Source organism: Marinobacterium arenosum, assembly GCF_019795155.1.
GTDB lineage: Bacteria > Pseudomonadota > Gammaproteobacteria > Pseudomonadales > Balneatricaceae > Marinobacterium_C > Marinobacterium_C arenosum.
The window spans coordinates 1-56,959 of the sequence record NZ_JAILYN010000005.1; the positions used below are offsets into that span (position 1 = coordinate 1).

Consider the following 56,959-nt stretch of genomic DNA (forward strand, 5'->3'; position numbering starts at 1 on the left):
CTTGGCGACCATAGAGCCGTGGAACCACCTGATCCCATCCCGAACTCAGCAGTGAAACGTGGCATCGCCGATGGTAGTGTGGGGTCTCCCCATGTGAGAGTAGGTCATCGCCAAGCATCTAATCCCGAAGAACCCCAGTCGCCATGCGGCTGGGGTTTTTTCGTCCTGCCGGGGTTCGTAGCCGATCTGGCCTGCTGACCTGCCCCCAGTAACTAAACCACTTACTGCTTAGTAATGCCCGGTTGCCGTCCGTTGATGGTGATAGAGCAGGTTACGTGAGGTAGGCTTAGTCATATATTACGCAAAATATCTCCACCATCAGGTAACCTCCAGGCACAGAAGCTAAGATGCTGATCGACACCCATTGCCATCTGAATTTTCCGGTCTTTTCCGAGCGCCGGGCCGAGGTGATTACGGAGGCGGCGCGGCAGGGCGTCGGAAAAATTGTGGTGCCAGGGGTTAGCGCGAAAGGTTGGGCTGAACTGCTGAAGATGACCGAGAGTTCGGATGACCTCTTCCCGGCACTGGGGCTGCATCCCTGCTTTATCTCCGAACATAAGGATAGCGATCTGCGGCAGTTGGAAGAGATGCTGGCGGGCCATCGTGATTCTGTCGTAGCGGTGGGGGAGATCGGTCTGGACCTGTTTATCAGCGACCCGCAGTTCGAACAGCAGCTGGCGTTGTTCGAGGCTCAACTGGCGCTGGCCGAGCGGTTCGAGCTACCGGTGCTGCTGCATGTTCGTAAGGCCCACGATCAAGTGCTCGCCAGGCTGCGGCGCCTGAAGCTGCAGCGGGGAGGGATCGTGCATGCTTTCTCTGGCAGCCGGCAGCAGGCGGAGCACTATCTCAAACTCGGCTTTAAGTTGGGCTTTGGCGGTGCTATCAGCTACTCGCGGGCAACCAAGCTGCGCCGGCTGGCGGCTGAATTGCCGCTGGAGGCGCTGGTGTTGGAAACCGATGCACCGGACATGCCCTTGGCAGATTATCGGGACAGGCCTAATGAACCGGCCCGGGTGCGGCAGGTAGCCGAACTGATCGCAAGCCTGCGCGGTATCGAATTGCGGCAGGTAGCGGCAGTGACCTCGGCCACCGCCAGCTGCCTGCTAGGGCTCTGAGTTACTTGCCAGGGGTGTTATAGATATCGGCGTAGATGTCACCCAAGGTGTCCCAGACCACGCGGGTCTGCTCATTGATCGGCAGCCGATAATGATAGCGCTTACCGCTGATCGCTTGGACCGGATAGGCGTTATCCGGTGGCTGCAACACCAGCTTCATCAGGCTTACGCTGAAATTCGGGCCTTCGACCGTCTGGCCATAGGCCTCTTCGATCGGTTTCAACAGGTGGTTGGCGGTGTTAATGGGGGCCAGGTCCTGGCATCGATTACTGGTGCCTTTGCATAGCATTCGGCTGGCGGTGTCGAGGATGTAGTACTGGCTGCTACCGTCGTCCGCCGGCTTCAGGTCGTTCAACGACATACAGCCGGCTAGTGTCAGCGGCACCAGCATCAGTGGCAAAGCTGCTGCTCTCATGGTTAATCAATCCTTGTCTTACGAGAGCCGCAAGTCTATCACGGCATGCGCGGTTTGCCGCTTTCAAAAAGTTGGTGCTGCTCAATGCGCAGGTAATACCAGGCCTTTTCTGTGGCCGGGGTGATCGGGATGCGGTAGTGCTTCGGGCCCAGTTGTTCAACTTCGTACATCTGGTTGGGTGGCTGCAGCAGCAGTTCAACCAGCTGTTGGGCGTCCCATTCGTAGGACTCGGGGTGGATGCCGTAGGCTGCCGCGATGCGGTGTTCGTTGAAGGATGGAACGATCAGATTGAGGTCGTAACACAGGCTGGTGCCACGACAAAGCTCACCTTTTTCAAGGTCGACCGTGAAGTACTGCTGGCGTTCGCCCAACGCGGCACATCCGCCGAGCAGCAGTAGAGCGAGCAGTGCGGTAAACTTCATCGTTTTGGCCATCCATATGACACGTTTTGAGCTTAGCACATGTCGTCGAACGGATTCTCCACGCTCAGGTCGACCGGCTTGGCATAGCCCGGGAAATGAATCTGCTCGGCACTGATCGCCAGGTCCTCGCCGTTAAGTACATTGTGGTCGTACAGGTAGATCGGTCGGGCTTCGCCGCGAGTCGCACTCTGGTCATAACTCCCTGCCGCTTCCTTGACCTGCTGCTGCTTATCGAGGAATCGGTTCATCGCCTGCTGGCCGTGTCGCTGGGCCAGCAGTTTCTGGGTGATGTGCGGTGCCAAAACCGGTGCCGAGGCGTTGTTGCCACCGAAGCCCTTGGAGTTCAGCAGTACGCTGTCGATACCCTGAGTGCCGACCTCCAGGTGCTGCAGCGGGAACAGCAGGTTGGACTGGTGCACGTCTTCGGCGATCGCCGGCGTGGTCACCAAGCCCGGGACGTAGCCGTGGCTCCAGATACCGAGAGAGGTGGTCAGCTGGTCGCCGGCGGCGGTGCCCTGGGAGTGTCCCAGGTAAGCTTTGACGGCAGATACCGGCCACTGCTCGATCGCGAAGGCTTTGGCGATCTCGTTGATTACGTGCGACTCGGTGACACGGTTCTGCGGCGTGCTGGTACCGTGGGCCTGGACGAAACTGCGCTGTCGCAGTGACTCGTTGCCCAGCATCTGCTGGACCAGCGAGGCCGCCTTGCCAAGGGTGATGTAGTTGCCGACGCCCGGCGCAGAGATCGATTTCTTGTGGCCGTCGGCATTGACGAACACTTCGGGTACGGCGCCGAAGACCTGGGCGCCCATCTCAAGTGCCAGGTCATCGGCCATCAGTAGTACGAACTGGCTGGATTCACCCATCGTGAAGCCGCAGTTGTTGCCGAACGGCCGGCAGGCGCGGCGGTAGTCGTCGTCGCTCAATTTGCTGAGCTGATCCAGCGCCAGCAGATCCTTGTCTTCGGCCAGCGCGCCCATGGCGCGGAAACCTTCGATAATCTCCGGTACCACCGGTGCGTCGCTGCCGCCAACCAGTACCACCTTGCGGCGCCCGCTACGGATATCCTCGACACCGCTGCGCAGGTTGTACAGGAAGGTTGCGCAGGCCCCCAGCGCGCCACCGGTGGCGCCGACGCTGCCGAGCAGGTAGGCGTTGATGAAATCGGCCGGCATCTGCGCATAGCCCAACGGCATCTGCTTGGAGGTGGTGCGCTTACCGAGCACCGGGAACTTGAGCAGGCCGCCGAAGCCGAAATCGTCCAGTTGACCGATCGAGTTGCTGGCGTAGACCGCAATTTGGTCGGGACGCAGCCGATCGGCGATCTCGGCGAATGGAATGCCGCTGGAATAGAGCGCATCGGAGGCGCCGTACACGGTCATCTGCAGGTTGCGCGGATGGTTGCGCGACTGGTACAGCTTGCCAGGCTGGAAGCCGGTCGGCAGCATGCCGGCGGACTGGACCAGCGCCGGCTTGGAGTCCGGGAAGATCACATCCAGCTTACCCTCGACGCAGATATCGAACAGCCCGGGCGATGATTCAGAGACCTGCCAGTTGGCCGGAATTTGCTGGGGCATCTGCCGCTTGCGCAGCTGGAAACGGATCGGTCCCTCCGGGTTGCCGGCCAGCGCCGGCCGGTTGAACGGCACATGCTCGACGTCGAACCAGTCCGGGTGGATATGGCGGATCAGGGTGTTGTCGCGCACCTGTTGCTCGATCTCGGCGGCCAATTGGTCGGCGCCCACCCACTCGTCCTCGCTGTTGCGATAGCGGCCGTCTTGGTAACTGGTCAGCCCCATCAGGGTGGCCAGCCCGACAACGGTTTCTTGGCGCAGCTCCGTAGGCAGTTGATCCAGGATCAGGCGTCGGTAGGCATGGTGAAACGACGCGCGACCGGCGGGGTTGATACCGCCAAAACCAACAATAAGGGGTAGCTGTGCCAAGGGCTGGTCCTCGAGGTGGGTGTACTACGTGGGGTGCTATCTTTCTGACCTGTCATTTTATCGGTTGTTGGCAGGAGTGACTAGCGCAAATTGGCCGCTTGCGGGGGCTTCAGTTGCGGTTAACGGCTGGCTCACTAGACTTGAATTCTAATTAGGAACTCGTCTGTCCGACGGGAAATGAGAGGAAATTCATGCCATGAAGAAATTAACCACAGTGATCATGTTGGGCCTGCTGGCCAGCGGCTGTCAGACCATGGATCCCTACACCGGCGAGTCCAAGACCAGCAATACGGCAACCGGGACCGGTATCGGCGCGGTGGCCGGGGCGGTGCTGGGGGCGGCGGTGTCCAGTAAGAAGGATCGTGGTCGCGGGGCGTTGACCGGCGCATTGGTCGGCGGTGCGGTCGGCGGCGGTATCGGTCATTACATGGATAACCAGGAAGCCCAGCTGCGACAAGAGCTGGAAGCTACCGGTGTGCGGGTGCAGCGGGTAGGCGAAGATGCCATCCGGCTGATCATGCCGGGCAACATCACCTTCCAGCTGGATTCGGATCAGCTGCAGCCGCAGTTCTATCCAACGCTGGACTCGGTGGTCAAAGTGCTGACCAAGTATGACCGCAGCCTGATCGATGTGGCCGGATATACCGACAGCAGTGGCTCTTTCGAGTACAACCAGCAACTGTCGGAACGTCGTGCCTACAGCGTGGCGGACTATCTGGTCGGACAGGGTTTGCTGGCAACGCGGATCAGCTCGCACGGCTTCGGTGAGCGTTACCCAATCGCCGATAACGGCTCTGCTGCGGGCCGGGCGGCTAACCGCCGGGTGGAGATCAATATCCGGGGTCAGATCTGAAGGACCTGACCCGGCGGAAAGCGAAGGCGTTTAGCCTTCGCTCTGCTCAAAGCGAGCCAGCAGGCCTTGCAGTCGGCTGACCGACTGGGTCTGCTGCTGTTCCAGCGAGGCCTTCTCTTCCCTCAGTTCGCTGACTTCCATGCGCAGCAGCTCCACTTCGTCCAGCAGCTGGCCAATCTTGCTTTCCAGTTGTTCCAACAGTTCGTTTTGCATAGCTCGTTCCGATACCCTGTATTCGTCAAAGGGCGTGATTATAGGGCAGCGCGGCCACGCTGCAAGCGGCTTACCAGGACTTTACGATATCGTCGGGGCGAATGTTCATGCTGCCTGAATCGGCACTTAACCGGCCCACCGCAAAGGTCGGTTGCAGCTCTTCGATGGTAACTGTCACGCGGCTGTTGCTGAGCTGGCTGACTGACTGCAGACCATTGGCGGTATAGGCGGTGGAGCGGCGGTAAACGGTCAGCCGGTCGCCGACATGGAGGCCGTCCAGTTCGCCAGCATTGATCCAGACCCGCTTGTCCTCGGTACGGGTGATCCGGGCCGAGAAGGGGCGGCAGCGTAGTTGGTCGGTTAGCTCCCGGTCGATCTCGCCAAGCAGCTTGCCGACCGCGTGGCCATAATTGGTCTTGGCGAAGGCGGCGGTATTGAAGCCGGTACGTCGCTCCGGCTCATAATGCCAGAGCCCGGCGGTCTGGTAGCGTTTTTGCCACAGCAGGGCGCCGGAGAAGCCTTCATGGATGAACAGGTCCAGCGCAAACACCCGCAGGTGTTTCTTGCTCTTGTAGTCCAGCCGGTTATACAGGTCGATGAAGAAATTCTGCTCGTTGACGGTGTCCGGGTTCTGCATCGACAGGTCGCGGATCACCCCGGAAACGATGTACTGAACATCCAGATTCTGGCTGTTGGCGACCACGGTGGTCAGCACGCCGTCGCTGAGTTGACGGCTGGAGGCGATCTGCAGGTCCGGGTGTAGGTTCAGGTGGCCGGCGTTCAATGCCTGCAGGAAGTCGGCGTCGTTCAGGCGACGGTAGAGCTGTTCGGCCAGGCCGCTTTCGATATCGTGCAGCGCGCCCAGGCTGGCCTGGGCCGGGGTCTGCAGCGGGAAGGCGGCGACTGCCACCGATTTTCGATAGCTATTGCCATTGCCATTGCCATTGCCGTTGCTGCAACCCTGGTCGGTGATCACCTCGGCACGGATACGGACGATGAACTGGCGGCCCTCTACCTTCTTGTCGAGGATCTCTATATTGCTGACCTTGCCGAGGGTGGCGATCCGCATGTCGTCGATTTCGAGAATTCCGTCGCGTACCTGCTGGTTGCTGCTGACATAGACCGCACCCTGCATCGCCGCCTGCTGGGCGGCGTCCTGGATGGCGGCTTCGCGGGCCGCGACCAGGTCGTTGTTGAAAATCAGTGCGCGGCCTTCGGCGACCACCGAAACCGCCTGCGCCAGTTGTGCGGTGAGCAGGCCGAACAGGCAGATGAACAAAGGGAGCAGGGCGCGTAGCATGAACGGGTTTCCGCAGGTTTGAAACTGGCAACAGTATGCAAATTAACCACTGGTTGCAACGCCTGCGGTCTTACTGGGCCTGGCTTTTGTGGTAGATTGGGGCCGGTTAATCGGAGAGCCTTGAATGAGATTGATACTGTTACCGCTACTGGGCCTGCTGTTGGTCGGTTGCGGCGTTGAGCGGGGGCTGCTGAGCCCGGCAGAGCCTGAGCCTGTTGCGCCGGTAACCGAGCCGGTTGAGCCGCCCGAGCCGGTGATTGGCGAGGTTATCGGCCTGCCGGATGGCTCCCCGACGCTGGACCCGGTCAGCCAGGCGGTGCGGCAGATGGGCGAACAGCTGATGCTGGGACTGCACGAGAATCGGGTCAAACGGATGCCGATGGCGATTCTACCGTTCGTCGAGCGGCCGGCGGTGGCCTCCGATAACCGGTTCGGTGAGCGGATCAGCGAAGCGTTCATCTTCCAGTTGCAGCAGCGCGGCTACAACCTGGTCGATTACCGGGCGGTCAGCATGATCACCACTGCCAAGCCGGCATTGGACGCCCAGCAGCTGTCGGGCCTGCGCAACCGTTTTCGGATCTATTTCGTATTGACCGGTACCTATGTCCGCTATCCGGATGGCATCGTGGTCAACGCACGGGTGCTGGATACCACCACCCGGCAGGTACTGGCGACCGGCCAGACCCATATAGCCAACGATCGGCTGGAGGGCGCGTTGCCCGGCTACGACCCGCTGACCGCCCAGCGCCGCGGGATGATCGTGGAAAACAGCGATGGGCCGACGGGACATTAACAGGTGAAAGCGATGAAAACTGCAGTACGCGCTTTGGCGCTGGTCGGCCTGACGGGGTTGCTCGGCGGTTGCGAGACCATGACCGAGTCGATGAAGGAGGTCGCCTCGTCGCTGCCCGCGCCGGCGGAGCAGATGTCGCCCAATGATCAGGTGCTGGAATCCAACTGGGTGCAGGCGACCGGCTATGCGCCGATCAGCCTGCAGCCGGGCCAGACGCCGCAGCACAAGATGATCATGGCGATGCGGGCGTCAAAGTTGCGCGCCTATCAGGAGCTGGCGGCGATCGTGCATGGTCAGTACCTGTTCGGTACCACCCAGGTAAAGGATATGGTGGTGCAGAGTGATCAGTTCAAGACCGCGGTGGCCGGCATTGTGCGCGGCGCGCGGGTGGTCAAGGTGTTCCCGGTGCAGGATGACGTCTACGCCACTACTCTGGAGATCGATCTGAACCAGGTGCAGCGCGCCTGGGTTGAAACCGCCCCCGAAGGGGCGACGGTCGGGGTCAGCCCTTCGGACTCTTCGACTGAGTTTCATTGAACCGGGCCAGCTGTTCGGCGCTGGCCTCGGCCTGGTGCTTCTCTTTCCAGGCGGCATAGGGTTCGCCGTAGACCCGTTCCCGGGCCGCCTCATAGTCCACTTCAACGCCGCGCTCCTGCGCCGCGGCTACATACCACTTCGACAGGCAGTTGCGGCAGAAGCCGGCCAGGTTCATCAGCTCGATATTCTGCACATCCTTGCGGCTGTCCAGGTGTTCCAGCAGGCGGCGGAACACCGCCGCTTCGATCTCGGTTTGGGTTTGTTTATCCATCGGTAGGCCTTTATAGCAGCTCCAGCAGTATCCGCTCGTCCAGCTGGTTGCAGAGATCGTCCTGCAGCCGGTGGCACAGCTCGGGATCGGAGATCGGCTGGCCATCGGCGTCGGTGATGAAGAAGAAATCCTCCACCCGTTCGCCGACGCTGGATATCTTGGCGGTACGTACGCTGATATTGTGATTGACGAAGATCCGGCCGATCCGGGCCAGCAGGCCGGGGCGGTCCGGGGTCTGTACCTCCAGCACCGTCATGTGGCTGGAGGGGTCGTTGCTCAGCCGTACGGTGGTCGGGGTGGCGAACAGTTTCAGCTGGCGCGGTACCCGGCGCTGGATGATCTCCGGATAGTCTTCCGGATTGTCCAGCTCCTCGACCAGGCGTTGTTCGATCTCGGCCAACTGCTCGGGATTTTCCGACAGCGGCTGGTTGTCCTCGGTCAGCACCGTGTAGGTGTTCAGAGTATGGCCGTCGTCGGCGAAGATGATACGGGCGTCCTGGATGTTCAGGTTGAGCTGGTCGAGGGTGGCCACCGTGGCAGCGAACAGGTTGGGCAGGTCGCGGCTGTAGATGAAAATTTCGGTGGCGCCTTCGTAGAGCCTGTGCGACGTCTGGCGGATCAACACCAGTGGTTTGTCGTCCGACGGGGTGTGCTCGAGGATGGCGCCGGTGTGCCAGGCGATGCTCTGCGCGGTTTCACGCAGGAAGTAGTCGTCGCCCAGGGTGCTCCAGAGTTCCAGAATGGCACTTTCACGCAAGCCGTGGCGCAGCAGCGTGGCCATGGCTTCGTACTGGATCTGCTCGATCCGGTCTTCCTTGTTGATCGGATTTTCCAATCCGCGACGCAACGCCCGCTTGGTCTCGGTATATAGCTGACGCAGCAGCGAGGCGCGCCAGCTGTTCCACAGGCTGTGGTTGGTGGCGTTGATATCGGCCACGGTCAGCGTGTACAGATAGTCGAGGTGGACCAGGTCATGCACCTGCATGGCGAAGTGGTGGATCACCTCGGGGTCGGAGATATCCTTGCGCTGGGCGGTCATCGACATCAGCAGGTGGTTTTTCACCAGCCAGGCCACCAGTTGGGCGTCCCATCGGCCAAGATGGTGGCGCTCGCAGAACGCCAGTGCGTCTTCAGCCCCGAGTTCCGAATGGTCGCCACCGCGGCCTTTGGCTACGTCGTGATAGAGGCCGGCGATGTACAGCAGCTCGATCTTCGGCAGCTGGTTGACGATACGGTGGGCGATCGGGAACTGCTCGCGGAAATCCCGGTGGCGGAACTGGCGCATCTTCTGGATCACTTTCAGGGTGTGCGCATCCACGGTGAAGATGTGAAACAGGTCATGCTGCATCTGGCCGACGATGCGGCCGAACTCCGGCAGGTAGCGGCCGAGAATGCCGTAGCGGTTCATCCGTTTCAGCTCGGTGGAGACCCGGTCCGGTGAGCGCAGCAGTTCCATGAACAGCGAGGTGTTGCGTATATCGCTGCGGAATTCGTCGTCGATCAGGTAACGATGATCGCGAATCAGCCGGATGCTGGATGCGCGAACCCCTTTCACTTCCGAGTGGGCGGCCAGCAGAACGAATAGTTCCATCAGGGCGAACGGGTTGTGTTCGAACACCTTGTCGTAGGTGACTTCCAGGTAATCGTTGTGGATCTGGAAGCGCTTGTTGAGCGGTTTGATCACCGGTTCTTCGTCAACCCGCAGGATCGCCTCGTCGAAATATTGCAGCAGCAGGTCGTTGAACTCCGCCATCGCCTTGGCGACCCGGTAGTACTTGCTCATGAACTGCTCGACCGCCAGCGCGCCCTCCTGGTCCTCGTAGCCGAAGAACTCCGCCAGGCTGCGCTGGTGGTCGAACAGCAAGCGGTCTTCGCGCCGTCCGCACAACATGTGCAGCGCGTAACGTACGCTCCAGAGATAGCGTTCGCCCTTGTTCAGAGTGTCCAGTTCAGATTCGGTCAGGAAGCCGTGGTCGACCAGGTTACGGATGAAAGTGGCACCGAAATGGCGCTTGGCCACCCAGCCGACGGTCTGCAGGTCGCGCAGGCCGCCCGGCGAGTTCTTGACGTTGGGTTCCAGGTTGTACTCGGTGTTGTTGGTCTTCTCATGGCGTTCGCGCTGCTCCTGCAACTTGGCCAGGAAGAACTCCTTGTCGCTCCAGGCGTCGTCGGAGGTGACCCGCTGGTACATCTGCTCCTGCAGTGCGCTGTTGCCTACCAGGGTGCGCGACTCGATCAGGTTGGTGGCGATGGTGATGTCGTTGCGGGCCTCCTGGTAGCACTCCTCGATGGTGCGTACGCTGGAGCCGATATCCAGGTTCAGATCCCACAGCAGGGTCAGGAAGCCGCTGATCGCCTCCTGGTGATCTTCCGCCGTCACCCCATCTAGCAGGATCAGGATGTCGACGTCCGATTTGGGGTGCAACTCGCCGCGGCCGTAGCCGCCCACGGCGATCAGCGCGATATGGCGTGCGGCGGGCCAGTTGAACAGCCCCCAGCTGGCGGCCAATACCTGATCGACCACCCAGGCGCGACCGTAGATCAGTTTGCGGATATCCTGGCCGGCGCGGAAGCGCTCGTCCATCCGTTGCTGGGCCAGCTTCAGCGCCTGCTTCAATACCGGCAGCGGTCGTTTGCTGTCGGCCAGTTCACGCTGCAGCTGGACCGGGTCCAGCAGATCGTTGTCCGGGATCAGGTGTGGTATCGACATGGCCGCCTGCTTAGGGATAGCCCCTGTTAGAACGATTCTTCGGATCGCTTGGTCAAGACTTCGTAGCCGTCGGCGGTCACCAGGATGGTGTGCTCCCACTGGGCGGACAGCCGTCGGTCAACGGTTTCGACAGTCCAGCCATCCTTCTTGGATAGCTTCACGTGGCGTTTGCCGGCGTTGATCATCGGTTCGATGGTAAAGCACATGCCTTCTTGCAGCTCGACGCCGGTGCCCGGCTTGCCGTAATGCACCACCTGGGGTTCCTCGTGGAACTCCTTGCCGATGCCGTGCCCGCAGTATTCCCGCACCACCGTGTAGTGGTTGCCTTCGGCGTGTTGCTGGATTACGTGGCCGATATCACCCAGCCGGGCGCCCGGTTTGACCAGTTCGATACCCTTGTACAGGCATTCCAGGGTGACGTCTACCAGGCGGCGGGCGTGCGGCAGCTCCTTGCCGACGAAGAACATCTTGCTGGTATCGCCGTGATATCCGTCTTTAATGACAGTGATGTCGATATTGATGATATCGCCGCTCTTCAGCGGTTTGTCGTTCGGGATGCCGTGGCAGACCACCTGGTTGATCGAGGTGCAGATCGACTTCGGGAAGCCGTGATAGTTGAGCGGTGCCGGAATCGCCTGTTGCTCGTTGACGATGTAGTCGTGGCAGATGCGGTCCAGTTCGTTGGTGGTAACGCCCGGCTTGACGTGCGGCTCGATCATCTCCAGGACTTCGGCCGCCAATCGGCCGGCCACCCGCATCTTTTCGATTTCGGCAGGAGTTTTAATGGTAATGCTCATGATGTCCTTAACTAATCAGTTGGGAGCCGCTGCCGGATGCAGGGCGTCGCTCTGAGGGCGATTGTAGCAACCGGGGCGCGCCAAGCCAAAGCGGCGCTTTAATCCGCATCCGGCTTGTGGTATAAATTCGCGCTCCAAAATTGCGCTGTGCGCAAAAAACACACATACGTCGACACGCCGGCCAGGGTGCCGCTTGCGGTTTGGTTGGTGGGGCGTATGGAGGCATTAACCCAATCATAAGGCAATACAATGGCTAAAATTAGCATGCGTGACCTGCTGAAAGCAGGCGTTCACTTCGGTCACCAGACTCGCTACTGGAACCCGAAAATGTCCAAGTACATCTTCGGCGCCCGTAACAAGATTCATATCATCAACCTGGAACACACTCTGCCGGCGCTGAATGGCGCACTGGACGTTATCCAGGGTATGGCTGCCAACAAGAACAAAGTACTGTTCGTTGGTACCAAGCGCGCTGCCGCCAAAATCGTTAAAGAAGAAGCGAGCCGTGCAGCTATGCCGTACGTCAACCACCGTTGGCTGGGTGGTATGCTGACCAACTACAAGACCATCCGTCAGTCTATCCGTCGTCTGCGCGACCTGGAATCCCAGAGCCAGGACGGTACTTTCGAGAAACTGACCAAGAAAGAAGCCCTGATGCGTCAGCGCGAGATGGAGAAGCTGGAACGCTCCATCGGCGGTATCAAGGAAATGGGTGGTCTGCCGGACGCTCTGTTCGTTATCGACGTTGATCACGAGCGTATCGCTGTCAACGAAGCGAACAAGCTGGGCATCCCGGTAATCGGCGTTGTCGATACCAACAGCAACCCGGACGGCATCGATTACGTGATCCCGGGTAACGACGACGCGCTGCGCGCTATCCAGATCTACGTTAAAGGTGCTGCCGACGCTTGCGTTGAAGGTGCTAGCGTTGCTGGTGGCGACAAGAACGAATTCGTCGAAGTTGAAGAGCAGGACGCGGCTGCCGAGTAATCGGTCTGTCAACTGAGTCTATTAGTCTCTTCAGGCTGATTTGAAGGGGAGCCGAACGCTCCCCTTTTTTGAATTTACAGACTAACGCTTGAATCTATTTAGAGGTATCCGACATGGCATTCTCTGCTAAGGACGTAAAAGAACTGCGCGACCGCACTGGCCTGGGCATGATGGAGTGTAAAAAAGCTCTGACAGAAGCCGGCGGTGACATCGAAGCGGCAATCGAAGAGCTGCGTAAAGCGTCCGGTATGAAAGCTGCCAAGAAAGCCAGCCGTACCGCTGCCGACGGCGTTGTCGCCGTTAAAGTTGCTGCTGACAATAGCTACGCCGTGGCTGTGGAAGTGAACTCCGAGACTGACTTTGTTGCCCGTGACGAAGGCTTCCTGGCGTTTGTTGATTCCGTCGCGGTAAAAGCGTTCGAAAGCAAGGCTACCGATGTGGCTGCCCTGATGGCCGGCGAGCTGGAATCTGCCCGTGAAGCGCTGGTTCAGAAGATCGGTGAAAACATCACTGTACGCCGCCTGGTCCTGGTTGAAGGTGGTGTGGTTGATGCGTACGTGCACAGCAATGCCAAGATTGCTGCAATCGTCGAGCTGGAAGGCGGCAACGCTGAGACAGCCAAAGACATCGCCATGCACGTAACCGCTGTGAACCCGCAGGTGGTTAGCAAGGAAGATATGCCGGAAGACGTGGTTGCCAAGGAGAAAGAGATCATCCTGGCGCAGCCGGACATGGCTAGTAAGCCGGCAGACATCGCTGAGAAGATGGTTGTTGGTCGTATCAACAAATTCCTGGCTGAAAACAGCCTGGTCGAGCAGCCGTTCGTCAAGAACCCGGATCTGAAAGTGGGTCAGTACGCTAAAGAGGCGGGTGCTGTTGTTAAATCCTTCGTGCGCATCGAAGTAGGCGAAGGTATCGAAGTGGAACAGGTCGATTTCGCAGCGGAAGTGGCTGCTCAGCTGAAAGGCTGATTCGTCTGTACCCGGCGGTTACGCGCGCTCGGCGTGCGTAACCGTTTCCTATCCTGCTACACTCTTGTACTCTCATTCCCAGCGGAGAACCGTGCATGCCTGCCAGCGAAAAACATTCCCGATATAAACGCATTCTGCTGAAACTTTCCGGTGAGGCCCTGATGGGCGATGAGAATTTCGGGATAGATCCGAAAGTGCTCAATCGCATGGCGCTGGAAATTGGTCAGTTGGTGGGGATCGGTGTCCAGGTAGGGATGGTGATTGGTGGTGGTAACCTGTTCCGTGGCGCGGCGCTCAGCGCAGCCGGTATGGATCGGGTGACCGGCGACCACATGGGGATGCTGGCCACGGTGATGAATGCCTTGGCGATGCGTGATGCGCTGGAGCGCAGTAATATCGGAACCCGGGTGATGTCGGCGATTCCGATGAGCGGTGTGGTGGATCACTATGACCGTCGCCATGCGATGCGAGCCCTGAGCCAGGGGGATGTGGTAATCTTCTCGGCCGGTACCGGTAATCCGTTCTTTACCACCGACTCTGCTGCCTGTCTGCGCGGTATCGAGGTGGAAGCGGATGTGGTGCTGAAGGCGACCAAGGTGGACGGTGTTTACACCTCCGACCCGATGAAAGACCCGACTGCGACGCTGTACCGTCATCTGACCTTCGATGAGGTGCTGGAGCGACAGCTGGGCGTAATGGATTTGACGGCGATCTGTCTGACCCGTGATCACGATATGCCGGTGCGCGTGTTCAATATGAACAAGCCGGGTGCGCTGGTAAATCTGGTGGTGGGCGGTGACGAGGGAACGCTGATTGATTGCGGTAAAGCAGCAGGAGAGAGCAATGCTGAATGAAATTACCCAAGACGCCGACGCGCGCATGAAGAAAAGTGTCGAGGCGCTGGTTGATAACTTGAAAAAGATCCGTACTGGCCGCGCCCACCCGAGCATTCTGGATGGCGTGCTGGTGCCTTACTACGGTTCCGATGTGCCGATCACCCAGGTGGCCAACGTATCGGTCGAGGACGCCCGTACTCTGAGCATCTCTCCGTGGGAAAAGCAGATGGTCGGCCCGATCGAAAAAGCGATCATGAAGTCCGACCTGGGGCTGAACCCGGCCACTGCGGGCGAGGTGATCCGTGTGCCGATGCCGGCACTGACCGAGGAGACCCGTAAGGGCTACATCCGTCAAGCGCGTCAGGAAGCGGAAAATGGCAAGGTGGCCATCCGCAATATCCGCCGTGATGCCAACGGCGATATCAAGGAACTCCTGAAAGAGAAGGAGATCACCGAGGACGAGCAGCGTCGCGGTGAAGATCAGATCCAGAAGCTGACCGACAAGTATGTCGCTGAAGTCGACAGCCTGTTGGAGCATAAAGAAAAAGATCTGATGGAAATCTAAGGCTTGGCGGGGCCGAAAGGCTCCGCGACTTCCTGCATGTCTGCCAACGACTCATTGTCTCTCCCCGCCGATAAGGTGCCGCCGCGGCATATTGCGATCATCATGGATGGCAATAACCGCTGGGCCAAGGCGCGTAAACTCCCCGGTATCGCCGGCCATAAGGCCGGTGTCGACGCAGTCCGTGAGGTGATCAGGGGCTGTATCGAGCTGGGGGTGGAAGCCCTGACGCTGTTTGCTTTCAGCTCCGAAAACTGGCGCCGCCCTCCGTTGGAGGTGAAGGCGTTGATGGAGCTGTTCAAGCTGGCGCTGGATCACGAAGCCAAGAAGCTGCATAAGAACAATATCCGTCTGCGGGTGCTGGGTGACCTGTCGGCGTTCAGCGACGGGTTGCAGCGTCGCATTGCGGCTGCCGAGGCGTTGACCGCCGGCAATACCGGCCTGCAGCTGAATATCGCTGCCAACTACGGTGGTCGCTGGGATATCGTTCAGGCTGCCCGCAAATTGGCACAGCGCTGTGCCGATGGCGGGCTGCAGGTCGAGCAGATCGATGAATCGCTGTTCGCCGGACAGTTGTCCACCGACGGCCTGCCGGAGCCGGATCTCTGTATCCGTACCGGTGGCGAGCAACGGGTCAGCAACTTCCTGATCTGGCAGTTCGCGTACGCCGAGTTTTATTTCACCGATACCTACTGGCCGGATTTTGATCGTCAGGCGCTGCGGGCATCGGTGCTCGATTATTGCAGTCGTCAACGTCGTTTCGGCCGTACCTCGGAGCAGGTGGAGGCCGGCGACGATGCTTAAAAAACGCCTTCTGACCGCGCTGGTGCTGGCGCCGCTGGTGCTTTGGTCGCTGTTCTATCTCTCGTTGGAGCAGCTGCTGGTATTAGTCGACCTGGTGCTGCTGCTGGCCGCCTGGGAGTGGTCGGCTCTTGCCGGCCTGGGGCGGCGGCTGTACCGGCTGGGTTACGTTGCCAGCCATGCTGTGCTGCTGGCGGTGATGCACGCGCAGATCGACCGGGTGCCCTCGCCCGGGTTGTTTGTCGCGCCGCTGATACTCTGGGCGGTGGCGCTCTGGTGGGTGGTGCGCTATCCGGCCGCCGGGCTTTGGCGTTACACGCCGGTACGGGGTGCCGCCGGCTACCTGGTGCTGTTGCCCTGCTGGTTCGCATTCGTGGTGGTCAAATCTCACCCCTGGGCCGACCAGCTACTATTGTTGCTGGTGTTGCTGGTCTGGGGAGCCGATATCGGTGCCTATTTCGCCGGCAAGAATTTTGGTCGTACCAAGCTGGCCCGGGTCAGCCCCGGCAAAACCCGCGAAGGGGTCTATGGCGGCCTGTTGACCTGCCTGCTGATTGCGCTGGGCTCGGCCTACTGGCTTGAACTTCCGCTGCTGGCCGCAGTCTACCTGTTGCTGTTGGCGCTGATGACCGGCCTGATTTCGGTACTCGGCGACCTGTTTGAAAGTATGTTGAAGCGGCACTGCGGGCTGAAGGACAGCGGGCGTCTGCTGCCTGGCCATGGCGGGGTGATGGACCGTATCGACAGCCTGACGGCGGCCGCGCCGCTATTTGCCATCGGCATTCAGTTTCTGCCTGCCAGCTGAAAAGTGACACCCTATGTTTGATCTGTTGCAGACCATCTTGGCCACCCTGGTAACGCTGGGGCTTCTGGTCACTATCCACGAGTGGGGCCACTTCTGGGTCGCGCGCCGTTGCGGCGTCCGGGTGCTGCGTTTCTCTGTCGGCTTCGGCAAACCACTCTATACCCGCAAGGACCGCCATGGCACCGAGTTCGTGGTGGCGGCGGTTCCGCTGGGTGGCTACGTGCGGATGCTCGACGAACGCGAGGGGCCGGTGCCGGCCGATCTGAGAGATCAAGCATTCAATACCAAGCCGTTGTGGCAGCGCACCGCGGTGGTGGCGGCTGGACCGCTGGTCAACCTGTTGTTCGCGGTGCTGGCCTACTGGTTGATGTTCGTGGTTGGGGTGACCGTGCTCCGGCCGGTGATCGGCGAATTGACGCCGGGCTCGCCGGCGGCAGAAGCGCAGCTGCCGACCGGCTATGAGGTGGTGGCACTGAACGGCCGGCAGACCGACTCCTGGGATGAACTGAACCTGCGGCTGGCGGCCTGGATCGGCGAGAGCGGTCGGGTCGAGCTGGATCTGCGCCATTCCGAGCGCCAGGAGCTGCGCCGGGTCAGTGTGTCGCTGCACGAATGGCAGGTGGATGTGGAAACCGAGAGCCCGTTGTCGGCCTTTGGTATCGTGCCCTGGCGACCGCCGGTACCACCGGTGATCGGTCAATTGTTGCCGGACGGTCGAGCCGTTGGCGCGGGGCTGCAGTTGGGCGACCGGGTGCTGAGCATCGATGGTCTGCCGGTAGCGAGCTGGCAACAGTTGGTCGAGATGGTACAGGCGGCCCCTGATCGGGAGTTGTTGTTCGACGTCGAACGCCAGGGGCGGGTCCTTTCCATTGCCGTCCTGCCAGCGGTACGCGTGGCGGAGGATGGGCGTGAGATAGGTTATGTCGGAGCCGGGGTCCAGCCGGTCAGCTGGCCCGACTCGATGTATGCCGAGCGTCAGCTGGGACTGGTCGATGGTCTGCTGGCGGGACTGGTTAAAACCGGCCAGATGATCAGCCTGATACTGGAGTCGATCTGGAAGATGATCGAGGGTGTGATCTCGGTAAAAAACTTGAGCGGCCCGATAACCATTGCTAAAGTGGCGGGTGCTTCAGCGGCCTCGGGTCTCGAGGCGTTCGTCGGCTTTCTGGCCTATCTGAGTATCAGCCTGGGTGTTCTCAACCTGCTGCCGATTCCGATGTTGGATGGCGGGCACCTGTTTTACTACCTGATTGAGGCGGTACGCGGTAAACCGGTTGGCGAACGGGTCCAGATGATGGGCTTGAAGATCGGCATGGCGATCCTGTTTTCGCTGATGGCGGTAGCAATATTCAATGATGTCGCAAGACTTTGATAAGCGGCGGACAGTCTTTCTTTAAACGGACAAGAAGTACTACATGAAACGCGGGATTCGGTTTCTGGCTGCGCTGGCATTGCTGGCTGCAATGGCGCAAAACGCATTCGCTTTTAAAGTCACGGATATTCGCCTTGAAGGCTTGCAAAGGGTTTCCCCCGGCATTGTATTCCGCAACTTTCCCCTGACCGCTGGTGACGAGGTTGACTCGCAAGCGCTGGCCGACGCTGTGCGTCGTTTGTTCCGTTCCGGCTATTTCGATGATATCGAGGTGCTGCGCGATGGTGATGCGTTGGTGCTGCAGCTGCATGAGCGGCCGGCGATCAGCAAGATCAAGATCGACGGTAACAGCGTTATCGAGACCGAAGACCTGATCAACGGTTTGAAGGAAAGCGGCCTGCAGGAGGGCGATGTCTTCAAGCGCGCCACCCTGGAAAAGATCCGTGGCGACCTGGTGCGGGTGTATGCCTCCCAGGGCCGTTACGGAGCAGTGGTCAATACCGAGGTTGAGCGCTCCCCCGGTAACCGTGTGGTACTCAATATCACCATCAATGAAGGCAAGGTCGCCGCGATCCAGCATATCAACATCGTTGGTAACGAGCTGTTCAGCGACGAAGAACTGCGCGACCTGTTCTCGCTGAAACTGACCAATTTCTGGAGTTTCTACAAGAAGGACGATCTCTACTCCCGCCAGAAATTGGCCGGAGATCTGGAGCAGCTGCGCTCCTTCTACATGGATAAGGGCTACCTGAACTTCGCGGTCAACTCCACCCAGGTATCGATTACGCCGGACCGCAAGCATATCTATATCACCGTCAATATTCAGGAAGGTGAGCAGTACCGGGTACGTGATGTCGACCTGTCCGGCGAGATGGTGGTGCCGGAATCGGAGCTGAAGACAGAGCTGCAACTCAAGGCCGGCGAACTTTTCTCCCGCCGTAAGATGACCGACAGCCGCGAGGCGTTGGTTAAGCGGCTGGGTAACGACGGCTATATGTTTGCCAACGTGACGCCGGTACCGGAAGTTCACGAAGAGGACAAGAGCGTCTCCATCCGTTACCTGATCGATCCGGGTAAACGCACCTATGTCCGCCGCATCAATATCAAGGGCAACACCAAGACCGCCGATGTGGTGGTCCGCCAGAATATGCAGCAGATGGAAGCGGCGCAGGCGTCCAGCGCCGCCATCGAGCGCTCCAAAGTGAAATTGGAGCAGACCGGTTTCTTCCGCACCGTCAACGTGGAAACCCGGCCGGTGCCCGGTACCGACGATCAGGTCGACCTGGAATACACGGTGGAAGAGCAGCAGTCCGGCTCGCTCGGTGCCAGCGTCGGCTTCTCGCAGAACAGTGGCCTGATCCTCAACCTAAGTGTTACCCAGGACAACTTCCTCGGCAGCGGCAAGAAGGTCGCCTTTGCGATCAGCAACAGCGATACCCTGACTGAATACAGCTTCAGCCAGCTCGATCCGTACTATACGGTCGACGGCGTCAGCCGCGGTTACGAACTCTACTACCGTGAGCGCGACTTCGACGAGGACGATGTCAGTGCCTACACCACCGACGAACTGGGTGGCGGTATCAATTTCGGCTATCCGATCGACGACTTCCAGCGGCTGAGTTTCGGCGCCAACGTAGAGCTGGTGTCGATCAACACCGCGATCACCACACCGCAGGAGATCCTCGACTTTATCGACAACGAGGGCGACAGTTACGCCAACCTGATCTTCAAGGCGGGTTGGCGGGATAACCACCTCAACCGTGGTTTCTTCCCGAGTCGGGGCTATTCTCAGAGCGCCAGCATCGAGTTGTCGGCGCCGGGCAGTGACCTGGCCTACTACCGCAGCCAGTACAACTACAAGAGCTACTATCCGCTGGACAGGGATGAAGGCTGGATCCTGTCGCTCCGTACCCGTCTTGGCTATGCCGATGACCTGGGTTCCAACGAATTTCCGTTCTATAAGCATTTCTTTGCCGGTGGCCTGCGCACGGTCCGTGGCTTCAAGTCCAACAGCCTTGGACCGAAGGGCAGCCCGCAGGCGGGCAGCAATGAAGAGCCTGATCCGTTCGGCGGCAATATCCTGATCACCGGCGGTGCGGAGATGATCTTCCCGGTGCCGTTCGTCAAGGATCAAACCGGTTTGCGTACCCTGGTGTTCTTCGACGCCGGTAACGTGTTCGATACCAGCTGTGCGTCCGGCAACAGTAACTGTGACGAGGGGATCCAGTTCGACGAGATCCGTTATTCGGTCGGTTTCGGTCTCAGCTGGCTGACGCCGGTTGGGCCGCTCTCATTTGCCATTTCGCAGCCGCTGAACGACGAAGCGGACGACGATGTCGAGCAGTTCCAGTTCGCGCTCGGCCAAACCTTCTAACCTGAGGAGTTGTCATGAAATTGCTACGCGTATCCGTACTGGCGTTGGCGGCGTTGTTCAGCCTGCCGGCACTGGCCGAAAAAGTGGCGGTACTGGGTATCCAGGAGGCTTTGCTCAGCTCTCAGGCGGCGAAGGATTTCCGGCTCGAGCTGCAGCAGCAGCTGTCGGCTGACGAAAAACAGCTGGCCGAGCTGGAAAAGCAGGCCAAGGCGGCGCGCGACAAGGTGCAGAAGAACAAGGACCTGGTCGCCAAGGATGAACTGAAGCAGATGAACCTGCAGTTCCAGAAGGTATTCGCCGAATACCAGCGTCAGGGGCAGGCGCTGCAGCAGAAACGCGCCCAGGCGGAGCAGGCGTTTCTGGCGCAGATGCGGCCGAAGCTGGATACTGTAATCCGCCAACTGATCGAGCAGGAACAGTACGATCTGGTGGTCGCCAAGCAGGCGACGCTGTTCGCCAAGAAAGAGCTGGATATTACCGCTCGCGTGGTTGAACTGCTGAACAAGCAGCCGTAACGCCTATGAGTGCCGAGCAGCTGACACTGCAGCGAATCGCTGAGTTGGTTGGCGGGACCCTGCATGGCGATCCCGACTATCCGATCAGTGGCATCGCAACCTTGGAGAGCGCTGGCCCCCAGCAGCTCTCCTTTTTGTCTAATGTGCGCTACAGCGAGCAGCTGGTCAGCACCCGGGCGGGCGCCGTACTACTAAGCAGCGAATATCTGGCGAAGGCACCGGGCCAGGCGATCGAGGTTGCCGACCCCTATGCCGCCTTCGCCCAGCTCAGCCACCATTTCGACCGCACGGTACCGTTGGCGCCCGGCATCGATGCATCGGCCCGGATCGCGCCGGACGCCGATGTGGCCGCCGATGCCCAGGTTTGTGCCAATGCGGTGATCGGTAGTGGTACGGTGGTCGAATCGGGCTGTTATATCGGTCCGAACGTGGTCATCGGCGAACGCTGCCGGGTCGGCTCTGGCAGCCGTCTCAATGCCAACGTAACGCTCTACGCCGATGTACGTATCGGCCACAACGCCATCGTTCACAGTGGTGCGGTGCTGGGCGCAGACGGCTTCGGTTTCGCCCGCCAACAGGGCCGTTGGCACAAGATTGCCCAGCTCGGCGGCGTACGGATCGGCGACGATGTCGAGATCGGCGCCTGCACCACGATCGATCGCGGTGCACTGGACGACACCCTGATCGGTGATGGGGTTAAGCTCGATAACCAGATTCAGATCGCCCACAACGTGGAGGTGGGGGAGCATACCGCCATGGCCGGTTGCGCGGCCGTGGCGGGCAGTACCAAAATTGGCGCGCGCTGCATGATCGCCGGTGGGGCCGGAATTACCGGCCACCTGACGATCGCAGACGACAGTTATGTGACAGCGATGTCATTGATTGGAAACTCAATCAGGAAGTCCGGTTCCTATTCGTCTGGTACCGGTTTTCAGGCAACCCAAGACTGGCGCCGTAACGTGGTCCGTTTCAAGAAGCTTGATGAGTTGGCGCGGCGCGTTAAATCCCTTGAAGACAAGTTAGAAGAGATTGAAGGTCATTCATAATGTTGATGGATGTAAAGGAAATTCGTGAATATCTGCCGCACCGCTACCCGTTCCTGCTGGTGGACCGCGTTATCGAACTGGTCGAGGGGGAATCCATCGTCGCCTACAAGAATGTCACCGTGAACGAGCCGTTCTTCAACGGTCACTTTCCGGACCAGCCGGTAATGCCGGGCGTGCTGATCGTCGAGGCGATGGCACAGGCGGCCGGTATTCTCGGCTTCAAAACCATGGACAAGAAGCCCCAGGATGGGTCAATCTACTACTTCGTAGGCGCGGATAATCTCCGTTTCAAACGTCCGGTGGTACCGGGCGACCAGCTGAAGCTGGAAGCCAAGGTGCTGTCCGAACGACGCGGCATCTGGAAATTCGATGTGCGTGCCTCGGTGGATAATGAGACGGTTAGTTCCGCTACCATCCTCTGTGCTGATAGGAAGGTCTGACCTTGATTGACTCGCGCGCCATTATCGACCCTTCCGCCAAGCTGGCCGACGACGTTCAGGTCGGCCCGTGGTCCGTGATCGGGCCGGATGTGGAGATCGGTCCCGGTACGGTAATCAGCTCCCATGTGGTGATCCAGGGACCGACCAAAATCGGCGCCCATAACCGGATCTTCCAGTTCGCCTCGGTCGGCGAGGAGTGCCAGGACAAGAAATATGCGGGCGAGCCCACCCGGTTGGAGATCGGCGACCATAACGTGATCCGCGAGGGGGTGACCATCCATCGCGGCACCGTGCAGGATAACGGCGAGACCATTATCGGCAGCCATAACCTGTTCATGGCGTACTCCCATGTCGCGCACGACTGTGTGGTCGGTGACCATGTGATCATGGCCAACAACGCCTCCATCGCCGGTCATGTGCATGTCGGCGACTGGGTGATCCTCGGCGGCTTTACCGCCGTGCATCAGTTCTGCCAGGTCGGAGCGCACGCCATGACCGGCGCCGCCTCGTTGGTCTTGAAGGACGTGCCGGCCTACGTGATGGCCAACGGCAACAGTGCCGAACCGCACGGTATCAATGTCGAAGGGCTGAAACGGCGCGGCTTCTCGAAAACCGCCATCCAGGTGCTGCGACGGGCCTACAAGGCGGTCTATCGGGAAGGTCTGACCGTTGGCCAGGCGCTGGAGCGGCTGCGTGAGCTGGCCAAGCACGCGCCGGAAGTCGATCTGATGATCGCCTCGCTGGAGCGCTCCAACCGCGGCATCATTCGATAGGCGTCTTTCGGCTACGCCCGAAAGACGCCTGGGAGCACCGCATGTCACGTCCGCTACGTATCGCTATAGTCGCCGGGGAAGCCTCCGGCGATATCCTCGGTGCCGGCTTGATCCGGGCCCTCAAGAAACGTTATCCACAGGCTGAATTCGAAGGGATCGGCGGTGACCTGATGATCGCCGCCGGCTGTCGCTCCCATGTGCCGCTGGAGCGGCTGTCGGTGATGGGGCTGGTCGAGGTGTTGGGCCGGTTGCGCGAACTGCTGAAATTGCGTCGCAAGCTGGCCGAGCGCTGGCTGGCCGAGCCACCGGACCTGTTCATCGGCGTCGACGCGCCGGATTTCAATCTCAAGCTCGAGGGCTGGCTGAAACAAGCCGGCGTGCCGACCGTGCATTACGTCAGTCCGTCGGTCTGGGCCTGGAAACAGAAGCGGATCTACAAGATCAAGCGGACCACCGACCTGGTGTTGAGCCTGTTCCCGTTCGAAGCGCAACACTACGCGCCGACCGGCCAGCGTGTCGCCTTCGTCGGCCATCCGCTGGCGGACAGCGTGCCGCGCTCGGTGGATATCCCGGCTACCCGGCGGCGTTTCGCCGTCAAGGAAGGCGAGACGTTGATCGCCATCCTGCCGGGCAGCCGGGGCGGCGAACTCAAATATCTGGCCGAACCCTTTCTCGATACCGCCCGCTGGCTCAGCGCGCGGCTCGACAACGTCCGCTTCGTGATTCCGGCAGCCAGTGAACAGCGCCACGACCAGCTGCACCGGCTGATCAGCGACAAGTACAGTGATCTGAACGTGCAGCTGGTGATGAAGCGTTCGCGCGAGGTGATGGCGATCGCCGACGCGATCCTGATCGCCTCCGGTACCGCCACGCTGGAAGCGACCCTGCTGGGCAAGCCGATGGTGGTTGCCTACAAGATGGCCGGGCTGACCCATGCGATCTACTCGCGGATGATCAAGAGCCGTTTCATCTCGCTGCCCAACCTGCTGGCCGATGAGCCGCTGGTGCCGGAAATTTTGCAGCGTGATGTGCAGCCGCAGGTGCTCGGCGAGGCGCTGCTGCGGGCGTTGCAGGACCAGCCATACCGCCAGTACCTGGCCGAGCGTTTCGCCGGGATCCAACGCCAGCTGAACCTGAATGCAGACGAGCAGGCCGCCGACGCGGTGGCAGCGCTGCTCAAGGAACGTGGAGTGCTCTGATGGAAGCCCTGGGATTTGATTTTGCGCCGCGTCAGCTGATCGCCGGTGTCGACGAGGTTGGTCGCGGCCCGCTGGTCGGTAACGTGGTGACCGCCGCGGTGATCCTGGACCCGGCACAGCCGATCGCCGGCCTGGCCGACTCCAAGAAACTGAGCGAGAAGCGGCGCGAGGCGTTGTACGACGAGATCGTCGAGAAGGCGCTGGCCTGGGCGGTCGGTTGCGCCACGCCGGCCGAGATCGATGAATTGAATATCCTGCACGCCACCATGCTGGCGATGCAGCGGGCGGTGGCCGGCCTGGCGCTGGTGCCGGAGTATGTCTACGTCGACGGTAACCGTTGTCCGCCGCTGCCCTGTCCGGCCGAGCCGGTGGTCAAGGGGGACGCCAAGGTGCCTGAAATCAGCGCCGCCTCGATCATCGCCAAGGTCACCCGTGACCGTGAGATGGCGGCACTGCATGCCGCTCACCCGCAGTACGGCTTCGATCGCCACAAGGGCTATCCGACCCCGGCGCATCTCGAGCTGCTGAAAAAACATGGTCCGTTACCGGAATACAGGCGCAGTTTCCGCCCGGTACGCGAGCTGCTGCAACCCTGAACAAGACAGAAGTTGACATGACAGAACCTCAATTCGTCCATCTTCGGGTCCACAGTGAGTATTCACTGGTTGACGGCCTGGTCCGTATCAAGGAGTTGGTCAAGGCCAGCCAGGCGGCGCAGATGCCGGCCGTGGCGCTGACCGACCAGGTCAATCTGTTTGCGCTGGTCAAGTTCTACAAGGCGGCTGTCGGCGCCGGTATCAAGCCGATCTGTGGTACCGACCTGCTGGTGGTCAACTCGGAGACGCCAGATGCCGATCCCCATCGGCTGACCCTGTTGGTCAGTAATGGCCAGGGCTACCGCAATCTGATGGAGCTGGTTTCCAAGGCTTATAGCGACGGCCAGAACTATATTGTCGACAAGGCGCTGGTGGAGCGCAGCTGGATCGCCGAGAAAGCGGAAGGTCTGATCGCGCTGTCCGGCGCCAAGGACGGTGATATCGGTCGTGCGATCCTGTCCGGCAAGCCGGAGCGGGCCGAGCAGCTGCTGGCCGGCTGGATGGCGCTGTTCCCTGGTCGCTTCTACCTGGAGCTGCAGCGTACCGGCCGGCCGGGCGACGAGGAGGTGGTGCACGGCAGCGTCGAGCTGGCCCACAAGACCGGCTGTCCGGTGGTGGCCACCAACGGCGTGATGTTCCTGAAGGAGGAAGATTTCGATGCCCACGAGGCACGGGTTTGCATCAACCTGGGCCGTACCCTGGAAGATCCAACCCGGCCGCGCGACTACTCCGAGCAGCAGTATTTCCGCAGTGCCGAGGAGATGGCCGAGCTGTTCGCCGATATTCCGGTGGCGCTGCAGAACTCGGTGGAGATCGCCAAGCGCTGCAATATCGATATCGAGCTGGGTACCTACTATCTGCCGAAGTATCCGATCCCGGAAGGGATGCTGATGGACGATTACTTCCGCAAGGTCTCGTTCGAGGGGCTGGAGGAACGGCTGGAGGTTCTGCTCGACAAGAATGACCCCGATTATCTGGCCAAGCGTCAGCCCTATATCGACCGCTTGAACTTCGAGCTGGATATCATCATCCAGATGGGTTTCCCCGGTTACTTCCTGATCGTGATGGACTTCATCAAGTGGGGCAAGGAGAACGGCGTGCCGGTCGGGCCGGGACGTGGTTCCGGTGCCGGCTCGCTGGTGGCCTATGCGCAGAAGATCACCGACCTGGACCCGCTCGAGTACGACCTGCTGTTCGAACGCTTCCTGAACCCGGAACGTGTCTCCATGCCAGACTTCGATATCGACTTCTGCATGGATAACCGCGACAAGGTGATCGACTACGTCGCCAACACCTACGGCCGCGACGCGGTGTCGCAGATCGTCACCTTCGGTACCATGGCCGCCAAGGCGGTGGTGCGCGACGTGGCGCGGGTACAGGGTAAGGCGTTCGGCCTGGCCGACAAGCTGTCCAAGCTGATCCCGTTCGAAGTGGGCATGACGCTGAGCAAGGCCTGGGAGCAAGAGGAGCTGCTGCGCGAGTTCGTCAACGGCAGCGAAGAGGCCCAGGAGATCATGGAGATGGCCTACAAGCTGGAGGGGGTCACCCGAGGCGTCGGCAAGCACGCCGGCGGGGTGGTGATCGCGCCCACCAAGCTGACCGACTTCGCCGCCACCTACTGTGACGAAGAGGGCAAGGGCCTGGTCACCCAGTTCGACAAGAACGACGTCGAAGAGGCCGGTCTGGTTAAGTTCGACTTCCTGGGGCTGCGTACCCTGACCATCATCGACTGGGCGTTGGACACCATCAATAAGGTGCGGGCGAAAGAGGGCCAGGAGCCGCTCGATATCGCGCTGATCGATCTGGAAGACAAGAAAACCTTCGACCTGCTGCAGTCCGCCGAGACCACCGCGGTATTCCAGCTCGAGTCCAACGGTATGAAGGACCTGGTCCGCCGTCTGCTACCGTCGCGCTTCGAGGATATCGTCGCGCTGGTGGCGCTGTTCCGACCCGGGCCGCTGCAGTCCGGCATGGTGGATGACTTCATCAACCGTAAGCACGGCCGTGCCGAGATGGCTTGGCCGCATCCGGATTACCAGTTGGATTCCCTGCAGCCGGTGCTGGAGCCCACCTACGGTATCATCCTCTACCAGGAACAGGTGATGCAGATCGCCCAGGTGATGGCCGGCTACACCCTCGGCGGTGCGGACATGCTGCGCCGTGCGATGGGTAAGAAAAAGCCGGAGGAGATGGCCAAGCAGCGGGCGATCTTCCTGGAGGGTTGCGAGAACAACAATATCGATCGCGACCTGGCTGGCAACATCTTCGACCTGGTGGAGAAGTTCGCCGGCTACGGCTTCAACAAGTCCCACTCCGCCGCCTACGCGCTGGTCTCCTACCAGACCGCCTGGCTGAAGGCGCACTACCCGGCGCCGTTCATGGCGGCGGTGATCTCCTCAGACATGCAGAACACCGACAAGGTGGTGATCTTCATCGAGGAGTGCCGCAAGATGGGGCACGCGCCGCTGCCGCCGGACGTCAACAGCGGCGAGTACATGTTCACCGTCAACGAGGATGGCCGGATCGTCTATGGCCTGGGGGCGATCAAGGGGGTCGGCGAAGGGCCGATCGAGTCGATCGTCGCCGCCCGTCAGGACGGTAAGGGTCCGTTCAAGGATATCTTCGATTTCTGCGAACGGGTGGGGGCCAAGAAGCTGAACAAGCGGGTGCTGGAGTCGCTGGTACGCTCCGGTGCGCTGGATAATCTGGGGCCAAGCCGGGCGGTATTGTTCGAGGCGATCGGCGACGCGCTGAAAGCGGCTGACCAGACCGCGCGCAACCAGGACGCCGGCATGTTCGATCTGTTCGGCGAGGTCGAGGTGGAACAGCCCCGTGACCCGTACGAGGATTACCAGCGCCGGGTACGTGACTGGACCGACAAGGAGCGGCTCGGCGGCGAGAAGGATACCCTGGGCCTGTACCTGACCGGCCATCCGATCGACGAATACGAAAAAGAGCTGGCCAATTTCGTCAGCAAGAAGATTGTCGAGATTCAGCCGTCCCGCGGCGCCACCCAGAAGATGGCCGGGCTGGTGGTCGATATGCGGCTGAAGAAGACCAAGAAGGGCGAGAACCTCTGCTTCGTGACTCTGGACGACCGCAGCGCCCGGATCGACGTGACCCTGTTCGGCGAAACCTACGATCAGGCACGTGACCGGATCAACAAGGATGCGGTGCTGATCATCGAGGGCGAGGTCAAGGAGGATCACTTCTCCGGCGGTATCAAGGTCAGTGCCTCCCAGGTGATGGATATCCCGCAGGCGCGGGCCCGCTATGCCCGCTGTCTGGAGATCAGCTGTTCCCGTGAACAGTTGACCCAGCGCGCGCTACGCCGACTGGAGGAGACGCTGGCCGGTTACCGCGGTCAGGGCGCGCTACCGGTATCGTTGTGCTACCGGCGTAACGACGCCCGAGCCAATATCACGCTGGGTGAGCAGTGGAAGGTCGAGGCCAATGACGACCTGGTGCTGGCGCTGCTGGACCAGTTCGGCAGTGGTTCGGTGCGGTTGGCGTACTGATCGATGTTGCCAGGCGGCGATTCAGCCGCCATTCGTCACCGTTGGTCGATGGTTGCACGGACTGGTTCTAAAACGAGCAAGCGGGTAAACTTGGGCGCAATTTTTACCCTGTTACCGAACTGAAGCTGGATATAAAAAGAGCGGGCATGAATCCAAATTACCTGGACTTTGAACAACCGATCGCTGAACTGCAGGCCAAGATCGAAGAGCTGCGCCTGGTCAGTGACGATAACGAAGAACTGAACCTCTCCGATGAGATCGCCAAACTGCAGGATAAGAGCCGCTCGCTGACCGAGTCGATCTTCTCCGACCTGTCCGCCTGGCAGATCTCTCAGCTGGCTCGTCACCCGCAGCGCCCCTATACGCTGGATTATGTCGAGCATATCTTCGATGATTTCGACGAAGTACACGGCGATCGTCACTTCGCCGATGATGCCGCGATCGTCGGCGGTATTGCCCGTCTGGATGGCAAGCCGGTGATGGTGGTTGGCCACCAGAAGGGCCGTGAAGTAAAAGAAAAGGTACGCCGCAACTTCGGCATGCCGCGCCCGGAAGGTTATCGCAAGGCGCTGCGTCTCATGGAGATGGCGGAACGCTTCAAGCTGCCGGTAATGACCTTTATCGACACGCCGGGAGCCTACCCGGGGATCGATGCGGAAGAGCGTGGTCAGTCGGAAGCGATCGCTTTCAACCTGGCCAAGCTGTCGCAACTGAAAACCCCGGTCATCTCCACCGTCATTGGTGAAGGTGGTTCCGGTGGCGCACTGGCGATCGGCGTTTGCGACGAACTGCTGATGCTGCAGTACGGCACCTATTCGGTGATCTCGCCGGAAGGTTGTGCGTCGATCCTGTGGAAGAGTGCCGAGCGTGCGTCCGATGCGGCCAAGGCGATGGGTATCACCGCCGACCGGCTGCATGAGCTGGGACTGGTCGATCAGGTGGTCAGCGAACCGCTGGGCGGCGCGCACCGTGATAAGGGACTGATGGCTGCCAACCTCAAGAAGCACCTGCTGGAAACTCTGGACAAGCTGGAAGGGCTGTCCGAAGAGGAGCTGCTGGAACGCCGTTACAGCCGGTTGATGTCCTACGGCCTCGATGGCGAGCCGGCCTGATCCGACAGCTGCGTCGCAGCGGGCCGATCTCGATACGCTGTTCCAGGCCGAGGTCGCCCGTCATCCCAACGTCCGCCGCTGGCTGATCGGCCATAGCGGCGGTCTCGACTCCCAGGTGTTGCTGCACCTGGCTGCCCGCCATATTCCCCGCGACCGCCTGCTGGTGGTCCATGTCAATCACCAGTTGCAAGCCGCCGCCGATTACTGGGTTCAGTTCTGTCAACGCAATGCCCAGCGGCTGAAGCTGGCCTTTCACCTCGAAACCGTCTCACCCGTCGATAGATCCGAGCAAGCTGCCCGCGACGCCCGCTATGCCGCTTTCGAACAGTTGCTGCAAGCCGGCGACTGTCTGCTGCTCGGACACCACGCCGATGATCAGGCGGAAACCCTGTTGTTCCGGTTGCTGCGTGGTAGCGGCCTGACCGGCCTCGGCGGTATGCCGCGCCAGCGTCCGCTGGGGGCTGGCCAACTGCTGCGGCCGCTGCTGGATCAACCGAAGAGTGTGCTATTGCAGTGGGCCGAGACGGCCCGGCTGGACTGGGTGGAGGATCCCAGCAACCGGCAGTTGGACTACGACCGCAACTACCTGCGTAACGAGGTAATGCCCCGACTGGCGCAGCGCTGGCCCGGCTTCAGTCGGCGCTGGAGCCGTACCGCCGACCAGCTGCGGGAAACCGAACAGCTGTTGAACCGGTTGCTGGATCGGGAGCTGCAGCCGCTGTTGCTGGAGGATGGCGGGTTCGACTGTCAGTCGCTTGCCGGGCGCCCGGATGATGAGCAGCGGGCGCTGCTGCGGCGTTGGCTGCAGCCCGATGGCGTGCTGTTGAACCGCGATCAGCTGCAGCGGGTCATTGGCCAGCTGGTGAACGCGCGTGCTGATGCCCAGCCAAGGCTGCGATTGGCGGACCGGGAGCTACGCCGTTATCGACAACGGCTTTATCTGCGGCCAGCCAAGTCGCTGCCCATCGACCCGTTTGACGGGCCGTTGCAGCCGGGTGAGCAGCGGCTCAGCGACGGTCGCTTGCAGATCGCGCCCGGTCAGGGCGGCCTGAAGACGCTGCAGGGGTTGCAGCTGGTGCGCCGCCAGGGTGGTGAGCGGCTGAGTCCGCAGGGGCGTGGCGGCAGTTGCAGCCTGAAGCAACTGCTGCAGGAGGCCGGGATCGCGCCCTGGTGGCGAGAGCACTGGCCGCTTATCGTATCCGACGGAAAGATCGTTGCAGTACCGCGGATTTGTGTCTGTGAGGGCTGGTGGTCGGCAACTGATGGTTATCGACTCAACTGGCAGCCATTCTGATTGTCTGGCGGGGGGGATTTTGCTATCCTGCACTCCCATCTCGAGTTTGTATTTCCTCGCTTTCTAACCACCGATAAACAGGTTCCGCATGACGCGTTATATCTTCGTCACAGGCGGTGTTGTGTCTTCTTTGGGCAAAGGCATCGCATCTGCTTCTCTGGCTGCAATCCTCGAAGCACGAGGTCTTAAAGTCACCATGCTGAAACTGGATCCGTACATCAATGTCGATCCGGGGACCATGAGTCCGTTCCAGCACGGTGAAGTATTCGTAACCGAAGATGGCGCGGAGACCGATCTGGATCTGGGGCATTACGAGCGGTTCATCCGCACCACGATGTCCAAGCGCAACAACTTCACTTCCGGCCGCGTTTACCAGCATGTGCTGCGCAAAGAGCGTCGCGGCGACTACCTGGGCGGTACCGTGCAGGTGATTCCGCACATTACCGATGAGATCAAGCGTCGGGTGATCGAAGGCGCCGCCGGTGCGGATGTGGCGCTGGTCGAGATCGGTGGTACCGTCGGCGATATCGAATCGCTGCCGTTCCTGGAAGCGGTGCGTCAGCTGAAAACCGAGCTGGGCATGTCACGCGCCATGTTCATGCACCTGACTCTGGTGCCGTACATCGCCACCGCCGGCGAAACCAAGACCAAGCCGTCCCAGCACTCGGTGAAGGAACTGCGCTCGATCGGTATCCAGCCGGATATCCTGGTGTGCCGTTCCGAACAGCCGCTGCCGGACTCCTCCCGCCGCAAGCTGTCGATGTTCACCAACGTCGAAGAGCGGGCGGTGATCTCGATGCCGGACGCCGATACCATCTACAATATTCCGCAGATGCTGGCTGACCAGCAGCTGGACGATATCGTCGTCGAGCGTTTCGGTCTGGATGCCAAGCCGGCTGATCTGACCGAGTGGAACGCGGTGGCCGATGCCCACCTGAACCCGGATGGCGAAGTCACCATCGCCATGGTCGGCAAATACATGGAACTGCTGGACGCCTACAAGTCGTTGATCGAAGCGATCACCCACGCCGGTATCAAGCTGCGCAAGAAGGTTCGCATCGAGTGCATCGATTCCGAACGGGTCGAGAAAGAGGGCGTTGATATCCTGAAGAACGTCAGCGCGATCCTGGTGCCGGGCGGTTTCGGTGAGCGCGGCGTGGAAGGCAAGATCGCCGCCGTCCAGTATGCCCGTGAGAACAAGGTTCCCTACCTGGGCATCTGCCTGGGCATGCAGGTGGCGGTGATCGAATTCGCCCGCAACGTGGCCGGCATCGCCGGTGCCACCTCCAGCGAATTCGACGGCCAGGCGGAGCACCCGGTAGTGGGGCTGATCACCGAATGGACCACCGCCGAGGGTGATGTCGAGACGCGCGGTGAAGAGGACGACCTGGGCGGCACCATGCGCCTGGGGGCTCAGCTGTGCCACCTGGCCGAAGGTTCGACCGCGGCAGAGGCCTATGGTGGCACCGAGGTTGTCGAGCGTCACCGTCATCGCTACGAAGTGAACAATAACTACGTGTCGCAGCTGGAAGAAGCCGGCTTGCGCATCGCCGGCCGCTCGGTCGACGGTGAGCTGGTGGAAGTGGTCGAAGTGCCGGATCATCCGTGGTTCGTGGCTTGCCAGTTCCACCCGGAGTTTACCTCCACGCCGCGCGACGGCCATGGCCTGTTTACCGGCTTCATCAAGGCGGCCCTGGCCCAGCAGGCTGGCACACAAAATTCTTGAGTTGAGCGTACTTGGAGTTGAATTAGATGGCACAGATTGCTGATATCAAAGCCCGCGAGGTTCTGGATTCCCGCGGCAACCCGACCGTCGAAGCGGACGTTATCCTGGCTTCCGGCGTGATCGGTTCCGCTTGCGCACCGTCCGGTGCCTCCACCGGTTCCCGCGAAGCGCTGGAACTGCGCGACGGTGACAAGTCCCGCTATCTGGGTAAGGGTGTGCTGAAAGCGGTTGCCGCGGTGAACGGCCCGATCCGTGACGCCCTGATCGGCATGGATGCAGCCGAACAGCGTGCACTGGACGACAAGATGCTGGCGCTGGACGGCACCGAAAACAAGGCCAACCTGGGCGCCAACGCGATCCTGGCGGTCTCCCTGGCGGCGGCCAAAGCCGCTGCGGCTGAAAAAGGCCTGCCGCTGTACGCTCACATCGCCGAACTGAACGGCACTGCCGGCCAGTTCTCGATGCCGGTACCGATGATGAACATCCTGAACGGTGGTGAGCACGCCGACAACAACGTCGACATCCAGGAGTTCATGGTTCAGCCGGTCAACTTCAAGACCTTCTCCGAAGCGCTGCGTTGCGGTGCCGAGATCTTCCATGCGCTGAAAGCGGTGCTGAAGGCCCGTGGCCTGAACACTGCCGTGGGCGACGAAGGTGGCTTCGCACCGAACCTGGGCTCCAACGAGGAAGCACTGGTGGTGATCAAGGAAGCGATCGACAAAACCGGCTACCAGTTGGGCAAGGACGTGACCCTGGCGCTGGACTGCGCATCCTCTGAATTCTACAAGGATGGCAAGTACGATCTGGCCGGTGAAGGCAAGGTGTTCGATTCCGAAGGTTTCGGCGACTACCTGGCACAGCTGGCGGACAACTACCCGATCGTCTCCATCGAAGACGGTATGGATGAGTCCGATTGGGACGGCTGGGCCAGCCTGACCAAGAAGATCGGCGACCGGGTGCAGCTGGTCGGTGACGACCTGTTCGTGACCAATACCAAGATCCTCAGCCGCGGTATCGAGCAGAGCATCGGTAACTCAATCCTGATCAAGTTCAACCAGATCGGTTCACTGTCCGAAACCCTGGATGCGATCAAGATGGCGAAGGACGCGGGTTTCACCGCAGTGATCTCGCACCGTTCCGGTGAGACCGAAGACACCACCATCGCAGACCTGGCGGTGGGCACCGCTGCCGGCCAGATCAAGACCGGTTCGCTGTGCCGCTCCGACCGTGTCGCCAAGTACAACCGTCTGCTCCGTATCGAGCAGGAGCTGGGTGACAAGGCGGTATACAACGGCCTGGCGGAGATCAAAGGTCAGGCGTAACGCCGACCGGGCAGAACAAGGGGGCGTTGGCCCCCTTTTTTGACGCCGGATGCCGAGCTGTCCTGAATCGAGGTTGTGATGTTTCGTGGTTTAATGTTGATCCTGTTTGTGCTGCTGCTGGGGCTGCAATATCGGCTCTGGTTCGGAGAGCCGAACCTGCGCCAGATCTGGCAGCTGGAGACGATGATCGAACAGCAACAGCTACAGAACGAGCAGCTCAGCGAGCGTAACAAGCAACTGGAAGCGGAAGTACAGGACCTTAAAAAGGGTTTGTCGGCGCTGGAGGAGCGGGCGCGTAATGAGCTGGGCATGATCCGCGAAGGCGAAACTTTCTTTCAACTGGTCGACCCCCAACCCCAGGCTCGCCAACGCTAAGGGGCGACCATAAGCTGCGGCGGCTCCGCACTGGAGTGCAGGATCGGACACCACCGGGGCGCCGATCGCCGCTAACTTGCACCGTCCAGTCTCCTCGGACGGTTTCTGGAGATACCTGCCGTGATGCAGTTGCCAACCGATTTTAGCTACCTCTACGGCCAGCCGGCCGGTACCGCCCTGATCCGTACCGAGGCGGAAGATTTCCAGGTGTTCGAACAGCTGCCGTTCGAGCCCGATGGCGAGGGTGAGCACTACCTGGTCTATATCCGCAAGATCGGTGAGAACACTGATTGGGTGGCTCGCAAGCTGGCCCGCTTCTGCCATACCACGCCGCGTGAAGTGGGTTATGCCGGTAAGAAAGACCGCCATGCGGTGACCGAGCAATGGTTCAGCGTCAAGGTGCCGATTAAGCGCGAGGTGGACTGGACGCTGTTCAACAGCAAGACCATCCAGGTGCTGAAGGCGGTACGCCATGGCCGTAAGTTGCGCCTTGGCGCGCTCAAGGGCAACCGTTTCAAGCTGCGCCTGCGCGAGGTCAGTCAGCCGGATGAACTGGTCGCCCGACTGGAACAGATCCGCAACGGGGTGCCGAACTATTTCGGCGAGCAGCGCTTCGGTAATGACTGGAACAACCTGCACAGCGGCTTGGCGTTACTCAGTGGAGAGCTGAAGGAGCGTCAACGCCATAAAAAAGGCCTCTATATATCGGCGGTGCGCTCCTGGCTGTTCAACCGGTTGCTGTCGCAGCGGATCGAACAGGGGCTGTGGCAGACGCTGTTGCCGGGCGATGCGCTGATGCTGGAAGGGAGTCGCAGCTGTTTCGCCGCCGATGCCGAGCAGGATATGGCACAGTTGCTGCAGCGCCTGGAACAGCGCGACCTGCACCTGACCGGAGCGTTGTGGGGGCGGGGCGAGCCGATGGCGCAGCTGGATGCCCGTCAGTGGGAGCGCGATCAGCTGGCGCCCTGGAGCGAATTGCTCGGCGGCCTGGAACAGCTCGGTCTGAACCAGGAGCGACGCGCCCTGCGACTGTTGCCGGCGGCACTTGCAGCTCATGCGGAGTCTGAACGACAATGGTGGCTCGAATTTGAGCTGCCCGCCGGTGCATTTGCCACCAGTGTGCTGCGTGAACTATGCCAGGTGACAGCCCCCGTCCGGGGGAACGATGCATGAGAATACTGATCTCCAACGATGACGGCGTCTATGCGCCAGGGATTGCCGCACTGGCCCGGGTATTGGCCGAGATCGGCGAAATCCAGGTGGTGGCGCCGGACCGCAACCGCAGCGGCGCCAGTAATTCATTGACCCTCGATCGGCCGTTGGAGCCGCACCATCACGACAGCGGCTTCATCAGCCTTAACGGCACCCCGACCGATTGCGTCCATATGGGGGCCTCCGAGGTGTTCGGTATGGCGCCCGACCTGGTGGTTTCCGGTATCAATGCCGGCGCCAACCTGGGTGACGACGTGCTCTATTCCGGTACCGTGGCGGCAGCGATGGAGGGGCGCCATCTGGGGCTGCCGCCATTGGCGGTATCGCTGGCCAGCCACCACCCGAAGCATTTTGACAGCGCGGCACTGGTCACCCGCGATCTGGTTGGTCGTCTTGGCGAGCTGAACCTGGCACCGCGCACGGTGCTGAACGTCAATGTGCCGGACCTGCCGCTGGCAGAGATCAAGGGTGTGCACGTTACCCGTTTGGGCCACCGTTCATTGGCAGACAAACCGGTGGCCAGCGCCGACCCGCGCGGCAAGGTGCGCTACTGGATCGCCGGGGCCGGCGATGCCGCCGATTGCGGGCCGGGGACCGACTTCTATGCTGTCGCCGAGGGCTATGTCTCGATTACTCCGTTGCAGATCGATATGACCCAGTATTCCGGCATGGACAGTGTTGCCGAGTGGTTGGAGAAACCGCTATGAACAATATTCAGCTGGAGGGGATCGGCATGACCTCGCGGCGCACCCGTGAGCGGCTGATCAACCGGCTACGCGAGCAGGGGATTCGCGACGAGGCGGTGCTGGAGGCGATGCGCGCGACGCCGCGTCATATCTTTGTCGACGAAGCGCTGGCGCACCGGGCCTATGAGGACAGCGCGCTGCCGATCGGCTTCAATCAGACCATCTCGCAACCCTATATCGTGGCCCGGATGAGCGAATTGCTACTGGCCGGCGGGCCCCTGAAGCGGGTGCTGGAAGTGGGAACCGGCTCCGGTTTCCAGACCGCCGTGCTGGCCCAGCTGGTCGATAACCTGTGCAGTGTCGAGCGGATCCGGCCGCTGCAGGAGAAGGCTCGCACGCGGTTGCAGATGTTGGCGTTGCGCAACGTCCAGTATCTGCACTCCGATGGCGGTATGGGCTGGCCCGCCAAGGCACCGTTTGATGGAATTCTGTCGGCGGCGGCCCCTGAACAGGTGCCGGCCGAACTGCTGGCGCAGCTGGCCGTCGGTGGACGGATGGTGATCCCGGTCGGCGGTAGTCGCGGCCAACAGCTCAAACTGATCTGCCGGCGGGATGAAAATAACTACGAAACCGAGGTGATCGAAGGGGTTCACTTCGTACCGCTGCTCAGCGGTACCCTGCGTTGATGGAGGTGTGATGAGTCAGCTGCGTTCAGTAACGGCGTATCTGTGGTTGGCCTTGAAGGGGATGCTGATGGGGGCGGCCGATGCGGTACCGGGCGTATCCGGTGGCACGGTGGCCTTCATGACCGGGATCTATGAGGAGCTGATCGACTCATTGCGGCGGTTCGATCTGCAGGCCCTGCGGCTGCTGTTTCGCGAGGGGCCACTGACGGCTTGGCGACACGTCAACGGCAGTTTCCTGCTGGTGCTGTTCTGCGGCATCCTGTTCAGCGTACTGACCATGGCCCGGTTGGTGCTTTATCTGCTGGCTGAATACCCGATTCAGCTGTGGGCCCTGTTCTTCGGCCTGATCCTCGCCTCCTGCTGGGTGGTGGCGCGCTGTATCGATGGTTGGGAACGTAATCGAATAGCCAGTTTTCTGCTGGGGGTGGTAACCGCTTACCTGGTGACCTCGCTGATTCCTATCTCGCTCGAGGCGACCCCGTTGACGGTGTTCCTGGCCGGCATGCTGGCGATCTGCGCGATGATCCTGCCAGGTATTTCCGGCAGCTTCATCCTGCTGTTGTTGGGGCTCTATGCGCCGATTTTGGCGGCGATCAAGGGCTTTGAGTGGGCGTTGCTGCTGCTGTTCGCGTCCGGTTGTGCGGTTGGTTTGCTCAGCTTTTCGCGATTACTGCACTGGCTGTTCCAGCACCATCATGAAGCCACACTGGCGCTGCTGGCCGGCTTCATGCTGGGCTCGCTGAACAAGGTCTGGCCCTGGAAATACACCACCGCCTATACCATCGACCGGCACGGTCGCGAGGTGGCGCTGGTACAGGAGAATCTGCTGCCGGGCGGCTATGAGTCGCTGACCGGCGAGCCGGCTTTCATGGCCAGTGCCGTCGGCCTGATGGCGCTGGGGGCTATGCTGGTCATGGCGCTGGAGTGGCGCAAGCAGTAGCGGAGGAGTCGCTGTGGCCGGATGGCGAGGGGGATGGCTGTTACTGCTCGGTGCACTGCTGGTGGGCTGTGGTGGTGGTCAGTATGTGCCCGTGGCCGACCGGTCGCGCCCGGTTAAAAGTCAGCCACCCCCGGCACATTATGTGGTCCGCAAAGGTGATACTCTCTATTCAATTGCTTGGCGCTATGGCATCGACTTTCGTCGTATAGCTCGCTTGAATGCTATCGATAACGACTACCGGATCTATCCCGGTCAGAAGTTGCGGCTGAAGGGGCAGCCGGTGGCGGCGCAGGCGCCCAAAACCCAGCAAAAACGCACAACGCAGGTGGCGGCCGCGCCGGTGGCTCCGAAAGTACGGAACCAATCGGCACCGCCGCAACCAAACAAAAATAAGCCCAACACGAATACCGACTCACAAAAAGTTAGTAGTACATCGTCGACGACGAACTCTGCTAGGGTGAAAAGTATTCGCTGGAGATGGCCCGCCGAGGGGCGTGTCATAAAAACGTTTACAACCCGTGGTAAGATCAATAAAGGCATTAATATTGCCGGTCGCCTGGGTGATCCGGTGTTTGCGGCGGCTACCGGTGAGGTGGTTTACGCGGGCAGCGGCTTGTTAGGGTACGGAAACCTTATCATTATCAACCATGACGGTCTGTTTATGAGTGCTTATGCACACAACAGCCGAATTTTTGTAAAGGAGCGTGACAGAGTCACCCAAGGTGACAAGATCGCCGAGGTGGGTAATAGCGGTACCGATCGTTATATGCTCCACTTCGAGATCAGGCGGGATGGCCAGCCGGTGAATCCGCAGCGTTACCTGCCGAAACGCAAATAATAATAACTACGTCCAGATGACGGACGACGCTCCATCTAAACGAGGGGGTTGAACATGGAAAATCTAGAGAAGGATTATGCGCTGGAGAACGCAGAGGATGAGGTAGCGGTTTCTGACGATGCCGAGACGGATCAGCAGGCGGAGGAAACCAATGAGGTGGCAGAATCGCCTGCCGAAGCCTTCATTAACAGTGGCCGAGGTCGTGGCAGCCTGGCCCATAAGGACTTGATGAACGCCAAAACGCTGGATGCCACTCAGCTCTACCTGAATGAGATCGGCTTTTCGCCGCTACTCAGTGCCGAGGAGGAGGTTTACTACTCCCGGCGAGCCTTGCGCGGCGACGAAGCGTCCCGCAAGCGGATGATTGAAAGCAACCTTCGCCTGGTAGTGAAGATTGCCCGCCGTTATATCAACCGGGGACTGACCCTGCTCGACCTGATCGAGGAAGGTAACCTGGGCTTGATCCGGGCGGTTGAGAAATTTGACCCTGAACGGGGTTTTCGTTTCTCGACCTACGCCACCTGGTGGATCCGCCAGACCATCGAACGCGCCATCATGAACCAGACCCGGACCATCCGGCTGCCGATCCATGTGGTCAAGGAGCTCAATGTCTACCTGCGGGCGGCTCGGGAGTTGGCCCAGAAGCTGGACCATGAGCCCAGCGCCGAAGAGATTGCCAGCGCGGTGGATAAGCCGGTGGAGAATGTCGAACGGCTGCTCGGCCTGAACGAGCGGGTCAGTTCGGTGGACACTCCGGTGGGCAAGGATTCCGATAAGTCGTTGCTCGATACCATTCCGGACCTGGATTCGTCCGATCCCGCTACTTTGCTTCAGAGCACCAATATCAGCGGTAACCTGAACCACTGGTTGGACATGCTGCCTGACAAGCATGCGGAAGTGCTGTCCCGTCGCTTCGGTTTGCGCGGCTACGAGATGAGCACTTTGGAAGAGGTGGGCCGGGAGATCGGTTTGACCCGTGAGCGGGTGCGCCAGATCCAGGTGGAAGCGTTGCGCAAGCTGCGTGAAATTGTCGAAAAGAACGGCCTGTCCGGCGAAGACCTGCTGCAGCAGTAATCTGCGGCTAGCCTTTCTGTTGCGGGATTGGAGCCTCAGCGCTCCAGATGTTCCCGCTTACCCGGCACCCCATCCCACTCCTCGGCTTCTTCGAGGGGCTTCTTGCGTTCCGTGATGTTGGGCCAGACTTCGGCCAGCTCGGCATTCAACGCGATAAACTCCTGCTGGTCGGCCGGCACCTCGTCCTCATGCAGAATCGCCTCGGCGGGGCACTCCGGCTCGCAGAGCGCGCAGTCGATGCACTCGTCCGGATGGATCACCAGGAAGTTCGGTCCTTCGTAAAAGCAGTCCACCGGACAGACTTCGACACAGTCGGTGTATTTGCAGCGGATGCAGTTTTCCAAGACCACGTACGCCATGGCGTTTCTCCTGCGTTGACGTTTCTTGCTTCAGTCTAGCAGCCAGCCCGGCCCCGGGGAGAGATTAGCCGGTACGTCAGGCAACTCCAGTGGCCCTCTGTACTGCCCTAGAACGCCAGGCTTGCCGGTGACGTTCTGTTAACTCAAAACTGTCAACTTATAACTGCTCTTCCGCTCGCCCAGCGAGTCCGGCGCTGCCAGGCGGGGCGCCTTAGGGCCCCGCCGACTGGAAACAAACTATTTCAACCGCTGCTTCAGCGCGTAGAGCGCATCCAGCGCCTGGCGCGGCGTCAGTTCGTCCGGATCGAGCTGCTCCAGCTGGTCGATGGCCGGGTGCGGCGCGTAACTGAAAAACAGGTCGTTCTGGGTTGGCGGCGGCGGGCTCTGCTGTTGTTTCTCGGCGGTGGCACCCTGTTCCAGCTGGATCAGCCGCTGGCGTGCATCCTGGATCACGTGGCCCGGCACGCCGGCCAGCTGGGCCACCTGCAGGCCGTAGCTCTGGCTGGCGGGACCGTCCTGCACCTCGTGCATGAACACGATATGGTCGTTGTGCTCGACGGCGGTCAGGTGCACGTTGAACACGTTTGGTAGCTGCTCCGGCAGGTTGGTCAGTTCGAAATAGTGGGTTGCGAACAGGGTGAAGGCGTTAACCTGACGGGCCAGGTAGTCCGCTGCCGCCCAGGCCAGTGACAGGCCGTCGAAGGTGCTGGTGCCGCGGCCCACTTCATCCATCAATACCAGCGAGCGGTCGCTGGCGTTGTTCAGGATGTTGGCGGTCTCGGTCATCTCCACCATGAAGGTGGAGCGGCCGCCGGCCAGGTCGTCGGAGGAGCCCATACGGGTGAAGATCCGGTCGACCAGGCCGATGGTGGCACTGTCGGCCGGTACGTAACTGCCGATATGGGCCAACAGGGTGATCAGCGCGGCCTGGCGCATATAGGTGGATTTACCACCCATGTTCGGGCCGGTGATGATCAGCATCCGCCGTTCGTTGTCCAGCAACAGGTCGTTTGGCACGAACGGCTCGCTCATTACCGCCTCGACCACCGGGTGTCGGCCGGCACGGATCTGCAATTGCGGCTCTTCGCTCAATGCCGGGGCGATGTAGTTCAGGCTGTCGGCACGTTCAGCCAGGTTGTTCAGTACGTCCAGTTCGGCGGTGGCGGCGGCGCTGTCCTGCAGCTCCGGCAGGTGCTGGGCCAGGATCTCGATCAGCTCTTCGTACAGCGCCTTCTCGCGGGCCAGCGCGCGACTCTTGGCGGACAGCGCCTTGTCTTCGAACTCCTTCAGCTCAGGGGTGATGAAGCGTTCGTTGTTCTTCAGGGTCTGGCGGCGGATATAGTCGGCTGGCGCCTGGTCGGCCTGGCCCTTGGAGATTTCGATGAAATACCCGTGTACCCGGTTGTAGCCGACTTTCAGCGTTTGGATGCCGGTACGCTCGCGCTCGCGGCTTTCCAGTTCGACCAGGTAGGCACCGGCGTTCTCGCTGATGCCGCGCAGCTCGTCCAGTTCGTCGTCGTAACCCTCGGCGATTACGCCGCCGTCGCGGATCACCACCGGCGGGTTGTCGATCACCGCCCGGCTGAGCAGGTTGGCCAGGTTTTGGAAGGTGCTGATGGTGTCGGCCAGTTCGGCCAGGCGCGGCGCGTCATGGCCCTGCAGCTGGCTTTGCAGCTCCGGCAGCGCGTGCAGGGCGTGCTTCAGCCGTTCCAGGTCGCGTGGCCGCGCCGAGCGCAGTGCCACCCGTGACAGGATTCGCTCGGTGTCGCCGATCTGTCGCAGCGTGGCGCCGAGCGTCTCGTATTGGTAGTTGTCTTTCAGCCAGCGGATCGCGCCCTGGCGGGCCAGCAGGGTGTCGCGGGCACGCAGCGGGCGGTTCAGCCAGCGGCGCAGCAGTCGGCTGCCCATCGGTGTGCGGCACTTGTCGATCACCGACGCCAGGGTGTTCTCCTTGCCACCGGCGAGGTTGATATCCAGTTCCAGGTTGCGCCGGGTGGCGGCGTCCAGCAGTACGCTCTCGCTGCGCTGCTCGATCTGCAATCGGCGGATATGCGGCAGGTTGTTGCGCTGGGTGTCCTTGGCGTACTGCAGTAGGCAGCCGGCGGCGCAGAGCGCGGTGGTCAGGTGGTCGCAGCCGAAGCCGCTCAGGTCCTGCACGTTGAACTGTTGGCACAGTTGGCGCTCGGCGGATTCGTAATCGAAATGCCAGGGCGCCTGCGGCCGCAGCCCTTTGCAGTGGCTCAGCGTTTGGCCGAACAGGCTCTCCTCATTGTAGAGGATCTCGGCCGGCTTGAGCCGCTCCAGTTCGCTAGCCAGGGCCTCTTCGCCTTTGACTTCGCTCAGGCTGAAGCGGCCGCCGCTGATATCCATGATCGCCAGGCCGATGGTTTCGTCCTGGCCGTGGAGTGCAACCAGCAGGTTGTCGCGGGCTTCATCCAGCAGCGCCTCGTCGCTGAGCGTGCCGGGAGTGACAATCCGTACCACTTTGCGTTCCACCGGCCCTTTGCTGGTGGCCGGATCGCCGAATTGTTCGCAGATCACCACCGACTCGCCGGCCCGTACGATACGGGCAATGTAGTTCTCGGCAGCGTGGTAGGGTACGCCGGCCATCGGGATCGGGTCGCCGCCGGATTTGCCGCGCGCGGTCAGCGAGATGTCCAGCAGTGCGGCGGCCTTCTTGGCGTCGTCGTAGAACAACTCGTAAAAATCCCCCATCCGGTAAAACACCAGCTGGTTGGGGTGATTGGCTTTGATACGCAGGTACTGCTGCATCATCGGCGTATGGTTGCTCAGATTGCCGGGCTGGCTGGTCATGGGAGTCTCGCGTGTTGAATCGGGCCGCTCGAACGGCTGGTTTTGGAAAATAACGGGCCGATATTGTACGGGATCTGCCAGCCGATGCGTAGCGTACCTGATTCCTGCCGGTTACTGTTCGAAGGGTTGGGATGTTATTAACTGTTTGATATATAACAGCTTGTCTTCGAGGACTGAGATAGTGTCGAGGACGGACGTTGAGGTATTTAACGGCAGTTGCCTGGCATGTTGGGCGGTTGATGATTTTTCATATTTGCCAGGGTTGCATTCGACCTCTGATATGGAATAATACTGTCCAAACATACAGTATTTCCATCACCTGACTTGAGTAGGCAATAGAATGGATCAGAATCGTCAGAAAGCGCTCGATGCGGCGCTGTCGCAGATTGAGCGTCAGTTCGGTAAGGGCGCCGTAATGAAGATGGGCGATCAGCCGCGTGAGGCGATTCCGGCGGTCTCCACCGGCTCGCTGGGGCTGGATATCGCGCTGGGCATCGGCGGCCTGCCGTACGGCCGTATCGTCGAGATCTACGGTCCGGAATCCTCCGGTAAGACTACGCTGACCCTGCAGGTGATTGCCGAAGCGCAGAAACAGGGCAAGAGCTGTGCCTTCGTCGATGCCGAGCACGCGCTGGATCCGATCTATGCCGAAAAACTGGGCGTCAATGTTAACGAGCTGCTGGTATCGCAGCCGGATACCGGTGAGCAGGCGCTGGAGATCGCCGATATGCTGGTGCGCTCCAACGCGGTTGACGTGATCGTCGTCGACTCGGTTGCGGCGCTGACGCCGAAAGCCGAGATCGAGGGCGAGATGGGCGACTCCCATGTCGGTCTGCAGGCCCGCCTGATGTCCCAGGCATTGCGCAAGCTGACCGGTAGCGTCAAAAATGCCGGCTGTTTGATGGTTTTCATCAACCAGATCCGTATGAAGATCGGCGTGATGTTCGGCAACCCGGAAACCACCACCGGTGGTAACGCGCTGAAGTTCTACTCTTCTGTCCGGCTGGACATCCGCCGCACCGGCGCGGTCAAGCAGGGCGACGAGGTCGTCGGTAACGAAACCCGCGTCAAGGTGGTCAAGAACAAGGTGTCACCGCCGTTCCGCCAGGCCGAGTTCCAGATCATGTACGGTCAGGGTATCTACCATATGGGCGAGGTGATTGACCTCGGCGTTAAGGAGAAGCTGATCGACAAATCCGGTGCCTGGTACGCTTATAAAGGCGACAAGATCGGTCAGGGCAAGGCCAATGCGGCCAAGTTCCTGGAGGAGAACCCGGCTATCGCCGAGGAGATCGAAACCGAGATCCGTGCGCGTCTGTTGAACGTGCCGCGGCCGAGTGAAGCCAAGGAAGAGGAGCCGAGCGCACAGCTCGACCTGTCCTGAGCCGGGTTGGCGGGCACAAGCTGCTTGTCATCAGGGTTTGAATATTAAATGGTTTAAAAAGGGGCTGCGGCCCCTTTTTTCGTGTCTGCCGTTTTCAGTTGTCTTTGCGAGGAGGGGTGTCAATGTCAGAGCAGGAAGATCCGCGTAGCGAGATACGGGGCCAGGCGTTCCGGCTGCTGGCCCGGCGCGAGTACAGCCGGCGTGAGCTGGCATTGAAGTTCGCCCGTAAATACCAGGATGCCGATATCGAAGCGGTGCTGGACCAACTGGTGGCCGAGGGTTACCAGAGCGATCGCCGCTTTGTTGAGCTGTTCGTTCGTAACCGGGTCAGTCAGCTGCAGGGGCTGAACAAGATCCGCTTTGATATCCGCCAAAAGGGGATCGCCGAGCAGGAGCTGGAAGAGGTGCTGCAGGAGCAGGCGCCGGACTGGTTCGACCTGGCGTTGCAGGCCCGGCTGCGGCGTTTCCCGCAGGTGGACAGGAGCGATCGCAAGCAGTTGGCCAAACAGATGCGCCATCTGCTGCAACGAGGCTTCAGCATGGAGGAGGCGCGCTACGCTTTGGATGCCGAACCGGACGAACCGGATTGGCCTACTTGATCTGGCGCGGCGCTCGGGCGATGCTGAGGGGTGATGCGTAGCGCTGCCGGGAGATCTGTGACAGTGGCCGTTCGGCCGGTATTGAAACGCTCGCTTAAAAACAGTCGTACAATTTTCAGCCGCACTGTATAATGCGCGCCATTTTTGCGGCGTCTGAATGTACGCTGACAGACCAGAATCATAGCGCAGATGCGCTTATCAGAACGGATACGCCGACGGTTATTTTCCATGAAATACATGACAAGTGCCGAAATTCGCCAGGCTTTTCTCGACTTCTTCCAGCAGCAGGGCCATGAAGTGGTGCCCAGCAGCTCGCTGATCCCCGCCAACGACCCGACATTGATGTTCACCAATGCCGGTATGGTGCAGTTCAAGGACGTGTTCCTGGGCAGCGACAAGCGTGGCTATACCCGGGCGACCAGCTCACAGCGTTGCGTGCGTGCCGGCGGCAAGCACAACGACCTGGAAAACGTCGGTTATACCGCCCGTCACCACACTTTCTTCGAGATGCTGGGCAACTTCAGCTTCGGCGATTACTTCAAGCATGATGCGATCCGCTTCGCCTGGACTTTCCTGACCGAAGTGCTTGGGCTGCCGAAAGAACGGCTGTGGGTGACCGTGCATCACTCCGACGACGAGGCGGAGAAGATCTGGAAGGAGGAGATCGGCGTCGATCCCGAGCGCTTCTCCAAGCTGGATGAAGACAACTTCTGGTCGATGGGCGATACCGGCCCCTGCGGCCCCTGTACCGAGATCTTCTTCGACCACGGTCCGGAAGTCTGGGGCGGCCCTCCGGGCAGTCCGGAGGAGGACGGTGACCGCTACATCGAAATCTGGAACGTGGTCTTCATGCAGTACAACCGTTCCGCCGATGGCGAGATGACGCCGCTGCCGAAGCCGTCCGTCGACACCGGTATGGGGCTGGAGCGTATCGCTGCGGTGCTGCAGAACGTCCACTCCAACTATGAGATCGACCTGTTCCAGAACCTGTTGAAGGCCGCTGCGGCCGCTGTAGGTACCGATGATCTGGACAGCAAGTCGCTGCGGGTGATCGCCGACCATATCCGTTCCTGCTGCTTCCTGATCATCGACGGCGTGCTGCCGTCCAACGAAGGTCGTGGCTACGTGCTGCGCCGCATCATCCGCCGGGCGATCCGCCACGGCAACAAGCTGGGCGCCAAGGATGCCTTCTTCCACAAGCTGGTTGCGGCACTGGTGGCCGAGATGGGCGCCGCCTATCCGGAACTGAAGGAACAGCAGGCCCAGGTTGAGCGGGTGTTGCTGAAAGAGGAGCAGCAGTTCGCTAAGACCCTGGACCATGGCATGAGCCTGCTGCAGGGGGCGATCGACAACCTCGATGGTACCGTGATCTCCGGCGAAACCGTGTTCAAACTGTACGACACCTACGGCTTCCCGACTGACCTGACCGCCGATGTGGCCCGCGAACACGAGCTGACCGTCGATATGGACGGCTTCGAGCGTGAGATGGCTGAACAGCGCGAGCGTGCCCGTGCCGCCGGCAAGTTCTCGGTCGACTACAACGAAGCGATCCGGCTGGAGGGTGAAACCGACTTTACCGGTTACCAACAGCTCGATGGCAGTGCCCGGGTGGTTGCGTTGTTCAAGGAAGGTCAACAGGTCGAGCAGCTGACGCAGGGTGAAAGCGGCATTGTGGTGCTGGATCAGACGCCGTTCTACGCCGAATCCGGTGGCCAGGTGGGCGACAGCGGTGTGCTGGCGGCTGCCGGCGTCAACTTCACCGTGACCGATTGCAGCAAAGAGGGCAAGAACCACCTGCACCACGGTGAACTGACCGAAGGCAGCCTGAAGGTTGGCGACCAGATTCAGCCGCAGGTCGACAAGGTCCGTCGCCAGGCGACCGCGCTGAACCACTCCGCGACCCACCTGCTGCACGAGGCGCTGCGCATTGTGCTGGGCAGTCATGTTCAGCAGAAAGGCTCTCTGAACGATGACCAGCGGCTGCGCTTCGACTTCTCGCACTTCGAGGCTGTATCCCCGGAGCAGCTGGCTGAAGTCGAGCGGATCGTTAACGACCAGATTCGTGCCAACAGCGAGGTTGTCACGGAGATCATGGATATCGACGCGGCCAAAGCGAAAGGTGCCGCAGCACTGTTCGGTGAAAAATACGAAGACGTCGTGCGCGTACTGTCGATGGGCGGCGATTTCTCGGTCGAGCTCTGCGGTGGTACCCATGCCAAGCGGACCGGTGATATCGGCCTGTTCAAGATCATTTCCGAAGGCGGTGTGGCCGCCGGCGTACGCCGTATCGAAGCGGTCACCGGCGCTGGCGCGCTGGCCTGGCTGAATACAACCGACGCGACTCTGGGTCAGATCTCCGCGCTGGTGAAAGGCTCTCGCGACAGCGTGGTCGACAAGGTGCAGGGGCTGGCCGATCGCAACCGTCAGCTGGAAAAAGAGCTGGAGCAGCTGAAAGCCAAGCTGGCCGCCTCGCAGAGCGCCGACCTGGCGTCGAGCGCGGTGGAGGTCAACGGCGTCAAGGTACTGGCGGCCCAGTTGCAGGGCGTCGAGCCGAAAGCGCTGCGCGACACCATCGACCAGCTGAAGAACAAGCTGGGCAGCGGTGTGGTGGTACTGGCGGCGGCCGGCGACGACAAGATCGCGCTGGCGGCGGGGGTTACCAAGGACCTCACCGGCCAGGTGAAGGCTGGTGACCTGATCCGCGAGCTGACCGCCAAGATCGGCGGCAAGGGCGGCGGCCGGCCGGACTTCGCGCAGGGTGGCGGTAGCGACCTGGCAGCGCTGCCGGCGACGCTGGACGAGGTGAAAGGGCTGGTGGAAGCCGCGCTTTCCTGATCGAGCTGGCGGAGTAACCCATACAATGGCGCTATACGTACAGAAGTACGGCGGTACCTCGGTCGGCTCGGTGGAGCGGATCGAGGCGGTCGCAGATAAACTCAAGACGTTCCGGGAGCAGGGGCATGACCTGGTGGTGGTGGTCTCCGCGATGAGCGGCGAGACCAACCGGCTGATCGGGCTGGCCAGCCAGATCCAGGCGCAGCCCAACCCGCGCGAAATGGATGTGCTGGTCTCCACCGGCGAGCAGGTCACTATTGCGCTGCTGTGTATGGCGCTGGATAAGCGCGGCATCAGCGCCCGCTCCTACACCGGTTCCCAGGTCAAGATTCTGACCGACAGCGTACACACCAAGGCCCGAATCCGTGATATCGAGGTCTCCCGCATGCGGGAGGATCTGGAAGCCGGCCGGGTGGTTGTGGTGGCCGGTTTCCAGGGGGTCGACGGCCACGGCAATATCACCACCCTGGGGCGCGGCGGTTCCGATACCACCGGGGTGGCGCTGGCGGCGGCGTTGAAAGCCGACGAATGTCAGATCTACACCGATGTGGATGGGGTCTACACCACCGATCCACGGGTGGTCGACAGTGCCCGTCGGCTCGATAAGATTACCTTCGAGGAGATGCTGGAAATGGCCAGCCTGGGTTCGAAGGTGCTGCAGATCCGGGCGGTGGAGTTTGCCGGCAAATACAAGGTACCGCTGCGGGTACTGTCCAGCTTCGAGGACGGGCCCGGTACCCTGATAACCATTGAGGATGATGAAGCCGTGGAAAAACCGGTTATTTCAGGTATCGCATTTAACCGCGACGAGGCCAAGCTGACGGTGCAGGGGGTGCCCGATATTCCGGGTGTCGCTTCCCGTATCCTGGGGCCGATCAGCGCTGCCAATGTCGAGGTGGACATGATCGTGCAGAACGTGGCGGCCGATCAGACCACTGATTTCACGTTCTCGGTGCACCGCAACGACTTCGACAAGGCGGAAGCGATTCTGCAACGTGTCGCGGCGGAGCTGGGCGCGCGAGGGGTGGCCGGAGATAACAAAATTGCCAAGGTCTCCATCGTTGGTGTTGGTATGCGCTCTCATGCGGGTGTGGCCAGCAAGATGTTCGATGCCTTGGCAAAGGAAGGTATCAATATCCAGATGATATCCACCTCCGAGATCAAGGTCTCGGTCGTACTGGCGGAGAAGTATCTGGAGCTGGCGGTTCGTGCGCTGCATTCAGAGTTTGATCTGGACGCCCCGGAGGCTGTCAGCGAATCATAAAGTGCTGGTCTATAGTTAGAGCAGCGAGAAATTCGTGCCGCCGGACCAGGCTTTGTGGTGCCTGGCCGGCACTTCTGACCTGGAGTCAACAGGGGCGATAGGTCAGGAAGAAAAAGGACTACATAAGGAGATCCATCACCATGTTGATTCTAACCCGTCGCGTGGGCGAAACCTTGATGGTTGGTGACGACGTTACAGTGACTGTACTGGGAGTGAAAGGCAACCAGGTCCGTATCGGCGTTAATGCACCTAAGGACGTATCTGTTCATCGTGAGGAGATCTATCAGCGCATTCAGCGCGAAAAATCCGCCGATGGCAATCAGGAATAAATTTTTTCAAAATTCTTCTTTCTTTTTGAAAATCAATTCGATAAGATACGCGCCGTTGTTTAGGTGAGATGGCCGAGTGGCTGAAGGCGCGCCCCTGCTAAGGGCGTATACCGCAAGGTATCGAGGGTTCGAATCCCTCTCTCACCGCCATCAAGCGCCCGTAGCTCAGCTGGATAGAGTACCTGGCTACGAACCAGGCGGTCAGAGGTTCGAATCCTCTCGGGCGCGCCACTTTAAAACAACATTCTGGATGCGCCCGTAGCTCAGCTGGATAGAGTACCTGGCTACGAACCAGGCGGTCAGAGGTTCGAATCCTCTCGGGCGCGCCACTCCAGACGTTTCAGATTTTCGTATACGCGCCCGTAGCTCAGCTGGATAGAGTACCTGGCTACGAACCAGGCGGTCAGAGGTTCGAATCCTCTCGGGCGCGCCACTTTCCTTTCCCCGCTAGGTTATCCCCCATCAAGCCGGTATAATTTTCACCCTCAATTTTGACCGATTGCTGGTGTCCGACTCGATGAAATTTATTGCCAAACTGTTCCCCGAAATTGCCGTCAAGAGCCGCCCGGTTCGCAAGCGCCTGATCGCGCGTCTGCAGAACAACCTCAACGTGATGCTGCGTCGAATCGATGAGGGGATCAAGGTCAGCGGTCACTGGGACAAGGTCGAAGTCAGCTGTGACGGTGACGATGCCCAGCTGCGTGAGCAGATCGTCGACCTGATGGGGCGCACGCCGGGGATCCAGTATTTCATCGAGGTGCAGGAGTTTCCGCTCGGTGATTTCGACAACGCTTTCCAACTGACCCGCCAGTTCTACGCCGAAGCGCTTAAGGGCAAGACCTTTAAGGTGCGCGTCAAGCGCAGCGGTAAGCACGAATTCACCTCTATCGACCTGGAGCGCTACGTGGGCGGCGGTTTGCGTCAGCACACCGAAGCCAAGGGGGTCGACGTTCATAAGCCGGACCTCTATGTCGACCTGGAGGTGCGCAACGACAAGCTCTATATCATTACCGATCGCCACCCCGGCCAGGGCGGCTACCCGCTTGGCAGCCAGGATGCCGTGGTGTCGCTGATCTCCGGCGGTTTCGACTCCATCGTCGCCAGCTATATGACCATGCGGCGTGGCTGCAAAACCCATTTCCTGTTCTTCAACCTTGGCGGCAAGGCGCACGAGATCGGCGTCAAGCAGGTAGCGCTCTACCTGTGGCAGAAATACGGCTCCAGCGCGCGGGTCAAGTTCATCACCGTGCCGTTCGAAGAGGTGGTCGGTGAGATCCTGCAGAGCGTCCACCACTCCCACATGGGGGTGGTGCTGAAGCGGATGATGATGCGGGCCGGTGAGAAGGTGGCCGAGCGTATCGGTGCCCATGCGCTGGTGACCGGCGAGAGTGTCGCTCAGGTATCCAGCCAGACGCTGCCGAACCTGGCGCTGATCGACGCGGCTACCGAGACCTTGGTATTGCGGCCGCTGGTGACCATGGATAAGCAGGATATCATCGACAAGGCGACCGAGATCGGCACCTACGATTTCGCCAAGTCGATGCCGGAGTTCTGTGGCGTGATCTCCGATCGGCCGACCACCCATGCCAAGCGTGATCGCCTGGAGCAGGAGGAGGAGGGTTTCGACTTCGAGGTGTTGCAACGGGCGCTGGAGCAGACCCAGGTGATTAGCATCGACGAGATCGTCGAGGATGTGAACGTAAATGCCCAGGTTGAGGCGCTGACCAAAGTCGCGGCTAACCAGGTGATCGTCGACGTGCGCCATCCTCATGAGGCGGAGCGCAAGCCGCTGAACCTGCCGGGCTGTGAGGTGTTGACAATCCCGTTCTTTAAGTTGGACAGTGAATTTGCCGGCCTCGACCCGACCAAGGAGTACCTGCTGTATTGCGAGAAGGGCGTGATGAGCCAGATGCATGCCCAGCAGCTGCAGGATAAAGGGCATTTGAATGTTAAGGTCTATCGCCCGGATGGTGACGGCAAGGCATGACGCCTTGGCGACACTTGATGGTTTATTGTCGACAATATCCCCGGTTTAATGGTCATATTGTCTAAATTAGCAGCGGTTTTATTGCCTGTGGTTGGCTTTTCAGGTTTAATTGTGAGCCATTTACAACCTTAACCTCGCGGCCGTTGTCGGCATTTTTGTGACCGATCGCGACCGTTTGCACGGGTTTTGATCAATAAATAGGAGCCCCTCAAGATGGATAATCTCTTCTCAGAAGGCCTCAACCTGATGGTCTTCGGTATGGGATTTGTCTTCGTCTTCCTGACCCTGCTTGTCTTCGCTACCGGCATCATGTCCAAGGTGGTTGGCAAGTATGCGCCCGAGCCGCAGCCAAAAGCGGCGGCACCGAAGGCGGCGAAGCCGGCTGCAGCCAGTAGTAGTAATGATGAGCTGATCGCAGTGATGACTGCAGCTGTTCATAAGTACCGCTCCTGAGCCGACAGACGGCAGATTAGAAAAGAATAAACTTGCATTAAATTGACAGAAGGCCATTACCCATGTCCGACGCAAAGAAACCTCTGGGCATTACCGACGTAGTACTGCGCGACGCACACCAGTCGCTGTTTGCTACGCGTATGCGCGTGGAAGACATGCTCCCGATCGCCGAGAAGCTGGATAAAGTCGGCTTCTGGTCCCTGGAGAGCTGGGGCGGTGCGACATTTGATTCCTGCATCCGCTTTATCGGCGAAGACCCCTGGGAACGCATCCGTTTGCTGAAGCAGGCGATGCCGAACACCAAGCAGCAGATGCTGCTGCGTGGTCAGAACCTGCTGGGCTATCGTCACTATGCTGACGATGTCGTCAACAAATTCGTTGAGCGTGCCGCTACCAACGGCGTTGATGTGTTCCGTATCTTCGATGCGATGAACGACCCGCGTAACCTGGAAACCGCCATCAAGGCGGTCAAGGCGACCGGCAAGCACGCTCAAGGCACCATCTCCTTCACCAAGAGCCCGGTACACACCACCGATATGTGGGTGGAGTATGCCAAGACGCTGGAGGATATGGGCGCCGAGTCGATCGCGATCAAGGATATGTCCGGTATCCTGACACCGTACGACGCCTTTGATCTGGTATCCCGCCTGAAGGCGCAGACCGATCTGGAAGTGCAGTTGCATGCACATGCGACCTCCGGGTTGTCCGACATGACCATCCTGAAGGCGGTGGAAGCCGGTATCGACCGTGTCGATACAGCAATCTCCTCCATGTCCATGACCTACGGTCATACGGCCACCGAATCTGTGGTGGCGGCGCTGGCGGGTACCGACCGTGATACCGGGCTGGACCTGAACATGCTGGAGGAGATTGCCGCTTACTTCCGTGCAGTGCGCAAGAAATACGCCAAGTTCGAAGGCTCTCTGCGCGGTACCGACTCCCGTATCCTGGTGGCTCAGGTGCCGGGCGGTATGCTGACCAACATGGAGAACCAGCTCAAGGAGCAGGGCGCGGCGGACAAATTTGACGAAGTGCTGGCCGAGATTCCGCGTGTGCGTGAAGATCTGGGCTGGATCCCGCTGGTCACCCCGACCTCCCAGATCGTGGGAACCCAGGCGGTGATCAATGTGTTGATGGGCGAGCGTTACAAGACCATCTCCAAAGAGGTTCAGGGCATCCTCAAAGGCGAATACGGTGCCGCGCCGGCGTCATATAACGCCGAGCTTCAGGCACGAGTGCTGGATGGTGGCGAAGCGATCACCTGCCGCCCGGCGGATCTGCTAGAGCCTGAGCTGGACAAGCTGGTCGACGAGCTGCGCGCAACCTCCAACGAGAAAGGCGTTCAGCTGATGGCCGGTGAGAACGAGATCGATGACGTTCTGACCTACGCTCTGTTCCCGCAGATCGGCCTGAAATTCCTGGAAAACCGTGGTAACCCCGACGCATTTGAACCTGCACCGACACTAGAGGACGCACAAGCAATGGCTGCACCGAAGAAATCCGGCCCGGAAGTCTACACCATCTCCGTTAACGGTCAGAACTACGTGGTACAGGTCACCGAAGGTGGCGATATCTCTGCGGTAGCACCTGCTGCTCCGGCCGCGGCGGCTCCGGCTGCTGCTCCGGCGGCCGATGCGGAAGCCGTGGCGGCGCCGCTGGCGGGCAACATCTGGAAAGTTCAGGTAGCGGCTGGCCAGGCGGTACAGGAAGGTGACGTACTGGTGATCCTCGAAGCGATGAAGATGGAAACCGAAGTGCGTGCCGCGCGTGCCGGTACCGTATCCACCGTGGATGTTAAGGAAGGTGACGCCGTACAGGTTGGCGACAGCCTACTGACTCTGGCGTAAGGGCAGCTTCTCCATGGAAAAATTGCTAGAACTCTGGCAGGCCTCCGGCATCTACAACATGGCGCCGGGCCAGCTGGTTATGATTCTGGTTGGCCTGTTGCTGCTGTTCCTGGCCATCCGTAAAAACTTTGAGCCATTGCTGCTGGTTCCGATCGGCTTTGGTGGCGTCCTCGCCAATATCCCGGAAGCGGGCCTGGCATTTTCTGCAGTGGAAAATGCCGTGCACTTCGCCAAGCCGGAAGTGATGCAGGCGATGGCTAATGCGTTGAGTATCACCTCGACCGATCCACACGATCTGCTGCACGCCTACCATGGCGCCAGCGCTGCCGCGCATGATGCGGCGGTCAATGTGGCGAAGGACGGTGGTTACAGCAACGGTATGCTGTACAACTTCTACACGGTGGCGATCGCCTCCGGTGCGGCGCCGCTGCTGATCTTCATGGGCGTTGGTGCGATGACCGACTTTGGTCCGCTGCTGGCCAACCCCAAAACCCTGTTCCTGGGGGCGGCGGCTCAGTTCGGTATCTTTGCGACCGTGCTGGGTGCGGTGGGGCTGAGCGTACTCGGCATCATGGATTTCAGTATCCAGGATGCCGCCGCGATCGGTATCATCGGTGGCGCCGACGGTCCGACGGCGATCTACGTTGCCAGCCTGCTGGCACCGCAGTTGCTGGGCGCGATCGCAGTAGCCGCGTACTCCTACATGGCGCTGGTACCGATGATTCAGCCGCCGATCATGCGCGCCCTGACCACCGAGCAGGAGCGTAAGATCGCGATGGTTCAGCTGCGTCATGTCAGCAAGACCGAGAAGATCATGTTCCCGATCCTGCTGCTGGTACTGGTGGCTCTGCTGCTGCCGGATGCCGCGCCGCTGCTGGGTATGTTCTGCTTCGGTAACCTGATGCGCGAGTGTGGCGTGGTCGACCGTCTGAGCGATACCGCTCAGAATGCGCTGATCAACATCGTCACCATCTTCCTGGGCCTGTCGGTCGGCTCCAAGCTGTCCGCCGACAAGTTCCTGGACGTGGAAACGCTGGGTATCCTGGTGCTGGGTATCGTTGCCTTCGGTATCGGTACTGCTTGTGGCGTGCTGATGGCCAAGGCGATGAACAAGATGGCCGGCGGTAATGCGATCAACCCGCTGATCGGCTCGGCCGGTGTATCGGCGGTACCGATGGCCGCCCGGGTATCCAACAAGCTTGGCCTGGAGGCCAACCCGCAGAACTTCCTGCTGATGCATGCGATGGGCCCGAACGTGGCCGGCGTTATCGGCTCGGCGGTTGCTGCCGGTGTGATGATCAAGTTCGTCGGCTGATCGGTCGACCTGGCGACATAAAAAAGGCTGCCCGGAGGCAGCCTTTTTTCGTAGTGGACAGTGTTGAGTTTACAGTTCACAGAACGTTGCTATCGCGCACCGCTGGCGCAACCGGGTGTTACTGGAGACTGTTAACTCCTCTTAATGCCCGGCCAGCACTTCCAGGTGTGCCTGTACGCTGAACGCCAGCGCCACCGGGTTGTAGCCGCCCTCCAGCATCGAAACCAGCCGCCCCTGGCAGCTGCTGCGGGCGATATCCATCAACACCTGGGTGACCCAGCGGTAGTCCTCCTCGGTCAGCATCAGGTCGGCCATCGGGTCTTCCTGGTGGGCATCGAAACCCGCCGAGATGAACAGCATGTCGGGCCGGTGCGCGTGCAATGCCGGTACCACATGGTTCTCGATCAACCGGCGGAACACCCGGCCGTCGCTGTTGGCCTCCATCGGGCAGTTGACGATATTGCCGCGCCGGATGTCGGCATAACGCTCCGGGTAGAAGGGGTGCTGGAAGGTGGAGCAGACCAGCACCTCGGGCAGGTCCTTGAATATATCGACGGTGCCGTTGCCGTGGTGGACGTCGAAGTCGACGATCGCCACCCGGTTGATGCCCGGCTGCTGCAGCGCATGCATAGCGGCGATCGCCACGTTGTTGTAGAAGCAGAAGCCCATCGGGATGTTGTGTTCGGCATGGTGGCCGGGCGGTCGTACCGCGCAGAAGGCGTTGTCGGCCCGGCCGGCCAGCACCCGGTTGACCGCCAGGATACCGGCACCCGCCGCCAGATCAGCGGCCTGCAGGGAGTCAGGGCAGAGCGCGGTATCTTCATCGGTGTAGACGACACCCGCTTCCGGCAGCTTCATCTCCAGCCGCTTCTGGTGCAGCTTGGCGTGGGCCAGCTGGATCTGCTGTGCGGTCACCGGCACCGCTTCGAACTGCTCCAGCTCCTGCAGCAGGCCGGTTTTTTCCAATACCTTGCGGATTGCCAGCAGCCGTACCGGGCTTTCCGGGTGCTCCGGTCCCATATTGTGCAGTCCACAGTCCTGGTGGCTGATGTACGCAGTTGTCATATTTATTATGTCCTTATGCTTCGAATCTGGCGCGCTGGCTGGTAACTGTACCGACGGCAGGTGTTTTCTGTTGCAGATGGCTAGCCGGCCGGACCGGCGGGTCGCAGATTCGCTCTAGTCCCAGTGTAATGAAATCGGCGCTCCGCAGGTGTTAGTCATAGGTCGTAGCCGTGCTGTCGAGGTGCCGAAGGTGGCATTCGATTGATCTGAATCATACGCGGGGGCGCAAGCCGGCTATAGCATAACCCTACAGCATAGAACTGTCTTAGCACCGAGTGTCTCACCCTACACCCGGTGCTTTTTTTTGGTTTATTTTCGCGGTCGTTATCGATCAGCGGCAAAGAGTGAAAATTCCGGTTTCCGGTGGTGTGCGGCATGACCGTAAAACGGTGCGTCGCGCATAGGTGGCAAGAGCACCGTCCCTCCAAGAGCCATAGAACGTTGCAGGTGCTATCGTTGCCGGTCGCCCGAGCATATACGTTTTGGCGATGAGCAACTATCATAAGCGATTAGCAAGTATTCCTGTGTTTAGTTCATAAGGCCTCTCTAGTGGTTAGGAAAACCCCGTCTGTAGTGGATTATTCGTCCAAGAATGTTCTGCTGATCGAAAGCAGCGGTAACATGCGCTCGACGATTGTCTACATGTTGCGCAGCCTCGGGGTGCAGAATATCAAGGCGATCACCATCAACAGCCGGGTGTTTGTCGAGATAGCCGAGAGTCGCTACGACGTTATCCTGCTTGGCCACAATAATCGCGAGTCGGTCGGCGGTATCCAGATTCTTGAGGAAGCGCGCTTTCGCGGGGTGATGAGGCCGAGTGTCGCCTGGTTGTTCATGACCGGGGACGCCTCCCAGGAGCTGATCCTGCACGCGATCGACAGTAAACCGGATGCAGTGGTGACAAAACCGTTCAGCGTCGACGAGTTGAAGCGCCGGCTGGATGGTGTGTTGCGGCGCAAGGCGATGTTCCACCAGATCGAAGAGGCGATCGAGCGGGAGGACTGGGAAGAGGCGCTACTGCGCTGCGAACGTGATTTCTCGCCGACCATGGATACCTACGGCCAAGCCCAGGTCATCAAGGCTGAGATGCTGGCCCGTCTCAATCAGCACCAGGAGGCGCTGCAGGTGCTGGAGGAGGCGTACTGGCGCCGGCAGGACAAGGAGGTGGCGTTCGCCTGGGCCAGGCTGGCACTGGAGATGGAGCGCTACGAGGTCGCCCGCGACCTGTTGCTCGACCTTATTCAGCGTCACCCGCTGTTGATCGCCGCCTATGATC

The 56,959-nt window shown here is 60.3% G+C and carries 51 protein-coding genes, 4 tRNA genes and 1 rRNA gene (1 of these 56 cut by a window edge); 45 read left to right on the forward strand and 11 right to left on the reverse strand.

Going from position 1 to position 56,959, the window contains the following annotated elements; genetic code table 11:
• Both rrf and K6T12_RS03385 read left to right on the forward strand, forming a co-directional pair.
• Positions 1-116, forward strand: a 5S ribosomal RNA gene (gene rrf, locus K6T12_RS03380).
• A 231-nt stretch (positions 117-347) separates the two neighbouring features.
• Positions 348-1,115, forward strand: a complete 768-nt coding sequence (locus K6T12_RS03385) for a TatD family hydrolase (protein WP_222219500.1) — start codon at positions 348-350, stop codon at positions 1,113-1,115.
• A 1-nt stretch (position 1,116) separates the two neighbouring features.
• Here K6T12_RS03385 and K6T12_RS03390 read toward each other — a convergent pair whose 3' ends face one another.
• Genes K6T12_RS03390 through K6T12_RS03400 form a run of 3 tightly spaced genes read right to left on the reverse strand, consistent with a single transcriptional unit; the run spans position 1,117 to position 3,895 of the window.
• Positions 1,117-1,530, reverse strand: coding sequence for a hypothetical protein (locus tag K6T12_RS03390; protein ID WP_222219502.1), 414 nt, complete (start codon positions 1,528-1,530; stop codon positions 1,117-1,119).
• Between the two features lie 38 nt (positions 1,531-1,568).
• Positions 1,569-1,952, reverse strand: coding sequence for a hypothetical protein (locus K6T12_RS03395; protein ID WP_222219504.1), 384 nt, complete (start codon positions 1,950-1,952; stop codon positions 1,569-1,571).
• Positions 1,953-1,984: 32 nt separating this feature from the next.
• Entirely contained in the window at positions 1,985-3,895 is a 1,911-nt protein-coding gene (locus K6T12_RS03400; RefSeq protein ID WP_222219506.1) for a beta-ketoacyl synthase, read from the reverse strand.
• Positions 3,896-4,091: 196 nt separating this feature from the next.
• Between K6T12_RS03400 and K6T12_RS03405 the strand changes: the two genes are divergently transcribed.
• Positions 4,092-4,748 carry an OmpA family protein gene (locus tag K6T12_RS03405; protein WP_222219508.1) on the forward strand — a complete coding sequence of 219 codons (657 nt, stop codon included), beginning with the start codon at positions 4,092-4,094 and terminating at the stop codon, positions 4,746-4,748.
• A 30-nt stretch (positions 4,749-4,778) separates the two neighbouring features.
• Here K6T12_RS03405 and K6T12_RS03410 read toward each other — a convergent pair whose 3' ends face one another.
• The gene (locus K6T12_RS03410; RefSeq protein ID WP_222219510.1) at positions 4,779-4,961 is read right to left on the reverse strand and encodes a cell division protein ZapB; all 183 of its coding nucleotides are present in this window, start codon (positions 4,959-4,961) and stop codon (positions 4,779-4,781) included.
• A 70-nt stretch (positions 4,962-5,031) separates the two neighbouring features.
• Positions 5,032-6,261, reverse strand: coding sequence for a flagellar assembly protein T N-terminal domain-containing protein (locus K6T12_RS03415; protein ID WP_222219512.1), 1,230 nt, complete (start codon positions 6,259-6,261; stop codon positions 5,032-5,034).
• A 124-nt stretch (positions 6,262-6,385) separates the two neighbouring features.
• On the opposite strand from K6T12_RS03415, the gene K6T12_RS03420 reads away from it, so the two are divergent.
• A complete protein-coding gene (locus K6T12_RS03420; protein ID WP_222219514.1) occupies positions 6,386-7,054 on the forward strand; it encodes a FlgO family outer membrane protein in 669 nt (222 codons plus the stop codon).
• A 12-nt stretch (positions 7,055-7,066) separates the two neighbouring features.
• Positions 7,067-7,591, forward strand: coding sequence for an LPP20 family lipoprotein (locus K6T12_RS03425; RefSeq protein ID WP_255611516.1), 525 nt, complete (start codon positions 7,067-7,069; stop codon positions 7,589-7,591).
• Here the strand turns inward: K6T12_RS03425 and K6T12_RS03430 are convergent.
• Genes K6T12_RS03430 through map form a run of 3 tightly spaced genes read right to left on the reverse strand, consistent with a single transcriptional unit; the run spans position 7,557 to position 11,369 of the window.
• Entirely contained in the window at positions 7,557-7,862 is a 306-nt protein-coding gene (locus K6T12_RS03430) for a DUF1244 domain-containing protein (RefSeq protein WP_222219517.1), read from the reverse strand. The genes K6T12_RS03425 and K6T12_RS03430 overlap by 35 nt on opposite strands.
• A gap of 10 nt (positions 7,863-7,872) precedes the next feature.
• Complete coding sequence (locus K6T12_RS03435; RefSeq protein WP_222219519.1) at positions 7,873-10,572, reverse strand: [protein-PII] uridylyltransferase; 2,700 nt, start codon at positions 10,570-10,572, stop codon at positions 7,873-7,875.
• A 26-nt stretch (positions 10,573-10,598) separates the two neighbouring features.
• Positions 10,599-11,369, reverse strand: a complete 771-nt coding sequence (gene map / locus K6T12_RS03440; protein ID WP_222219521.1) for a type I methionyl aminopeptidase — start codon at positions 11,367-11,369, stop codon at positions 10,599-10,601.
• Positions 11,370-11,618: 249 nt separating this feature from the next.
• On the opposite strand from map, the gene rpsB reads away from it, so the two are divergent.
• The 26 genes from rpsB to rpoS all read left to right on the forward strand — a co-directional run bounded on the left by rpsB (position 11,619) and on the right by rpoS (position 39,432).
• Positions 11,619-12,359 carry a 30S ribosomal protein S2 gene (gene rpsB / locus K6T12_RS03445; RefSeq protein WP_222219523.1) on the forward strand — a complete coding sequence of 247 codons (741 nt, stop codon included), beginning with the start codon at positions 11,619-11,621 and terminating at the stop codon, positions 12,357-12,359.
• A 113-nt stretch (positions 12,360-12,472) separates the two neighbouring features.
• Positions 12,473-13,330, forward strand: coding sequence for a translation elongation factor Ts (gene tsf, locus K6T12_RS03450; RefSeq protein ID WP_222219525.1), 858 nt, complete (start codon positions 12,473-12,475; stop codon positions 13,328-13,330).
• 95 nt (positions 13,331-13,425) lie between these two features.
• Positions 13,426-14,184, forward strand: a complete 759-nt coding sequence (gene pyrH, locus K6T12_RS03455; RefSeq protein ID WP_222219527.1) for a UMP kinase — start codon at positions 13,426-13,428, stop codon at positions 14,182-14,184.
• Entirely contained in the window at positions 14,174-14,731 is a 558-nt protein-coding gene (frr, locus tag K6T12_RS03460) for a ribosome recycling factor (protein WP_222219529.1), read from the forward strand. Before pyrH ends, frr begins: the two co-directional genes overlap by 11 nt.
• Positions 14,732-14,767: 36 nt before the next feature.
• Positions 14,768-15,532: an isoprenyl transferase gene (locus K6T12_RS03465; protein WP_222219531.1), complete on the forward strand. Its 765-nt coding sequence runs from the start codon at positions 14,768-14,770 to the stop codon at positions 15,530-15,532.
• Positions 15,525-16,334, forward strand: coding sequence for a phosphatidate cytidylyltransferase (locus K6T12_RS03470; protein WP_222219534.1), 810 nt, complete (start codon positions 15,525-15,527; stop codon positions 16,332-16,334). The genes K6T12_RS03465 and K6T12_RS03470 overlap by 8 nt, the downstream gene beginning before the upstream one ends.
• A 13-nt stretch (positions 16,335-16,347) precedes the next feature.
• Positions 16,348-17,706, forward strand: a complete 1,359-nt coding sequence (gene rseP, locus K6T12_RS03475) for a sigma E protease regulator RseP (RefSeq protein ID WP_222219536.1) — start codon at positions 16,348-16,350, stop codon at positions 17,704-17,706.
• Between the two features lie 43 nt (positions 17,707-17,749).
• Positions 17,750-20,080 (forward strand): outer membrane protein assembly factor BamA, encoded by a 2,331-nt coding sequence (bamA, locus tag K6T12_RS03480; RefSeq protein ID WP_222219538.1) that lies wholly within the window; start codon positions 17,750-17,752, stop codon positions 20,078-20,080.
• A 14-nt stretch (positions 20,081-20,094) separates the two neighbouring features.
• A complete protein-coding gene (locus K6T12_RS03485; RefSeq protein WP_222219540.1) occupies positions 20,095-20,595 on the forward strand; it encodes an OmpH family outer membrane protein in 501 nt (166 codons plus the stop codon).
• 5 nt (positions 20,596-20,600) lie between these two features.
• Positions 20,601-21,641 carry a UDP-3-O-(3-hydroxymyristoyl)glucosamine N-acyltransferase gene (gene lpxD, locus K6T12_RS03490; RefSeq protein ID WP_222219542.1) on the forward strand — a complete coding sequence of 347 codons (1,041 nt, stop codon included), beginning with the start codon at positions 20,601-20,603 and terminating at the stop codon, positions 21,639-21,641.
• Entirely contained in the window at positions 21,641-22,081 is a 441-nt protein-coding gene (gene fabZ / locus K6T12_RS03495; RefSeq protein ID WP_255611517.1) for a 3-hydroxyacyl-ACP dehydratase FabZ, read from the forward strand. The genes lpxD and fabZ overlap by 1 nt, the downstream gene beginning before the upstream one ends.
• Positions 22,082-22,083: 2 nt before the next feature.
• On the forward strand, positions 22,084-22,854 hold the full coding sequence (lpxA, locus tag K6T12_RS03500; RefSeq protein WP_222219544.1) for an acyl-ACP--UDP-N-acetylglucosamine O-acyltransferase: 771 nt from the start codon (positions 22,084-22,086) through the stop codon (positions 22,852-22,854).
• 41 nt (positions 22,855-22,895) lie between these two features.
• Complete coding sequence (gene lpxB / locus K6T12_RS03505) at positions 22,896-24,053, forward strand: lipid-A-disaccharide synthase (protein WP_222219546.1); 1,158 nt, start codon at positions 22,896-22,898, stop codon at positions 24,051-24,053.
• Positions 24,053-24,649: a ribonuclease HII gene (gene rnhB, locus K6T12_RS03510; RefSeq protein WP_222219548.1), complete on the forward strand. Its 597-nt coding sequence runs from the start codon at positions 24,053-24,055 to the stop codon at positions 24,647-24,649. Before lpxB ends, rnhB begins: the two co-directional genes overlap by 1 nt.
• Positions 24,650-24,666: 17 nt before the next feature.
• Positions 24,667-28,167 carry a DNA polymerase III subunit alpha gene (gene dnaE / locus K6T12_RS03515; RefSeq protein ID WP_222219550.1) on the forward strand — a complete coding sequence of 1,167 codons (3,501 nt, stop codon included), beginning with the start codon at positions 24,667-24,669 and terminating at the stop codon, positions 28,165-28,167.
• A 146-nt stretch (positions 28,168-28,313) separates the two neighbouring features.
• A complete protein-coding gene (gene accA / locus K6T12_RS03520; RefSeq protein ID WP_222219552.1) occupies positions 28,314-29,279 on the forward strand; it encodes an acetyl-CoA carboxylase carboxyl transferase subunit alpha in 966 nt (321 codons plus the stop codon).
• A complete protein-coding gene (gene tilS / locus K6T12_RS03525) occupies positions 29,263-30,573 on the forward strand; it encodes a tRNA lysidine(34) synthetase TilS (protein ID WP_222219554.1) in 1,311 nt (436 codons plus the stop codon). Before accA ends, tilS begins: the two co-directional genes overlap by 17 nt.
• An 88-nt stretch (positions 30,574-30,661) precedes the next feature.
• A complete protein-coding gene (locus tag K6T12_RS03530) occupies positions 30,662-32,299 on the forward strand; it encodes a CTP synthase (protein WP_222219556.1) in 1,638 nt (545 codons plus the stop codon).
• 26 nt (positions 32,300-32,325) lie between these two features.
• Positions 32,326-33,621: a phosphopyruvate hydratase gene (gene eno, locus K6T12_RS03535; protein WP_222219558.1), complete on the forward strand. Its 1,296-nt coding sequence runs from the start codon at positions 32,326-32,328 to the stop codon at positions 33,619-33,621.
• A 78-nt stretch (positions 33,622-33,699) separates the two neighbouring features.
• Positions 33,700-33,996 carry a cell division protein FtsB gene (ftsB, locus tag K6T12_RS03540; protein ID WP_222219560.1) on the forward strand — a complete coding sequence of 99 codons (297 nt, stop codon included), beginning with the start codon at positions 33,700-33,702 and terminating at the stop codon, positions 33,994-33,996.
• Between the two features lie 123 nt (positions 33,997-34,119).
• Positions 34,120-35,169 (forward strand): tRNA pseudouridine(13) synthase TruD, encoded by a 1,050-nt coding sequence (gene truD / locus K6T12_RS03545; RefSeq protein ID WP_222219729.1) that lies wholly within the window; start codon positions 34,120-34,122, stop codon positions 35,167-35,169.
• Positions 35,166-35,915, forward strand: a complete 750-nt coding sequence (surE, locus tag K6T12_RS03550; RefSeq protein ID WP_222219562.1) for a 5'/3'-nucleotidase SurE — start codon at positions 35,166-35,168, stop codon at positions 35,913-35,915. Before truD ends, surE begins: the two co-directional genes overlap by 4 nt.
• Positions 35,912-36,580, forward strand: coding sequence for a protein-L-isoaspartate(D-aspartate) O-methyltransferase (locus K6T12_RS03555; protein ID WP_222219564.1), 669 nt, complete (start codon positions 35,912-35,914; stop codon positions 36,578-36,580). The genes surE and K6T12_RS03555 overlap by 4 nt, the downstream gene beginning before the upstream one ends.
• 10 nt (positions 36,581-36,590) lie before the next feature.
• Complete coding sequence (locus K6T12_RS03560; protein WP_222219566.1) at positions 36,591-37,520, forward strand: DUF368 domain-containing protein; 930 nt, start codon at positions 36,591-36,593, stop codon at positions 37,518-37,520.
• 13 nt (positions 37,521-37,533) lie between these two features.
• A complete protein-coding gene (locus tag K6T12_RS03565) occupies positions 37,534-38,358 on the forward strand; it encodes a peptidoglycan DD-metalloendopeptidase family protein (protein ID WP_222219568.1) in 825 nt (274 codons plus the stop codon).
• Between the two features lie 54 nt (positions 38,359-38,412).
• Entirely contained in the window at positions 38,413-39,432 is a 1,020-nt protein-coding gene (gene rpoS, locus K6T12_RS03570) for an RNA polymerase sigma factor RpoS (RefSeq protein WP_222219570.1), read from the forward strand.
• A 35-nt stretch (positions 39,433-39,467) separates the two neighbouring features.
• On the opposite strand, the gene fdxA is transcribed toward rpoS, so the two are convergent.
• Both fdxA and mutS read right to left on the reverse strand, forming a co-directional pair.
• On the reverse strand, positions 39,468-39,791 hold the full coding sequence (gene fdxA / locus K6T12_RS03575) for a ferredoxin FdxA (protein ID WP_222219572.1): 324 nt from the start codon (positions 39,789-39,791) through the stop codon (positions 39,468-39,470).
• Positions 39,792-40,028: 237 nt separating this feature from the next.
• Positions 40,029-42,605 carry a DNA mismatch repair protein MutS gene (gene mutS / locus K6T12_RS03580; protein WP_222219575.1) on the reverse strand — a complete coding sequence of 859 codons (2,577 nt, stop codon included), beginning with the start codon at positions 42,603-42,605 and terminating at the stop codon, positions 40,029-40,031.
• Positions 42,606-42,945: 340 nt separating this feature from the next.
• On the opposite strand from mutS, the gene recA reads away from it, so the two are divergent.
• From recA to K6T12_RS03645, 13 genes are all read left to right on the forward strand, one after another.
• Positions 42,946-43,989 (forward strand): recombinase RecA, encoded by a 1,044-nt coding sequence (gene recA, locus K6T12_RS03585; protein WP_222219577.1) that lies wholly within the window; start codon positions 42,946-42,948, stop codon positions 43,987-43,989.
• 122 nt (positions 43,990-44,111) lie between these two features.
• On the forward strand, positions 44,112-44,588 hold the full coding sequence (locus K6T12_RS03590; protein WP_222219579.1) for a regulatory protein RecX: 477 nt from the start codon (positions 44,112-44,114) through the stop codon (positions 44,586-44,588).
• A gap of 237 nt (positions 44,589-44,825) precedes the next feature.
• Complete coding sequence (alaS, locus tag K6T12_RS03595) at positions 44,826-47,423, forward strand: alanine--tRNA ligase (RefSeq protein WP_222219731.1); 2,598 nt, start codon at positions 44,826-44,828, stop codon at positions 47,421-47,423.
• A 25-nt stretch (positions 47,424-47,448) separates the two neighbouring features.
• Positions 47,449-48,687 (forward strand): aspartate kinase, encoded by a 1,239-nt coding sequence (locus K6T12_RS03600; protein WP_222219581.1) that lies wholly within the window; start codon positions 47,449-47,451, stop codon positions 48,685-48,687.
• Between the two features lie 140 nt (positions 48,688-48,827).
• Positions 48,828-49,016: a carbon storage regulator CsrA gene (csrA, locus tag K6T12_RS03605; protein WP_222219583.1), complete on the forward strand. Its 189-nt coding sequence runs from the start codon at positions 48,828-48,830 to the stop codon at positions 49,014-49,016.
• A 62-nt stretch (positions 49,017-49,078) separates the two neighbouring features.
• Positions 49,079-49,166 (forward strand) — tRNA-Ser (locus K6T12_RS03610).
• A 4-nt stretch (positions 49,167-49,170) separates the two neighbouring features.
• Positions 49,171-49,247, forward strand: a tRNA-Arg gene (locus K6T12_RS03615).
• 21 nt (positions 49,248-49,268) lie between these two features.
• Positions 49,269-49,345 (forward strand) — tRNA-Arg (locus tag K6T12_RS03620).
• 27 nt (positions 49,346-49,372) lie between these two features.
• Positions 49,373-49,449, forward strand: a tRNA-Arg gene (locus tag K6T12_RS03625).
• Positions 49,450-49,533: 84 nt separating this feature from the next.
• Complete coding sequence (gene thiI, locus K6T12_RS03630; protein WP_222219585.1) at positions 49,534-51,003, forward strand: tRNA uracil 4-sulfurtransferase ThiI; 1,470 nt, start codon at positions 49,534-49,536, stop codon at positions 51,001-51,003.
• A gap of 213 nt (positions 51,004-51,216) precedes the next feature.
• A complete protein-coding gene (locus K6T12_RS03635; protein WP_222219588.1) occupies positions 51,217-51,456 on the forward strand; it encodes an OadG family protein in 240 nt (79 codons plus the stop codon).
• 62 nt (positions 51,457-51,518) lie between these two features.
• Entirely contained in the window at positions 51,519-53,303 is a 1,785-nt protein-coding gene (oadA, locus tag K6T12_RS03640) for a sodium-extruding oxaloacetate decarboxylase subunit alpha (RefSeq protein ID WP_222219590.1), read from the forward strand.
• A 13-nt stretch (positions 53,304-53,316) separates the two neighbouring features.
• Positions 53,317-54,618 carry a sodium ion-translocating decarboxylase subunit beta gene (locus K6T12_RS03645; RefSeq protein ID WP_222219592.1) on the forward strand — a complete coding sequence of 434 codons (1,302 nt, stop codon included), beginning with the start codon at positions 53,317-53,319 and terminating at the stop codon, positions 54,616-54,618.
• 141 nt (positions 54,619-54,759) lie between these two features.
• On the opposite strand, the gene K6T12_RS03650 is transcribed toward K6T12_RS03645, so the two are convergent.
• Positions 54,760-55,683, reverse strand: a complete 924-nt coding sequence (locus K6T12_RS03650; RefSeq protein ID WP_222219594.1) for a histone deacetylase family protein — start codon at positions 55,681-55,683, stop codon at positions 54,760-54,762.
• Between the two features lie 621 nt (positions 55,684-56,304).
• Here K6T12_RS03650 and K6T12_RS03655 point away from each other — a divergent pair.
• Positions 56,305-56,959, forward strand: partial view of a tetratricopeptide repeat protein gene (locus K6T12_RS03655; RefSeq protein ID WP_222219596.1) — the 5' end (the start) only. It continues 908 nt past the right edge of the window; only the first 655 of its 1,563 coding nucleotides appear in the window; it begins with the start codon at positions 56,305-56,307; its stop codon lies beyond the right edge, outside the window.

Coding starts and splice junctions, on each gene's coding strand:
- K6T12_RS03635 (WP_222219588.1), top strand. CDS start 51,217: ATGGATAATCTCTTCTCAGAAGGCCTCAACCTGATGGTCTTCGGTATG.
- lpxD (WP_222219542.1), top strand. CDS start 20,601: ATGAGTGCCGAGCAGCTGACACTGCAGCGAATCGCTGAGTTGGTTGGC.
- bamA (WP_222219538.1), top strand. CDS start 17,750: ATGAAACGCGGGATTCGGTTTCTGGCTGCGCTGGCATTGCTGGCTGCA.
- pyrH (WP_222219527.1), top strand. CDS start 13,426: ATGCCTGCCAGCGAAAAACATTCCCGATATAAACGCATTCTGCTGAAA.
- K6T12_RS03600 (WP_222219581.1), top strand. CDS start 47,449: ATGGCGCTATACGTACAGAAGTACGGCGGTACCTCGGTCGGCTCGGTG.
- K6T12_RS03650 (WP_222219594.1), bottom strand. CDS start 55,683: ATGACAACTGCGTACATCAGCCACCAGGACTGTGGACTGCACAATATG.
- tsf (WP_222219525.1), top strand. CDS start 12,473: ATGGCATTCTCTGCTAAGGACGTAAAAGAACTGCGCGACCGCACTGGC.
- dnaE (WP_222219550.1), top strand. CDS start 24,667: ATGACAGAACCTCAATTCGTCCATCTTCGGGTCCACAGTGAGTATTCA.
- K6T12_RS03410 (WP_222219510.1), bottom strand. CDS start 4,961: ATGCAAAACGAACTGTTGGAACAACTGGAAAGCAAGATTGGCCAGCTG.
- csrA (WP_222219583.1), top strand. CDS start 48,828: ATGTTGATTCTAACCCGTCGCGTGGGCGAAACCTTGATGGTTGGTGAC.
- mutS (WP_222219575.1), bottom strand. CDS start 42,605: ATGACCAGCCAGCCCGGCAATCTGAGCAACCATACGCCGATGATGCAG.
- K6T12_RS03390 (WP_222219502.1), bottom strand. CDS start 1,530: ATGAGAGCAGCAGCTTTGCCACTGATGCTGGTGCCGCTGACACTAGCC.
- surE (WP_222219562.1), top strand. CDS start 35,166: ATGAGAATACTGATCTCCAACGATGACGGCGTCTATGCGCCAGGGATT.
- K6T12_RS03485 (WP_222219540.1), top strand. CDS start 20,095: ATGAAATTGCTACGCGTATCCGTACTGGCGTTGGCGGCGTTGTTCAGC.
- K6T12_RS03435 (WP_222219519.1), bottom strand. CDS start 10,572: ATGTCGATACCACACCTGATCCCGGACAACGATCTGCTGGACCCGGTC.
- K6T12_RS03385 (WP_222219500.1), top strand. CDS start 348: ATGCTGATCGACACCCATTGCCATCTGAATTTTCCGGTCTTTTCCGAG.
- K6T12_RS03470 (WP_222219534.1), top strand. CDS start 15,525: ATGCTTAAAAAACGCCTTCTGACCGCGCTGGTGCTGGCGCCGCTGGTG.
- K6T12_RS03530 (WP_222219556.1), top strand. CDS start 30,662: ATGACGCGTTATATCTTCGTCACAGGCGGTGTTGTGTCTTCTTTGGGC.
- K6T12_RS03405 (WP_222219508.1), top strand. CDS start 4,092: ATGAAGAAATTAACCACAGTGATCATGTTGGGCCTGCTGGCCAGCGGC.
- rpsB (WP_222219523.1), top strand. CDS start 11,619: ATGGCTAAAATTAGCATGCGTGACCTGCTGAAAGCAGGCGTTCACTTC.
- truD (WP_222219729.1), top strand. CDS start 34,120: ATGCAGTTGCCAACCGATTTTAGCTACCTCTACGGCCAGCCGGCCGGT.
- K6T12_RS03420 (WP_222219514.1), top strand. CDS start 6,386: ATGAGATTGATACTGTTACCGCTACTGGGCCTGCTGTTGGTCGGTTGC.
- K6T12_RS03465 (WP_222219531.1), top strand. CDS start 14,768: ATGTCTGCCAACGACTCATTGTCTCTCCCCGCCGATAAGGTGCCGCCG.
- eno (WP_222219558.1), top strand. CDS start 32,326: ATGGCACAGATTGCTGATATCAAAGCCCGCGAGGTTCTGGATTCCCGC.
- frr (WP_222219529.1), top strand. CDS start 14,174: ATGCTGAATGAAATTACCCAAGACGCCGACGCGCGCATGAAGAAAAGT.
- accA (WP_222219552.1), top strand. CDS start 28,314: ATGAATCCAAATTACCTGGACTTTGAACAACCGATCGCTGAACTGCAG.
- K6T12_RS03425 (WP_255611516.1), top strand. CDS start 7,067: ATGAAAACTGCAGTACGCGCTTTGGCGCTGGTCGGCCTGACGGGGTTG.
- K6T12_RS03590 (WP_222219579.1), top strand. CDS start 44,112: ATGTCAGAGCAGGAAGATCCGCGTAGCGAGATACGGGGCCAGGCGTTC.
- K6T12_RS03395 (WP_222219504.1), bottom strand. CDS start 1,952: ATGAAGTTTACCGCACTGCTCGCTCTACTGCTGCTCGGCGGATGTGCC.
- lpxB (WP_222219546.1), top strand. CDS start 22,896: ATGTCACGTCCGCTACGTATCGCTATAGTCGCCGGGGAAGCCTCCGGC.
- fabZ (WP_255611517.1), top strand. CDS start 21,641: ATGTTGATGGATGTAAAGGAAATTCGTGAATATCTGCCGCACCGCTAC.
- K6T12_RS03645 (WP_222219592.1), top strand. CDS start 53,317: ATGGAAAAATTGCTAGAACTCTGGCAGGCCTCCGGCATCTACAACATG.
- ftsB (WP_222219560.1), top strand. CDS start 33,700: ATGTTTCGTGGTTTAATGTTGATCCTGTTTGTGCTGCTGCTGGGGCTG.
- K6T12_RS03555 (WP_222219564.1), top strand. CDS start 35,912: ATGAACAATATTCAGCTGGAGGGGATCGGCATGACCTCGCGGCGCACC.
- thiI (WP_222219585.1), top strand. CDS start 49,534: ATGAAATTTATTGCCAAACTGTTCCCCGAAATTGCCGTCAAGAGCCGC.
- K6T12_RS03430 (WP_222219517.1), bottom strand. CDS start 7,862: ATGGATAAACAAACCCAAACCGAGATCGAAGCGGCGGTGTTCCGCCGC.
- oadA (WP_222219590.1), top strand. CDS start 51,519: ATGTCCGACGCAAAGAAACCTCTGGGCATTACCGACGTAGTACTGCGC.
- tilS (WP_222219554.1), top strand. CDS start 29,263: ATGGCGAGCCGGCCTGATCCGACAGCTGCGTCGCAGCGGGCCGATCTC.
- K6T12_RS03560 (WP_222219566.1), top strand. CDS start 36,591: ATGAGTCAGCTGCGTTCAGTAACGGCGTATCTGTGGTTGGCCTTGAAG.
- rpoS (WP_222219570.1), top strand. CDS start 38,413: ATGGAAAATCTAGAGAAGGATTATGCGCTGGAGAACGCAGAGGATGAG.
- rnhB (WP_222219548.1), top strand. CDS start 24,053: ATGGAAGCCCTGGGATTTGATTTTGCGCCGCGTCAGCTGATCGCCGGT.
- map (WP_222219521.1), bottom strand. CDS start 11,369: ATGAGCATTACCATTAAAACTCCTGCCGAAATCGAAAAGATGCGGGTG.
- alaS (WP_222219731.1), top strand. CDS start 44,826: ATGACAAGTGCCGAAATTCGCCAGGCTTTTCTCGACTTCTTCCAGCAG.
- K6T12_RS03415 (WP_222219512.1), bottom strand. CDS start 6,261: ATGCTACGCGCCCTGCTCCCTTTGTTCATCTGCCTGTTCGGCCTGCTC.
- rseP (WP_222219536.1), top strand. CDS start 16,348: ATGTTTGATCTGTTGCAGACCATCTTGGCCACCCTGGTAACGCTGGGG.
- recA (WP_222219577.1), top strand. CDS start 42,946: ATGGATCAGAATCGTCAGAAAGCGCTCGATGCGGCGCTGTCGCAGATT.
- fdxA (WP_222219572.1), bottom strand. CDS start 39,791: ATGGCGTACGTGGTCTTGGAAAACTGCATCCGCTGCAAATACACCGAC.